Origin of the sequence: Micromonospora sp. NPDC047707, assembly GCF_040704235.1 — a bacterium.
Lineage (GTDB): Bacteria > Actinomycetota > Actinomycetes > Mycobacteriales > Micromonosporaceae > Micromonospora.
Genome location: NZ_JBEYSU010000021.1, coordinates 55,624 through 100,717 on the forward strand (window position 1 = coordinate 55,624; position 45,094 = coordinate 100,717).

Annotated in this window: 39 protein-coding genes; 21 read left to right on the forward strand and 18 right to left on the reverse strand. The window is 72.2% G+C overall.

What is annotated here, in order from left to right:
- Window positions 1-13: 13 nt before the first annotated feature.
- Window positions 14-1,654: a hypothetical protein gene (locus tag AB0873_RS21520; RefSeq protein WP_366601596.1), complete on the reverse strand. Its 1,641-nt coding sequence runs from the start codon at window positions 1,652-1,654 to the stop codon at window positions 14-16.
- A gap of 207 nt (window positions 1,655-1,861) precedes the next feature.
- On the opposite strand from AB0873_RS21520, the gene AB0873_RS21525 reads away from it, so the two are divergent.
- A complete protein-coding gene (locus AB0873_RS21525) occupies window positions 1,862-2,869 on the forward strand; it encodes a GGDEF domain-containing protein (RefSeq protein WP_366601597.1) in 1,008 nt (335 codons plus the stop codon).
- 89 nt (window positions 2,870-2,958) lie between these two features.
- Complete coding sequence (locus tag AB0873_RS21530) at window positions 2,959-3,999, forward strand: AraC family transcriptional regulator (protein WP_366601599.1); 1,041 nt, start codon at window positions 2,959-2,961, stop codon at window positions 3,997-3,999.
- Window positions 4,000-4,017: 18 nt separating this feature from the next.
- Here the strand turns inward: AB0873_RS21530 and AB0873_RS21535 are convergent, their stop codons facing one another.
- On the reverse strand, window positions 4,018-4,236 hold the full coding sequence (locus AB0873_RS21535; RefSeq protein WP_366601673.1) for a hypothetical protein: 219 nt from the start codon (window positions 4,234-4,236) through the stop codon (window positions 4,018-4,020).
- Window positions 4,237-5,020: 784 nt separating this feature from the next.
- Between AB0873_RS21535 and AB0873_RS21540 the strand changes: the two genes are divergently transcribed.
- Window positions 5,021-5,968: an AraC family transcriptional regulator gene (locus tag AB0873_RS21540; protein WP_366601601.1), complete on the forward strand. Its 948-nt coding sequence runs from the start codon at window positions 5,021-5,023 to the stop codon at window positions 5,966-5,968.
- Between the two features lie 66 nt (window positions 5,969-6,034).
- Here the strand turns inward: AB0873_RS21540 and AB0873_RS21545 are convergent, their stop codons facing one another.
- Complete coding sequence (locus AB0873_RS21545; protein ID WP_366601603.1) at window positions 6,035-6,799, reverse strand: hypothetical protein; 765 nt, start codon at window positions 6,797-6,799, stop codon at window positions 6,035-6,037.
- 357 nt (window positions 6,800-7,156) lie between these two features.
- Between AB0873_RS21545 and AB0873_RS21550 the strand changes: the two genes are divergently transcribed.
- The 7 genes from AB0873_RS21550 (at window position 7,157) to AB0873_RS21580 (ending at window position 13,829) form a co-directional block, all read left to right on the forward strand.
- A complete protein-coding gene (locus AB0873_RS21550) occupies window positions 7,157-7,720 on the forward strand; it encodes a hypothetical protein (protein WP_366601604.1) in 564 nt (187 codons plus the stop codon).
- Between the two features lie 168 nt (window positions 7,721-7,888).
- The gene (locus tag AB0873_RS21555) at window positions 7,889-8,593 is read left to right on the forward strand and encodes a GntR family transcriptional regulator (RefSeq protein WP_366601606.1); all 705 of its coding nucleotides are present in this window, start codon (window positions 7,889-7,891) and stop codon (window positions 8,591-8,593) included.
- 66 nt (window positions 8,594-8,659) lie between these two features.
- Window positions 8,660-9,592 carry a hypothetical protein gene (locus tag AB0873_RS21560; RefSeq protein ID WP_366601608.1) on the forward strand — a complete coding sequence of 311 codons (933 nt, stop codon included), beginning with the start codon at window positions 8,660-8,662 and terminating at the stop codon, window positions 9,590-9,592.
- 96 nt (window positions 9,593-9,688) lie between these two features.
- Window positions 9,689-10,297 carry a hypothetical protein gene (locus AB0873_RS21565; RefSeq protein ID WP_366601610.1) on the forward strand — a complete coding sequence of 203 codons (609 nt, stop codon included), beginning with the start codon at window positions 9,689-9,691 and terminating at the stop codon, window positions 10,295-10,297.
- A complete protein-coding gene (locus AB0873_RS21570) occupies window positions 10,282-10,926 on the forward strand; it encodes a DUF5987 family protein (RefSeq protein ID WP_230688706.1) in 645 nt (214 codons plus the stop codon). Before AB0873_RS21565 ends, AB0873_RS21570 begins: the two co-directional genes overlap by 16 nt.
- The gene (locus tag AB0873_RS21575; protein WP_366601611.1) at window positions 10,923-12,494 is read left to right on the forward strand and encodes a GMC family oxidoreductase; all 1,572 of its coding nucleotides are present in this window, start codon (window positions 10,923-10,925) and stop codon (window positions 12,492-12,494) included. Before AB0873_RS21570 ends, AB0873_RS21575 begins: the two co-directional genes overlap by 4 nt.
- A 105-nt stretch (window positions 12,495-12,599) precedes the next feature.
- Window positions 12,600-13,829, forward strand: coding sequence for a serine hydrolase (locus AB0873_RS21580; RefSeq protein WP_366601613.1), 1,230 nt, complete (start codon window positions 12,600-12,602; stop codon window positions 13,827-13,829).
- An 82-nt stretch (window positions 13,830-13,911) separates the two neighbouring features.
- Here the strand turns inward: AB0873_RS21580 and AB0873_RS21585 are convergent, their stop codons facing one another.
- The 7 genes from AB0873_RS21585 to AB0873_RS21615 all read right to left on the reverse strand — a co-directional run bounded on the left by AB0873_RS21585 (window position 13,912) and on the right by AB0873_RS21615 (window position 22,440).
- Window positions 13,912-14,712 carry a hypothetical protein gene (locus AB0873_RS21585; RefSeq protein ID WP_366601615.1) on the reverse strand — a complete coding sequence of 267 codons (801 nt, stop codon included), beginning with the start codon at window positions 14,710-14,712 and terminating at the stop codon, window positions 13,912-13,914.
- 41 nt (window positions 14,713-14,753) lie between these two features.
- The gene (locus AB0873_RS21590) at window positions 14,754-16,955 is read right to left on the reverse strand and encodes a TIM-barrel domain-containing protein (protein WP_366601616.1); all 2,202 of its coding nucleotides are present in this window, start codon (window positions 16,953-16,955) and stop codon (window positions 14,754-14,756) included.
- Window positions 16,952-18,079, reverse strand: coding sequence for a glycoside hydrolase family 15 protein (locus AB0873_RS21595; RefSeq protein WP_366601618.1), 1,128 nt, complete (start codon window positions 18,077-18,079; stop codon window positions 16,952-16,954). The genes AB0873_RS21590 and AB0873_RS21595 overlap by 4 nt, the downstream gene beginning before the upstream one ends.
- 67 nt (window positions 18,080-18,146) lie before the next feature.
- Window positions 18,147-19,427 carry a sugar ABC transporter substrate-binding protein gene (locus tag AB0873_RS21600; RefSeq protein ID WP_366601620.1) on the reverse strand — a complete coding sequence of 427 codons (1,281 nt, stop codon included), beginning with the start codon at window positions 19,425-19,427 and terminating at the stop codon, window positions 18,147-18,149.
- A 37-nt stretch (window positions 19,428-19,464) separates the two neighbouring features.
- On the reverse strand, window positions 19,465-20,277 hold the full coding sequence (locus AB0873_RS21605; RefSeq protein ID WP_366601622.1) for a carbohydrate ABC transporter permease: 813 nt from the start codon (window positions 20,275-20,277) through the stop codon (window positions 19,465-19,467).
- A complete protein-coding gene (locus AB0873_RS21610; protein WP_366601624.1) occupies window positions 20,270-21,226 on the reverse strand; it encodes a sugar ABC transporter permease in 957 nt (318 codons plus the stop codon). The genes AB0873_RS21605 and AB0873_RS21610 overlap by 8 nt, the downstream gene beginning before the upstream one ends.
- Window positions 21,223-22,440: an ROK family transcriptional regulator gene (locus AB0873_RS21615; RefSeq protein ID WP_366601626.1), complete on the reverse strand. Its 1,218-nt coding sequence runs from the start codon at window positions 22,438-22,440 to the stop codon at window positions 21,223-21,225. Before AB0873_RS21615 ends, AB0873_RS21610 begins: the two co-directional genes overlap by 4 nt.
- A gap of 221 nt (window positions 22,441-22,661) precedes the next feature.
- Between AB0873_RS21615 and AB0873_RS21620 the strand changes: the two genes are divergently transcribed.
- From AB0873_RS21620 to AB0873_RS21650, 7 genes are all read left to right on the forward strand, one after another.
- Window positions 22,662-25,364 (forward strand): penicillin acylase family protein, encoded by a 2,703-nt coding sequence (locus tag AB0873_RS21620; protein ID WP_366601628.1) that lies wholly within the window; start codon window positions 22,662-22,664, stop codon window positions 25,362-25,364.
- A gap of 205 nt (window positions 25,365-25,569) precedes the next feature.
- Window positions 25,570-25,971: a YbaB/EbfC family nucleoid-associated protein gene (locus tag AB0873_RS21625; protein ID WP_366601630.1), complete on the forward strand. Its 402-nt coding sequence runs from the start codon at window positions 25,570-25,572 to the stop codon at window positions 25,969-25,971.
- Entirely contained in the window at window positions 25,958-26,272 is a 315-nt protein-coding gene (locus tag AB0873_RS21630) for a type VII secretion target (protein WP_366601631.1), read from the forward strand. Before AB0873_RS21625 ends, AB0873_RS21630 begins: the two co-directional genes overlap by 14 nt.
- The gene (locus tag AB0873_RS21635; protein WP_366601633.1) at window positions 26,269-27,462 is read left to right on the forward strand and encodes a WXG100 family type VII secretion target; all 1,194 of its coding nucleotides are present in this window, start codon (window positions 26,269-26,271) and stop codon (window positions 27,460-27,462) included. The genes AB0873_RS21630 and AB0873_RS21635 overlap by 4 nt, the downstream gene beginning before the upstream one ends.
- Window positions 27,462-27,809 carry a hypothetical protein gene (locus tag AB0873_RS21640; RefSeq protein WP_366601635.1) on the forward strand — a complete coding sequence of 116 codons (348 nt, stop codon included), beginning with the start codon at window positions 27,462-27,464 and terminating at the stop codon, window positions 27,807-27,809. The genes AB0873_RS21635 and AB0873_RS21640 overlap by 1 nt, the downstream gene beginning before the upstream one ends.
- Before the next feature lie 97 nt (window positions 27,810-27,906).
- Window positions 27,907-28,272 carry a VOC family protein gene (locus tag AB0873_RS21645; RefSeq protein WP_366601637.1) on the forward strand — a complete coding sequence of 122 codons (366 nt, stop codon included), beginning with the start codon at window positions 27,907-27,909 and terminating at the stop codon, window positions 28,270-28,272.
- Between the two features lie 554 nt (window positions 28,273-28,826).
- On the forward strand, window positions 28,827-29,342 hold the full coding sequence (locus AB0873_RS21650; protein WP_366601639.1) for a winged helix-turn-helix domain-containing protein: 516 nt from the start codon (window positions 28,827-28,829) through the stop codon (window positions 29,340-29,342).
- Between the two features lie 85 nt (window positions 29,343-29,427).
- Here the strand turns inward: AB0873_RS21650 and AB0873_RS21655 are convergent, their stop codons facing one another.
- Window positions 29,428-33,795, reverse strand: a complete 4,368-nt coding sequence (locus AB0873_RS21655; protein ID WP_366601641.1) for a S8 family serine peptidase — start codon at window positions 33,793-33,795, stop codon at window positions 29,428-29,430.
- 397 nt (window positions 33,796-34,192) lie between these two features.
- Between AB0873_RS21655 and AB0873_RS21660 the strand changes: the two genes are divergently transcribed.
- Window positions 34,193-34,681, forward strand: coding sequence for a winged helix-turn-helix domain-containing protein (locus AB0873_RS21660; protein ID WP_366601642.1), 489 nt, complete (start codon window positions 34,193-34,195; stop codon window positions 34,679-34,681).
- A 90-nt stretch (window positions 34,682-34,771) separates the two neighbouring features.
- Here AB0873_RS21660 and AB0873_RS21665 read toward each other — a convergent pair whose 3' ends face one another.
- The 5 genes from AB0873_RS21665 to AB0873_RS21685 form a co-directional block, all read right to left on the reverse strand.
- Window positions 34,772-35,158, reverse strand: a complete 387-nt coding sequence (locus tag AB0873_RS21665; RefSeq protein ID WP_366601644.1) for a DUF2267 domain-containing protein — start codon at window positions 35,156-35,158, stop codon at window positions 34,772-34,774.
- 73 nt (window positions 35,159-35,231) lie between these two features.
- Window positions 35,232-35,672 carry a VOC family protein gene (locus tag AB0873_RS21670; RefSeq protein WP_366601646.1) on the reverse strand — a complete coding sequence of 147 codons (441 nt, stop codon included), beginning with the start codon at window positions 35,670-35,672 and terminating at the stop codon, window positions 35,232-35,234.
- A 76-nt stretch (window positions 35,673-35,748) separates the two neighbouring features.
- On the reverse strand, window positions 35,749-36,588 hold the full coding sequence (locus tag AB0873_RS21675; RefSeq protein ID WP_366601648.1) for an amino acid ABC transporter ATP-binding protein: 840 nt from the start codon (window positions 36,586-36,588) through the stop codon (window positions 35,749-35,751).
- Between the two features lie 5 nt (window positions 36,589-36,593).
- Window positions 36,594-37,388, reverse strand: coding sequence for an amino acid ABC transporter permease (locus AB0873_RS21680; protein ID WP_366601649.1), 795 nt, complete (start codon window positions 37,386-37,388; stop codon window positions 36,594-36,596).
- Between the two features lie 67 nt (window positions 37,389-37,455).
- Window positions 37,456-38,277 (reverse strand): basic amino acid ABC transporter substrate-binding protein, encoded by an 822-nt coding sequence (locus tag AB0873_RS21685; protein ID WP_366601651.1) that lies wholly within the window; start codon window positions 38,275-38,277, stop codon window positions 37,456-37,458.
- Window positions 38,278-38,511: 234 nt separating this feature from the next.
- Here AB0873_RS21685 and AB0873_RS21690 point away from each other — a divergent pair, with 234 nt between their 5' ends.
- Window positions 38,512-39,561, forward strand: coding sequence for a zinc-dependent alcohol dehydrogenase family protein (locus AB0873_RS21690; protein ID WP_366601653.1), 1,050 nt, complete (start codon window positions 38,512-38,514; stop codon window positions 39,559-39,561).
- A gap of 253 nt (window positions 39,562-39,814) precedes the next feature.
- Entirely contained in the window at window positions 39,815-42,586 is a 2,772-nt protein-coding gene (locus AB0873_RS21695; RefSeq protein ID WP_366601655.1) for a M36 family metallopeptidase, read from the forward strand.
- Between the two features lie 81 nt (window positions 42,587-42,667).
- Here AB0873_RS21695 and AB0873_RS21700 read toward each other — a convergent pair whose 3' ends face one another.
- Entirely contained in the window at window positions 42,668-42,973 is a 306-nt protein-coding gene (locus tag AB0873_RS21700) for a DUF1330 domain-containing protein (RefSeq protein WP_366601657.1), read from the reverse strand.
- 212 nt (window positions 42,974-43,185) lie between these two features.
- On the opposite strand from AB0873_RS21700, the gene AB0873_RS21705 reads away from it, so the two are divergent.
- Window positions 43,186-43,584, forward strand: coding sequence for an NUDIX domain-containing protein (locus AB0873_RS21705; protein WP_155332037.1), 399 nt, complete (start codon window positions 43,186-43,188; stop codon window positions 43,582-43,584).
- Window positions 43,585-43,614: 30 nt separating this feature from the next.
- Here AB0873_RS21705 and AB0873_RS21710 read toward each other — a convergent pair whose 3' ends face one another.
- Window positions 43,615-44,946, reverse strand: coding sequence for a protein kinase (locus AB0873_RS21710; RefSeq protein WP_366601659.1), 1,332 nt, complete (start codon window positions 44,944-44,946; stop codon window positions 43,615-43,617).
- Window positions 44,947-45,094 lie beyond the last annotated feature (148 nt).

The window sequence follows — 45,094 nt, forward strand, 5'->3', positions numbered from 1 at the left end:
CGTGCCGCGCCTGTCACCGGGCCTCGCAGATCCGGCCGGTCATCGCCGGATCACCCTCCCGGCCGGCGGCCCAGATCAGGTTCACGTCGAGGATGAGCGGCGGCGCCTGCCAGGCGGCGCTGAACCGTTGCACCACCTCGTACCCCCCGAGGGGTTGGTCGACCGGCTCGCCGGCGAGGAAGTGGATGGACTGTTCGTAGACGTCGTCCCGGTTGAGGAGGCCGCCGTGCAGGGCCGGGACCTCGACGACCGGAACGTCCGTGTACTCGCCGGGCGGCGCCTCGGCCGCGCCGACCAGGGGCAGGAAGGCGATGATGCGAACGCCGGGAACCGGGCAGAGGATGCGGTTGCGGTAGAAGGGCGCCTCGGCGATGACGGACCGGATGAACGGCTCGTCCGGGCCGGTGTCGATCTCGCTGACCAGGTTCGTCACGGCGGCGATGCCGCGCAGCTCCCAGCCGGCCACCACGCCCCACCCTTCGTGCCAGGGTGGCGGGTAGTAGGCGCGGCCGGGCCAGATCAGCGGGCTGTACAACATCACCGCCGCCACCGGCCCGGGGGCGAGCTTGTCGAGGTATGTCCGGATCACCAGCGCACCCTCGCTCTCCCCGGCGAGAGCGATCGGCCGACCGGTCCGCTGGTGCAGCGCCTCGACCTGCTGCGCCAGCAGGGCCGCGCTGGAGTCCAGCGAACGGTGGGTCGCCTCCGGCCGGTACGGCAACGGCCGGCCGGAGCCGTCGATGCCGGCGTACGAGAAGCGTTCCACCCGCGGGTCGACCGGTGGCTGCCCGTCCCAGCTCGACTCGAAGCCGGCCAGGACGATCACCGCGTAGGGCACCCGGTCCGGGAGCGGGTACCGGACGAGCGGCGGGGTCCACGCCCCCCTCGTCCCCGCCGCGAGTCCGACCAGCGGTGGTACTCCCACCGCGGCGACCATGGTGAGCACGATCGCGATCGGCGCCACCGGCACCCGTGCCCAGTGGGCTGGCTCGTGCTGGACGGCCGCCCGCACCGTCCGCCGCCACAACAGTCCGTTGACCACACCGGCCAGACCCGCCACGAGGATCCGCGACCAGCCCGGCACGCTCACGATCACGGCGCTGGCAAGGGTGAGCACCAGGAAGTTCAGCAGCGACCAGCCGAGGAGCCGGGCCGACGGCAGCCCTCGCCACCAGTGCTGGACGACCCCCGCCCGCTGGAGGAACGGCGCGATGACCAGCATCGGAACCACCGATGCGAACAGGTACCAGGAGAGCGCCACCGCGGAGAACGCGACGGAGATGGCCGCCCACGGCGAGATGATCAGGATGGCGATCGCCGCGACCTCCAGGTTGCGCAGCACCAGCCAGCGCCACGACGGGCGATCCAGCTCCGCCGGCCAGGCCAGTGCCGTCAGGCCGGCGGACAGCACGCCCCGCACGGCGACAGCGACCACCAGGCCGAGCAGGAACATCGCCCACGAGTTGTGGTAGACGAGCAGCCAGCGCAGGTCGTGGTACGAGTCGTACGGCCAGACGGCGGTGGCCTGCGGAGCCAGCGGCTGCGCGGCGAAGAACCCGAGGCCCAGCAGGGCGCCCATCTCCAGCATCGGCGGCACCGCGGCCAGCAGCAGCAGCGCGGGGCCGCGACGGGAGCCGGCCATGGTGACGTGCATTGTCCGTAGGATGCCCGGTCGCGGTTACCGTGCGTGCAGCTTCCCGGCAACAGGCCTTGACGGTGACCTACGGCACACCATTCAATGTGCAGGTGGCACGGTGCCACGTCGGAGCGGCCTCGCCACGGGACTCCGCCACTTCGACCGGTTTCGCTCTGGCGTCACCCGGCGGCACCCGCCGGGTGCGGTAGGTGCGGGGGGCAATCGGTGAACGAGCGCCGCCGACGCATGCGGCTCAGCGCGGCCCTGCACGTCGTCTCGCACGGGGTCGCCGTCCTGTACTGCCTTCTCACCCTGGACCAGCCGCACCGGGGCAAGATGCTGGTGATGTACGGCTGCGGCATGGCGGGCGGCGCGGTGGGCCTGTGGGCCGCGCGGCGGGTGACCACGAAAGCGGCCGGCTACCGCACCTCCGGCGTCATCATGATGGTCACCCTCGTCGCACTGGCGCTGGGTTCACACTGGGACGGCGGGGCGGCCGCACCCGCCGCCCTGGGCTTCGTGACCACCGTGGTCTTCGTGGCCACCCAGACTCCCGGCCTGCGGCTCATGATCGCGCTCGAGGTGCTCACCCTCGGGACGTACGTGGGGGTCGCCGCCGTCGGCGAGCCGATGCGGCCCGGTCACCTCTTCATCAACGTCGCCGGGATGATCGTGCTGATCTCGGTCTGTTCCACGCAGGCCCGCAAGGTCGCCCGGCAACGCTCCCAGCTCCGCGCTCTCGCGACCCTGGATCCGCTGACCGGCGCGCTGAACCGGCGCGGACTGGCGGAGTTCGCCTCCACCCTGTTCGTTCCCCGGTGCCGTCCCGGCCCGTCCCTGCTCTGCCTGGACCTCGACGACTTCAAGCTCGTCAACGACCGGTACGGGCACGCGGCCGGTGACCAGCTGCTCCAGACGACGGTGGCGGCGGTCCGCCGGACGGTCCGCCCCGATGACGTGGTCGCCCGGATCGGCGGCGACGAGTTCGTCGTCGTCCTGGTCGAGGCGGACGCGGCGACCGCGCAGGCGGTGACGGCCCGGGTCGACGCGGCGGTGGGCCAGCAGGCCGGTGTCAGCATCGGCTGGGCCACCGCCCCGTACGACGGGACGACGCTGGAGTCGTTGATGCACGCCGCCGACCAACGCCTCTACCGGGTCAAGCAGGAGAAGCACCGGGCCACCGGCACCCACCTGCCGTCCCGTCAGCCGGACACCCTCGGCGTGCTCCCGTAGGCGCCGCGGTCGGAGGCGGGTCTAGAGTGAGGCCACGGGCGGGAACTGCCCGCACCGGCCGGTGATCGCAGCACCGCCGAGGGGGGACCGTGAGCGACCCTGCGCCTCGCAGCCGCGCCCCGGCCGACGGGGCCGACGGCGGGCCGGCGCGCGGCGAGCGGCCTCCCGACCGGTCCGACGTGTCCCCTGCGACGGTGGTGGCCGCGGGTCCCGAGGCCGTGCACGCCCAGCTGAGCGGTCGCTACGGTCGCCTGCGGATCAGCAGCGGCGGCGGGCCCCACGTCCTACGGCTCGCCGAATCCCGGCTCGGCCCGGTCCGCCTGGACCGGCTGGTGTTCCAGATGCACTTCGACGCGGACGTCGAGCCGCCGGGCGCCGTCCACGTCGGGCTGCTCACCTCGGGAGCGATCAGCTTCCGCTCGGCCGTCGGCCCCGAGCGGGCCCTCCGCCCCGGGGACGTCTTCCTGCCGGCGCCACCCGACCAGCCGTACACCGCCCGGGTCCGCGACGCCGCCGCACACGTGGCGGTGTTCACCACCGACCTGGCCGACCAGGTCGCCGAGACCGCACCCGGCCGGGCGCCGGAGCCGGTGCGCTTCCTGGACCTCCGCCCGGTGTCCGCGGAAGCCGCCGCCGCGTGGCGGCGCACCTTCGCCTACGTCCGGGGCGAGTTCCTGACCATCCCGGAGGTGGCGGCCAACCCGCTGCTGGTCGGCAACGCGGCGCGACTGCTCGTCGCGGCCACCCTGTCGGCCTTCCCCACCACCGCGCTGACCGAACCCACCATCGAGGACCGGCGGGACGCCGGCGTGTGGGCGTTACGCCGGGCCGTCGCGTTCATCGACGACCACGCCGCCCTCGACATCAGCGTCGCCGACATCGCCGCGGCGGCCCGGGTGAGCATCCGGGCGGTGCAGCTGGCCTTTCGGCGTCACCTCGACACGACTCCGACCGCCTACCTGCGGTGGGCCCGTCTCGATCACGCGCACCGGGAACTGCGGGACGCCGACCCGGGCACGACCACGGTGGGCGCGGTGGCGGCCCACTGGGGGTTCTCCAGTCACAGTCGCTTCACCGGGCTGTACCGGGCCGAGTTCGACGTCCCTCCGAGCCGGACCCTGCGGGCCTGACCGGTCGGGCGCGTCGCGCTAGTACCGGGCGCGCGGCAGCCAGCCCAGGAACCGGTTGCGGGCCCGGCCCACCGGGAGTGCGGGGAGGTCCTCGACCGCGGCGAACAGGCAGGATCCGAGGTAGACGGCGAGGCCGGTGCTGGCGCCGCCGTACTCGGCGAGCAGCTGGCTCTGCTTGGTGGCGCAGGGCCACTCCTCGCCGCAGCCGCCGCACGTCCAGCTCGGCGTGTCCGGCAGGTGTTCCGGCGGCCGGGCCGGCCGGTACCGTCGCGACGCGCCGTTGCGCTTTCCCGGGCCGGGACGCGCCGGCCCGGCGTTGGGTGAGCTCTGCTCCTCCGGTGCCAGGCGCCGCCGGACCGTGCTGAGCAGCGCGCCCACCCGGATCAGCGCGTCCGGCCCCACCCGGTGCGGCAGCAGGACGGTGAGCAGGTGGTGTCCGAGGGCGTCGAACACGGCGCGGGTCAGTCCCAGGTCGGCGCAGAGCGCCCACAGTCGGTCCGGCCGCAGTGGCCGGTCGGGATCCAGGGCGTCGGCCAGGACGTCCCGTAAGCAGGCCTCGACCTCGCCCGCGCGGGTGTCGACCGTGCCGACACCGGGATCCCGGGTCAGTCGCCGCACCGTCTCCGCCGCCGTCGCCCGGACTATCCGCGTGGTGTCGTTGATGTCCACTGTCCTCACCTCGTCCGTGTCCGCCGAGGACGACGCTCCGCACCCACTGTGTCCGGCCAGCGGCCGGACGGCTCGCACCGGCGTGGACGGGCGGAGCGTGGCCGGGTCCCGGCCAAGATTCATCGGTCCCGGCAAGATTCACTCGTCGCCGACGACGGCAGCTAGCACGTCGGGCGCGGGCGGCTAGCCCGTTTGCGAAGGTCGTCGCCAACCCGGGCCAGTCCGGACCGGCCTGGACGGGAAACCGCTATCCCCCGCAGTGTTCGAGCCGTACACTCCGGCCCAGGACCTTGCGTCAAGCAGAATTCCCGCTGCCGTTGGACACTGGTTGCTCAATCCGCGGGGAGGCGGAGTGAGTACGCAGGAACCTGTCATCCACCGCTTCGACAGCCGCGATCCCGAGCTGGCTCACGACTACCTGGCGGCGTCGTACGGCACCCGGCTCCGGATCGAGGCCGGCGGGCCGTACCGCCTGCGGCACCACCGCGTCGACCTCGGAGCGGTACGCCTCGACGACACCGCCCACTCCGGCGACCTGCGGATCGACGTCGAGCCGCTCGGGACCCTGGTCGTCTGCGAGACGGTCAGCGCGCGGGTCAGCCGGAGCTGCGCCGGCGCCGAGCACCGGTTCACGCCCGGGGACACCTTCCTGGCAGCGCCGCCCGAGCGCGCCCACTCCGTGCGCTGGCAGGTCGGCGCGGTCGCGGTGTGCGTCCTGGACCTCGGCCTGCTGGCCAGGGCGGCCGGCACGGCGACGCCGCTGCGCTTCGACGTCCTCACGGCCGCCCCGCCGCACCTCGCCCGGCACTGGCGGACAACCGTCGCCTACCTGCGGGAGGCCGTCCTGGCGAACCCGGAGGCCGCCGGCCAGCCGCTGGTGAGGGGCGCCGCGATCCGCATGGTCGCCGCGGCCGCGACGACCGCGTTCGGCGGAGCCGTCCCGGGGGACGTGACCGCCGAGGACGGTCGGGACGCCGGCGCCGCCACCGTCCGCCGCGCGATCGCGTTCATGGAGGAGCACGCGCACGAGGACATCGGCGCCACGGACATCGCTGCGGCGGCCCGGGTCTCCCCCCGCGCCGTGCAACTCGCCTTCCGTACCCATCTCGACATCACGCCGATGGCGCACCTGCGCGGGATCCGGCTGTACCGGGCCCATCAGGACCTGCTGCGGGCCGACCCGGAGCGGGAGACCGTCGCCCGCATCGCCCACCGCTGGGGCTTCGTCAGCCACAGCCGGTTCACCGCCCGGTACCAGGCCACCTTCGGCGTGCCGCCCAGCCGGACCCTGCACACCTGACCGCGCCGCCGATCGGCGGTGTCGCAACCCCACCGGCCGAACCGGCGACCAGGGCGAACTGAAGTGTCAGCGGACGCTCACGGTGATCTTGTCGAAGTCGGGTGCCGGCCCGTGCGGGTTGAACATCCGCACCGAGTTGGCGCCGGGTCGCAGCGTCATCGTGACGGTCGTGCTGTCGACCGTGCTCCACCCGCCGGTGTCCGGGAAGGTCAGGACGATGGGCGACCCGCCGTTGACGCTGATGTGCCCGACCCGCGGGCCCTCACCGTTGACGAAGGTGATCGTCACGGTGGCCGTGCCGCCCGCCCGGGCGGTCACCCCGTTGAACTGCAACGCCCCCATGTCACGGCCGACGTAGCCCACCTTCTTCTGCCCGGAGCAGCCGGAGCAGGTGAAGGTCCGGGTGCCCGCCAGCCCGTTCGCCGGCGACTCCGCCTCGTACGCCGTGGTCACCACCGGCGGTGCGGCCGGGGCGGCGGGCGGCGGTGCGGCCGACGGGCGCGCCGTGGACGGCGACGGAGACGGGGGCGGCGGGGTCGACCGGTTCTCCACTGATCCCACGCGCACGTCCCTCCCGGCCGGGGATGCCGGAGTGGACGCTCCGGCGGCGCCCTCACCCGCGCCGGCCGAGGCGGACGATTCCGGGGCGGAGGTGATGACGCCGGCCCCGGGGCCGGGATCCGCCCCCGTGGACGGTCCACCGTCGACGTCCGCCGTCAGAGCCGCCAGTGCCAGTACGACGATCAGGTAGCCGACCCCCACCACCGCCAGCAGGCGGACCGGCCCGATCCGCCAGAACCCGTCCTGGTCGCGTCCATGCCGTGGGCGCACGTCGTCCTCCCCCTCGCCGCTGTCGCCTCGACACCGGCGCACGACTGTGACCGGTGACACAGGATTGTATGGGCATTGGAGCCGATTTGACCGCCCGCACGTCCCGTTCCCGATCATCGTCACCGCGGGTTCCGGCCTGGTTGCCGAACCCTTCTACGGTGATGGCGCCGCAGTCCCGGGTTCCGTCACCCGACGGCCGCGTTCCCCCCGCCCGGCAGGGGCCGAAGGTCCCGGCCGGGGCGGGACCGGTGGCACACCGGGAAGCGGACCAGCGCCCCTGCCGACCGTCCGTCGATCGCGGTGGAATCGATGTGTGCCCACCGGGGGCACATCGGAGGACGAGAGGACGTGGACGCCATGACCGCGATTGCCGAGCGGCAGATCCCGAAGGTGACCGCTCCGGCGGTCGGTATCGACAACACGCGGACGACGACCGCCGGCACCGCCGCGCGGTACGTGTTCGCGGGTGTCCGGCTGGCCCTCGGCTGGACGTTCCTGTGGGCGTTCGTCGACAAGGTGTTCGGGCTCGGCTTCGCCACCCCCACCGAACGGGCCTGGCTCAACGGCGGCAACCCCACCAAAGGCTTCCTGAGCGGCGCCGAAGGACCCTTCGCCGGCATCTACCACGACCTCGCCGGCACCGCCTTCGCCAACTGGGCCTTCCTGCTCGGCCTACTCGGCATCGGCCTGGCCCTCACCCTCGGCATCGGCATGCGCATCGCCGCCGCCACCGGCGCCACCCTCTACATCATGATGTGGTCGGTCGCCCTGCCCCCACAGACCAACCCGTTCCTGGACGAACACCTGACCCTCGCCGCCGTCCTGGTCGGCCTCACCCTCATCGGCGCCGGCCGGACCCTCGGCCTCGGCACCACCTGGGAGAAGCTGCCCATCGTGCGGAGGCTGCCCTTCCTGAAGTGACGGGACGGCGTACCCGGAGGGGCCCCGCTACGGCGGGGCCCCGTCGCGTCGTCCGACCCCTTCCGCCCGCACCGCGGCCGAGAACCTGTTGCCATCCGTCGCCGTCGATGGCAGAGTGTCGTCCATCCGAAGTGGATGAGCCACTGAGCCAATCCGAGGACGGACGCCGTGACCACGACCCGGATCGCCCACGACAGCCTCGTCGACGCCCTGGTCAACCGGATCCGCGACGACGTGCTGGCTCGCCGGTACCCGGCCGGCAGCCGGCTCCCGCCGGAGCGCGACCTGGCCGCGTCGTACGGCGTCACCCGCACCTCGCTCAAGCACGCACTCGTGCGCCTCGCCCAGGCGGGGCTGGTGGAGACCCGGCACGGAGTCGGCACGGTGGTGCTGGACTACCGCCGCCACGGCGGTCCCGACCTCCTGCCGATGCTGCTGACGCACGCCTTGGGCGAGGGCACGGACGGCCGCTGGCTGGTCGAGGTGTTCGAGGTACGCCAGGAGGTCGGCGCCCTCGTCGCGGCGCGGGCCGCCGCGCACCGCGGCGCCGACCAGGCGGACGCGCTGCGGGCGCAGCTGGCGGCCGTGACCGCCGCCCGGGACGCCGACGCCGCCCAGCTCGCCGAGGCCGAGGTGCACCGGATGCTCGCGGCGGCGGCCGGCAACCGGGTGTACGAGCTGCTCGTCAATTCCCTGCTGAAGGCCTACCTGGAGGTGCGGTCGTTGTTCCGGGCGCCGTTCGCGGACCCGGCGGTGGCGGGTGCCCGGCTGGCACCGCTCGTCGACGCCGTCTGCGCCGGTGCCCCGGACGCCGCGCGGACCGCCGCCGAGGAGTACCTGGCCCGGACGCGGGAGCTGATGCTCGGCCGGTGACCGCGTCGCCGGATCCATCGCACGTGCCGACCGCCCGCTCGATCCCGATCGCGAGGAGTGTGGGACATGGAGGACCTGCTGGCATCCCGGTGGCGTGGTCAGCCCGGCCGCAAGGAGGTGTGGTACACGACCATCACCGACCCGGCGACCGGGACCGGCGTCTGGCTGCACCACGAACTGGTCGCCCCCACCGACGGCGCCACCCCGTACGCGCACGGGCTCGTCGGGGTGTTCCCCCCGGACGGAAGGCCGGTGCTGCGTCACCTGCCGCGTGCGCCGTGGCGGCCCGACGGCGCGGTCTTCGCCAGTGGCGACGTCCGGATGACCCGCGACCGGTTCACCGGGCACGTCGACGACGTCTCGTGGGACGTGTCCTGGCGGGACGGCGGCCGTCCCATCTACACGTTCCCGCCCTGGGCGTGGCACCGGGAGCTGCTTCCGGCGGCGCAGGTCGTGCCGGCGCCGAGGGCGCTGCACCACGGCGAGGTGCGCTACGGCGACCGTGTCGTACGCCTGACCGACGCCCCCGGTGCGACCGGCCGCATCTTCGGGCACGGCATGGCGCGCCGCTGGTCCTGGTTGCACGCCGACCTCGGCGGCGGCGACGTGCTGGAGATCGTGGCCGCGGTGGCCCGCCGCCGGGGCTGGCGGCACCTGCCCGTCCTGCCGTTCGTCCGGCTCCGGATCGACGGCGTGGACTGGCCGGGTGGTGACCCGCTGCTGGCCGCGCTGCGGTTTCGCGGGGTGCTCGCACTTCCGGAGTGGCGGGTGCGCGGCCGGCACGGGGACCGGCGGCTGTCGGTGACGGTGCGGCAACCCGCCGACCGGACGCTCAGCGTGCCGTACACCGACCCGGACGGGTCGCGGTGCGTCTGCCACAACTCCGAGCGCGCCGACGCCGAGATCCTGCTGGAGACGCGCGCCGGCGGCGGCGACTGGCGACCCGAGCGCCGGTGGCGCCTGCACGGTACGGCGCACGCCGAGGTCGGCCTGCGCTGAGCCGCACCCTCCATCCCGACCACTCCGCTCGGCCAGGGTGGCTGAGCCACTGAGCCAGCCGCCCGCCCACCGTCTTCCGAAAGGGGTCGGACGCCCATGCGCCGTACCGTCGCCACCCTCGCCTGCGCCGCCGTCCTGCTCGCCGTCACGCCCGGGGTCGGCCGGGCCGGCGCCGCACCGCCCGCCACCGTCCACTCCCCGACCGCCGGCGACACCGTCGGCGGGTACACGCCTCCGCCGTTCGGGGCGGGCTGCGTCGTCCACCGCTTCGGCGAGGGAGAGTGGCCGCCGGTCCGGCTGTGGTTCACCGACCCGCTCTGCGTCGAGTACGAGAAGCGGGACATCACCGCCGACAACGGCGGAGCCCTGCGCTTCCTGCTGGCCGAGCCGTCCCGGTTCGCCCTCGCCGCCACCACCTGCCGGTACTGGCAGCAGGACCACTGGAGCGTCCAGCGCAGTCGGGGAGCCACCCCGCTGGTCGCCTGGGACGGCAGCTACTGGTTCGACCGCCGGGCCCGCCTCGCCGCGCTGCGGTTGACCAACTTCCGCGTCGCCGGGCGCACCGCCGGCGTCGGCGACGTGGTCGCCGCCCTCGCCGACGACCACCCGGAGCTGGCCCGCGCCCTGGCCCGGTACGGCGCGTCCCCCGGCGAGACCGGGCTGGCCGTGACGCTGCCCCGCAGCCCCTGGTGCGGCACCTCGTGAAGCGCCGCCGGCTGTTCACCGCCGCGCTGGCCGGTGCCGCGCTGCCCCTGATCGGCGGGGCGGCACCGGCCGCGGCGGCCCTGCCCGCATCCACCGTGGACACCCTCGACGCGTTCACCGACACCCTGATCCCCGGTGCGAAGCGGTTCCCCGGGGACGTGGCCGTCGCCGGGGTGGCCACCGGGCCGGGCGGAGCCGACGCCGGGTTCCTGACGCTGCTCACCGATCCGCGCGTCGGCGCGCGGCCGCTGCTCCCCGCCGTCGCCGCCCTGCTCAACGCCCGCGCCTGGGGCTACGCGCTCAGCCAGGGCAGCTGGCCGACGCCCCGGCTGCCCGCGTTCGTGGCGTTGTCGTACCGGCACCGGTCGGCCGTGGTGGCCCGCCTCTTCCAGCGCGACGACCCGGACCGCGACCTGTGGGCCGTGCTGGCGCTGGCCTCCGGCCTGGCCTTCGACGCGGCGGCCCATCTGCCCACCGCGCAGGCCGTCCGCGACCGGCACCCCGGGCTGGCGGTGCTGCGCTTCCCGCCGCCCGATCCGGACGGGTTCTGGCGCCACCCCGAGTCCTCCTACCGGCTGGTGCTGGCCGATCGGCACCCCGACACCACACCCGAGGGGAACCCGCGATGACGGAACGCTGCGACGTGGCGGTGATCGGCTCCGGATTCGGCGGCGCCATCCCCGCCTACTACACCGCCGCCGCCGGCGCCCGGACCGTCGTGCTGGAACGGGGGCCGTACGTCTCGGCGGCCGACGTGCGGCACAGCATGCAGCTCGGCAGCGTCGGGCGGATCGTCGACGCCATCGAGGGCGACGGCCTGACCGTCATCGCCGGCAACTGCGTCGGCGGGTCGAGTGTGGTCTACTTCGCCGCCTCGCTGCGTGCCCCCACGGTCACCTTCGAGCGGACCGGCAGCAGGGGGCGGCGGCTGTGGCCGGCCGCCCTCAGCCGCGCCACGCTGGATCCGTGGTACCGCCGGGTCGAGGCCGCGCTCCCCGTGACGACGCCCGACTGGCCGGATGTCTCCTACGCCGGCGGGGTCTTCGCCGCCGCGTGCCGGCACACCGGCCACACCGCCAATCCTGTTCCCCTCGCGGTCGACCTGCCCCGCTGCACGAACTGCAACTGGATGTTGTCCGGCTGCCACGTCGACGCCAAACGGTCCATGCTGCTCAACTACCTCCCGGCGGCGACGGCGCACGGCGCGGACGTCCGGCCGCTGCACGAGGTGCAGACCATCTCCCCGGCGAGCACGCCCGGTCACCGGTACCGCGTCACCTACACGGTGGTGGACCCGGACGACTACCGGATCGTCAGGTCGACCGGGTGCCTGGAGGCGCGCATGGTCGTGCTGGCGGCGGGCGCGGTGGGGACGCCCGTGCTGCTCCGGCGGTCCGCTCCCCTGCTCGGCGGCGTGCCCGCGGCGGTCGGCCGGTACCTGTCCGGCAACGGGGACCGGATCACCGTGGCCGACGTCTCCGAGGCCGCCGTCGCCGATCTGCTCGACCTGCGCCGCGGTCCCGGCGGCGCGTACGACGCCCATCACATCGGACGGGCGATCACCGCGATGACGTACGACCACCTGGACGGCGGGCGGCCCGAGTTCGAGCGGTTCGGTCTCCAGCAGCTCGCGTTCCCGGCGCTGACGAACCTGTTGGCGGGCGCGCCCGGCTGGTACGGGGTGGCGAAGAAGGAGCTGCGCTCCCGGTGGCGGTCCTGGCTGACCGTCCTCGCCATGACCGAGGACGACAACGAGGGCACCTTCGGCGTACCGCCGCTGACCGGGTCGTTCACCCGGGTCACGAACGGGCTGGGGCTGGGCGGCTTCTCGTACGCCCCCACCGCCGCCACCCGTGACGGGTGGGCCCGTGCCGACGCGGCCGTCCGCCGCATCTTCGGGGGCGGCCTGGCGACCGTCCACCCGTGGACGGCGGAGGTCGGCGGAGCGGTCACCGCCCATCCCCTGGGCAGTTGCCGCCTCGGTGACGACCCGGCGACCTCCGCGCTCACCCCCGACCACGTGCTACGCGGTCATCCCGATTTGTTCGTCACGGACGCCTCGGCGGTGCCGGCCGCGCTGACCGTCAATCCGTCGCTCACGATCGCCGCACTGGCCGAACGGGCCAGCGAGACGGTCCTGGCGCGGCTCGCCGCCCTGGGCGTGGCGCCGCGCCGGCAGATCCCCCCACCCGGTTGAGCCAGACGATAGGTCGCAAACCGCTCGTGGCTCGCCGTACCGTCCAAACCTCGCGCTTTCTCCAATCGGAGCGGGCCGGTCGCAGGTGCCGTTACGGTGCGTGACGTGGCACCTTTTCGCATCGTCGCCGTGACGTTGAGCGCCCTCCTCGTGTCGCCCGTCGGCGCGACCGTGACCCGGACCCGGGCGGTGGCCGCGCCGCACCGACCCTGCCCCACTGTGGAGCCACCCGCGCGCCCGCCCGCCACACCGTCACCGCCGCCGGTCGACCCGAACCACCGGGCGGTCGGCGGGGAGGGGCTGGCGACCCCGGGGCTCGCCGCACCCCGGGATGCGCCGAGGCCGCCGGCCGTGACCGCCACCTCCTGGGTGGTGGCCGACCTGGACAGCGGCCGGGTGCTGGGTGGCTGCGGACCCCACGAGCACCGGACCCCGGCCAGCGTGCAGAAACTGCTGCTGGCCGCGGCCCTGATGCCCCGCCTCGACCCGACCGAGGTGGTCGAGGTGAAGCGGGAGGACCTGCGCGACCTCGATCCGGAGAGCTCGCTCATGGGGGTGGCCGCGGGTGGCCGGTACTCGGTCCAGGACCTGTGGTTGGGGTTGCTCCTCGAATCCGGGAACGACGCGGCCAACGTACTGGCCCGGCTCGGCGGGGGCGCCGCCGGACGGCCCGGCGGGGTGCAGGCGATGAACGACGAGGCGCGCCGGCTGCGGGCGTACCAGACCCACGCCGCGACACCGTCCGGCCTGGACGGTCCCGGCCAGTACACCAGCGCGTACGACCTCGCGCTCATCACCCGGGCGGCGTTCGCGCGGGAGGACTTCCGGAGGTACATGGCGACCCGCGCGACGCAGGTGCCCGAACAGCGGGGACGCGGCACCCTCGCGATCACGAACGACAACGCCCTCCTGGGCCGCTACCCCGGGATGCTCGCGGGCAAGACCGGCTTCACCGACCTGGCCCGGCAGACGTACGTCGGGGTGGCCGAACGCGACGGACGACGGCTCGCCGTGACCCTGCTCGGCGCGGAGACCGCGCCGCTGGGCAGCCTGGGCGAGGCGACCGCCCTGCTCAACTGGGGATTCGGCCTCCCTCCCGACGCCTCCGTCGGCCGTCTGGTCGCCCCGGACGGAAAGGACAAGGACGACCGGGTCGTCATCGCCGCCGGGGACGGGCGCGGTGGGGGCGGTGACTCGTCGTCGCTGTCGCCGCCGTTCCTGCTCGGCCTCGGCGCCACCATCCTGCTGAGCGTCGTGCTCGGGGCGACGACGTTCCGGCGACGGAACATGCGTCTTCCATCCGCGCCCCGCACGACAGCAGACGTGGAGGACTAGGCTGGCCGCATCAGATGCTTGCCGGTGCCCACCGAGCGCCGCGCCAGCTCCGCGAGCGGGCTACGAGCCACCGCTGTCGGTGTCAGTGATCCCAGCCGAGTCGGTTGCGCAGCGCCGTCACCCCGCGCCGCGGAAAGCCGGGATCCTCGTCGAACTCGCTCTCGGCCAGCTCGAGCAGGGTACGGGCGGCGGACTCGACATCGCGCTCCAGCGCGTCGGCGATCGCCCGGCCGGCAGCGGGATACACCTGCTCGAAGCGCCGGAACGGATCCAGGTCGTCCAGTCGATGGCCGGCGCTGGCCGGCCGGGCCAACCGCCAGGCGGTAAGTAGGTGACCGACCGCGACCGTCCGGACGAGTTGGCTGGCGACCAGCACCTCACCCCGACGACACCGCCCCACCCCCACCAGCAGCACCGCGACGAACAGGCCAAACTCCCGATCGGCGCGGGCCGACCGGCCAGGCTTCGGGCGGGCCGCCACCCGGGCGAAGGCCTCGGCGACCCCGTCGCGGTCCAGGATTACCTCGTAGGCGTTGGCGTGCCACGATTCAAGCCCGGCCAGCGACGTGACGCCGAACTCCAGCAGGTGGCCGTCGTCGTAGACGACCTTGAAGCCGTCGTGTTCTTCTCGAAGAATGAGGGCGATGTGGGCTGAATCGGGCAGCCAGCTCGGGTCGCCACGCAGCCGCTCCTCGGCACCGTCCACCGTGACCACGGCGAAGTCGTGGTCACTCCACTCGTCGACCCGTTCGCGCGCCGCGGTCGAACCCATGAAAACGAGTCCCTGGACGTCGGCTCGGGCCACGAGGTTGTCGCGCAGCCGAGCGCCGAACCGGATGAACCGGTCGAGTCCCGGGGACGGTCGTGCTCGGTTGTCTGTCACGCGCTGCCTCCTGCTGGCACTCTCTCTGTCGGCACTCAACGTCACCCCACCCGGCGGTAGACCGGGATTTCGTCCAGCGGCGCCGGACGGTCCAGCTCGACTGGACCGGTGTGCCGCTCGCCGGTGAAGAAGTCCTCCCACTCCCCCGGCGGCAGCCATACCGGCCATGTGCGGGCACCGGGTTCGGTGACCGGAGCCACCAGGAGGTCGTCGCCGAGCTGCCACTGCTGCGGCCAGTCCCAGACCCGCTTGTCGTCCGGGTGGTCGAAGAACAGTGGCCGCATCAGGGGCTTGCCCGTCTGGACCGACCGTTGCGCCTGCTCCACCAGGTACGGCACGAGTTCCTCGCGCAGCCGGGCGAACCGCCGAAAGACGTCGAGCACCCGCGGTTCCCCAGTTCGCGCCGCGATGTTCCAGGGCGTACGGTCCACCAGGGGCTCACGGTGGTGGTTGAACTCGGAGTGGTACTGCATGACCGGGGAGAAGCAGGCCGCCGCCGCCGAGCGCAGGTAGAGCTCCGCGTCGGGGATGTCGCCGGAGAATCCGGCAAGGTCCCAACCCCAGAAGAAGATGCCGCCGACACCGGCGGTCAGGCCGGCGGTGATCGAGGCGCGGTAGGCCTCCCACGTGGAGTCCTCGTCGCCCGCCCAGTGCGCGGGGAAGGCTGCCGATCCGGTGAACCCGGCCCGGCTGAACGTGACGCCCTCGGTCCCCGCTGACCGCATCAGCTCGTGGTAGGCGGCGGCGTAGCGGACCGGGAACAGGTTGTTCCCCTGGTCACCGCGTGATCCGTCGAAGTACCGCAGATCGTGACCCCACGGGTGCTCGCCGCCGTCGGTCTTGAAGCCGTCAACGCCGAGCTCCTCGACCAGGTAGCGCCGCTTGTCCAGCCACCAACGCCGGGCCTCCGGGTTGGTCCAGTCGGGCAACAACGCCCCGGGGAACCACCAGCCCCGGTTACGGTGCGGCGATCCGTCCGCCTCGCGAACGGCGTACCCGCGCTCGGCCAGGATGGTGAGGTCGGCGGCGAGCTGGCCGTCGTCGCCGCGGTCGGTGGGGATCAGCGGGATCTGCCACAGCAGCACCTTCACACCGGCCTCGTGCAGTTCGTCGATCATCGCCTTCGGGTCGGGCCAGGCCCCGTCGGTGGGGAACTCGAAGTCGGCGAGGCGGTGGGGTGCGCCGTCCGGGTGCACCTCGTAGCGCGCGTCGCGGAAGGCCACGAAGGTGGCCTCGTCGCTCCAGGCCTCGATGACGACCGCGCCGACCGGAATGCCCTCGGCGAGGCTGCGACGCACCTCGGCGAGCACCCGGGTCTGGGTGTTCCACTCGTTCCCACTCATCCAGGGCCGGAACACCCAGGCCGGTGGGATCGGGGGCTGCCCGGTCTCGGTGAGGAACTTCCGCACGACCTCGGCCGGCTCGCCGGTGTAGAGGTGCAATGGCAGCACGGGCGTCGCGGGGTCGACCTCGGCCTCGACGAGGATCCGGTCCGGCCGCGAGGCGCCGACGTCGTACCAGGTACGTCGGCTGGTCACCACGTGGAAGCCCCAGCCGCCGCCGACGACCACGGCGAACGGCATCGGCAGGTAGGTGCGGTGCCCCTGCCGCTTGTACTGCTCGAACACCGTGGCGTCGAGCAGGTGGCCGCGCTGGTCGAGCGCGTGGTACCGCTCGCCGAATCCGACCACGTGCGCACCCTCGGCGAGCCGGAGCGCGAAGCGTACCCGCCGGGGTCCGTCGCTGCCGGTCAGCCATTCGACGCTGCCGGGGTCGAGGACGGCGGTGCCGCCGGGATCGCGCACCTCCAGCCGTCCGCCGGCACCTTGCCAGACCAGCGGCCGTACCGGGAAGGCGGCCGTCCGGACCGCACCGCCCGCCGAGGTCCGGCCGACGACGGTGTACACGTCGTCCGTGTCCGTCGTCGCCCGGGCGATCCACGCCGTGCGGCCACCGGTGTCCGGGGTGGCCGCGGCGGCGGAAGCCAGGTGACCCGTCGAGCCGGTCGGCGGAGCGGCGGGCGCCCCGAAGTCCAGGGTCACCGTGGCCGGGTCGACACGCTCGGCGGGCACCTGCGTGCCGTCACCGAACTCGACCCGGACCTCGGTCACGTCCGGGTCGGTGAGCACCCGGATCTCGTACTCCTCGCCGCGCAGCGGATAGACGGGAACCCGCTGGTCCAGGTCGTGTCGATAGGGGTGCCCGGTCCCTGCGGGGCGATGGTTGATCACGGCGTCACTCACAGTCCGACCTCCACGGCAAGCGTGACGAACATGGCGTGCGACCACAGCAGGGGCGTGGCCACGGGCCCCCAGCGCTCGGTCCACTCGGCGATGTGTTCGGGCCGCTGGGTGTGGCTGCTGACCTGCTCGGGCAGGTGGCCCTCGGGGGTTGCCTGGGCGGCGATCCACTCCAGCCGCTGTCGGGCCGCCTCGGTCCGGCCGGTGCGCGCCTCGTGCCAGCCCAGCCAGGCGGTGAGGATCAGCCACTCTCCGCCGCCGTAGAAGGTGTCGCCGAGGTAGCGGTAGACGCCACCACGCAGCAGCTGGTCGCGTACCTCCTCGTAGGTACGCTCGGCGACCGTGCTGCCGGGGTCGACCACGTCGAAGGGAGTCAGGCAGGCCAGGAGGCTGCCGTCGACGGCGGTGCCGCCCAACCACTTGGTGAGGTGCCCGTCCGCGGTGCCCTCGGCGGCGACCAGGGCCTCGAACTCGCTCGCCCTCGCGGCGGCGGCAGCAGCGCGAGCGGCGTCGAGCAGCGGCTCACCGTGCTCGTCGCGGGCGGGGACGACCGCGCGCAGCCCGGCCAGCACCGCGCCCAGCGTCGCGACGTGCCGGTGCTCCGCGTGCTCCTCCCACCAGTCGTAGCAGGGCCGGTCGCCGAACGCGATCAGGTAGTCGACCGTGGCGGTCACGGCCGGCCGGTAGGCGGCGAGCGGCCGCCCGTGCCGTGCCGCGTGCTCGACGAGCATCCACAGCCAGGTGCCGTAGCCGTCGAGCTGGAAGTTCCACCAGGGCTCGTCGCCGTCGGCGCCGTCCAGTGTGTAACGGGTCGGCAGCATCTCGTCGGCGCCGATGTCCTCCCTGCGCTCGGCGCGGGCGACGAGGTCGGCGATCCCACCGGCGCGGGCGTCGATCACCGTGGCGCACCAGCGGAGGAAACGGTCGGCGCTGTCGGCCCGACCGGCCCGGCTCATGGCGTCGGCGATGAAGGCGCCGTCGCGAAGCCAGCTGTAGCGGTAGACGGGGTAGTCGGGGCTGGCCGGGTAGGCGCCGGACGGATGCTGGTGTGCCTCGATGAGGGTGAGGCTGGACTCGACGAGCGTACGCAGGTCGGACCGTGCGGCGAGGGGCACGGGTTCCTCCATAAGGTGTCGGTATGGTCGTGCGCGGGGCGCGGCCGAGTGCGGAACGGCCGCGCCCCGCTGGTTCCCACTACTTGATGAGGGCGGTCACCGCGGCCGCCGCCTCGTCCAGCGCCGCCTGTGGGCTGGCCTGGCCGGATGCGGCCTTCTCCAGTGCCTGGGTGACGATGTCCTGCATCTTCGACTGCTGGGCGTCGAGCACCGGCGGGAGCGCGATGTCCGCCAGCGCGTCGAAGACGGCCTTACGGTTGGCCGGCGGCGTCTGCTTCAGGTAGGTGTCGAACGCGGCCTGGTCGTTGACCGCCGGCAGTTCCCAGTTGGAGGCGAGCCGGGTCTCCACGGCCTTCTGCGAGGTGCCGAGGAACCGGGCCCACTTCCAGGCCGCGGTGGCCTTCTTCGTCTTCGCGGACACGGCCGTGGCGTTCATGAAGACCGCGTTCGCCTTGCTGGTGTTGCCCGGCTCGGTGACGATGTCGAAGTCCAGCCCGGGCGTGCTCGCGAGCTTGGCGATCTGCCAGATCCCGTTGTGCCACATGGCCAGCTTGCCGCTGGTGAACAGGGCGGTGTCGTAGTCGGCCTTGCCACCGATCTCGGCCACGGTGGGCTGCACGGTGCCCGGCTTGCTCAACAGCCACTGCGCCGACTCGAGGCCCTTGGCGTCGTTGAAGGTCGCCTTCTTGCCGTCCGCGGAGAGGAACGACCCGCCGTTCTGCGCGAGCGCCTTGTAGAACTCGTGGAAGGTGACCGGCTGGTAGTCGCCGTAGATGCCCTTGGCCTTGTCGGTCAGCTTCTCCGCCGCCGCCCGCTCGTCGGCCCAGGTCCAGTCCGCCGTCGGGTACGCGACGCCGGCCGCGTCGAAGAGCTTCTTGTTGTAGAAGAGCACCACGTCGGAGAACGTCGAGGGCACCGCGTAGAGCTTGCCCTCGAACTGGAAGGCCTCCCGCGCCTTCGGGTAGAGCCGGTTCGCGTCGTAGTCCTTGTCGGCCTTGGCCGGTTCGTCGAGCGGCAGCAGCGCGCCGGCCCGGGCGTACGTCACGAAGTTCTCGTAGTTGAGCTCGAACGTGTCCGGCGCCGTGCCGCCCGCGATCGCCGTCTGCAGCTTGGTGAAGTAGTCGTCGTACGCGGCCGTCTGCACCTGCACGGTGATGCCCGGGTTCTGCTTCTCGAACTCGGCCTTGATCGCGTCCAGGTCCTTCAGGTGGTCGGGCGCGGCCGAGAAGGTGAAGTAGGTGACAGTGCCGGTGGCGCCATCGTCCGCGCCGCCGGACGCGTCCTGCCCGCACGCGGCGAGCAGGCTCACCGTGGCGATCGCCCCGGCCGCGGCCGCCAGAACTCGTCTTCTCGTGGTCATCGGATCTCTCCTTCGGGGGTGGTGGGTGGTGGAGGAGCTAGGACTTGACGCCGGTGAAGGCGATGCCCTGCACGACGTAGCGCTGAGCGAGGACGTAGAGCGCGAGGATCGGCAGCACCGACAGGGTCGAGCCGGCCATGACCACGTTCCAGGCGGTGCTGTACCGCCCCTGCAGCAGCGACAGGCCGACCGGCAGGGTCATGTGTGCCTCTGTCTGCGCGATCACCAGCGGCCAGAGGAACGCGTTCCAGCTGGACATGAAGGCGAAGACGGCGAACGTGGCCAGCGCCGGCGTCACCAGCGGCAGCAGCACCTGCGCGAAGACCCGCAGGTGCCCCGCCCCGTCGACGTACGCCGCTTCGTCCAACTCCTTGGGCAGTGCCAGGAAGGCCTGTCGGAGCATGAACACCCCGAAGCTGGAGACCATCGTGGGCAGCAGGAGCCCGGCGTAGCTGTCGACCAGCCCGAGGTAGCGCATCTCGATGAACAGCGGGACGATGATCACCTGCATCGGGATCATCATCGTGGCGAGGTAGAGCACGAACACCAGGCCGCTGCCGCGGAAGCGAAGGCGGCTGAACGCGTACGCGGCGGTCGCGCTGGTGACGAGTTGCAGCAGGGTGGAGACGACGGCGACGCCGACGCTGTTGGCGGCGAAACGCCAGAACGGGAAGGCCTGGCCGAGCCGCTCGTAGGGCTCGACGGTGGGCGGGTCGGGCAGCAGGGGTGTGTCCACCCGGCCGAGCTGCGCGTCGCCGGTGAGCGAGGTGGCCAGCATCCACGCGAACGGCCCAAGCATCGCCACCGCACCGAGCGTGAGCGCGACGTACCGGAGGATCTTCCTACTCATAGTGCACCCACCTGCGCTGCAGCCGAAGCTGGGCCAGGGTGATCAGGAGGATCACCGCGAAGAGGACGATGCTCATGGCGGAGGCGTAACCGACCCGGCCGTACGAGAAGGCGTAGCTGACGATCTGCTCGACCACGACACTGGACGCGCCGCCCGGCCCGCCTTCGGTCATCACCCACACCTGGTCGAAGACCTGAAATCCGTTGATCATGCTGATCACGGTGACGAAGAACAGCGACGGGGAGAGCATCGGCAGGGTGATGCTGCGCAGTTTGCGCCACACGCCGGCGCCATCGAGCGAGGCTGCCTCCACCACGTCGCGCGGAATGGCCTGCAGACCCGCCAACAGGATCACGGCGACGAACCCGACGTCTTTCCAGACGGAGGCGAGCACCACCGAGGGCATCGCCCAGTCCGGGTCGGTCCACCACCCGGGTCCGGTCACGCCGAACGCGCCGAGGATCCGGTTGACCAGGCCGTCGGCCGGGTTGAGCAGCCACTTCCACAGCAGCGACACGGCGACCCAACTGCTGATGACCGGCAGGAAGAACGTGGCCCGGTAGAGGGTCATCGCGGGGAGCTTGGCGTCCAGCAACAGCGCGACGGCGAGCCCACAGACCAGCACCAGCGGCAGGTAGCCGGCCAGATAGGCCAGGGTGTGGCCGAGCGCGGCATGGAACTCGGCGTCGCCCAGCAGTTCGGTGTAGTTGTCCAACCCGACGAACGTCGGCACGCCGATCAGGTTCCAGTCCTGCAGGCTCACCCACGCGGTGCCGAGCATCGGGCCGATCCAGAAGCCCAGTAGCAGGAGGAGACTCGGGGCGAGGAAGCCGGCCGCAGCCAGGGCCGTGCGCAGTCGCCGGCGGGCGCCGGGCCGACGACGCGGCGGGGTCGGCCCATCCGGCCGCACCGTGCGTCGGAGGGTGGTGGCGGTACGAGGTGCGGTCACTGGGTCACCTCGGCGCCGGGAAAGGCCGCCAGCCGCGCCCGTATCGCGTCGGCGTGCGGCTCCGCGTCCATCGTGAAGGGCGCCCGGAGCACCAGGGCGGCGGCGCCCAGCGCCCACTTCGTGTCGTCCCACGGGTCGACGTGCACACTGACCCCGTCGGCCATCGGCGGGAACATGCCGGCGCGCAGGGCGGTGAGGAAGCCGTCGGCGAGGTGCGTCCAGGCCAGGGTTCCCTCGCCGCTGACCAGGATCGCCTGCGGGTCGAGCACGGTGGCCAACCCGGCCGCGATGGTGCCGAGGCGGGCTCCGGCGGCACGGTAGACGGCTCGCGCGCCGGCGTGCCCGTCGTCCGCTGCCGTCCGCAGGTCGGCCGGACCGGCGTCCGGTCCGACGGCACCGGTCTCGCGCGCCCGCTCGACGAGCGCGGCGTCGCAGACGTACGTCTCCAAGCAGCCGCGCTTGCCGCAGTGGCAGGGCGGTCCGTCGGGGTCGATCGGCAGGTGCCCGAGTTCACCCGCCGCGCCGTGCCCGCCGCGGCGCAGGTCACCGGCGGAGACGACGGCCGCGCCGACGCCCTGTCCGAGGGTGATGGTCAGGAAGTCCTCGTACGGCCGGCCCAGGCCGTACAGGTGCTCGTACGCCGCCAGGGTGTTGACGTCGTTGTCCACGAGCACCGGCACGTCGAGCAGTTGGCTCAGGTAGTCGCGCAGCGGCATGTGCCGCCAGCCCAGCAGGGGTGCCTCCACCAGGCCGGTGCGGCTGTCGACGAAGCCGGGCACACCGAGCCCGACCCCGAGCAGCGGTGCGTCCCCGACGGCGGTCACGTGCGGCGCGAGCAGCTCGGACAGGGCGTCGAACGGGTTGACGGCGGTCTGGTCGAACGGTGCGGAGAACGTGTCCAGAACGGTTCCGTCAAGGTCGGCGCGTACGCCGGTGAGCCGGCCGGCGGCGACCTTGACCCCGATCGCGTGCGCGGCCGGGCCCACCACCGCGAGCAGCTCACCGGGACGCCCGCCCCGCGGAATCCCGTCGTCGACCTTCCGGATGACCCCGGCCTCGATGAGCGAGCGGGTGACCGCGGTGACGGTCGGCGGGCTGAGGCCGAGCCGCCGAGCGATGTCGGCTCGTGAGATCGGCCCTTGTCGACCGATCAGGGCGAGCACGGCGACCCGGTTGATGTCCCGCAGGCGCGGCCCGGACGTCGCAGCCGTCATGGCCCACTTCCTTTCGCCGCTAAATTCGGTGTCCTAACAAAGGTTCTGAAGTCAGGAAGCGGATGTCAAGGTCCGTGACCAGACCGAGACCATCGGGGGCGACCCGGCGACCTGCGCGACACCGGGCGCCGCCAGCGGGGACGCGAGGGCGCCGAGCCATGCGGCCAACCAGGCCGTCACAATCACCTATCCGGGGGTCGCTGGCGCTAGGATCCCGCGACGTGAATCCCGTACGCATTCCCTGGACCCGGGTCCGGAAGATCGCCGTCTGGACCGTGGCGGTCCTGCTGGTGCTGGTCCTCGTGCTCGCCGTCGCCGCCGTCTGGGCGGTGCGCCGCTCGTTCCCCCAGCACGACGGAACCCTGCGGCTCTCCGGGCTCTCCGCCCCGGTCACCGTGCACCGCGACGACCACGGGATTCCCCAGGTGTACGCGAAGAGCGCCGACGACCTGTTCCGCGCCCAGGGTTACCTGCACGCGCAGGACCGGTTCTGGGAGATGGACTTCCGCCGCCACGTCACCGGCGGCCGGCTCGCCGAACTCTTCGGCTCCAGCCAGGTCGAGACCGACATCTACCTGCGCACCATGGGCTGGCGCCGGGTCGCCGAGCAGGAGTGGCAGATCCTCGCGCCGGACACCAAGCGCCACCTGCAGGCGTACGCCGACGGCGTGAACGCCTGGCTCGCCGACCACGACGGGGGCCGGGCGAGCCTGGAGTACACCGTCCTCGGCCTGCAGAACCCGGACTACACGGTGGAGACGTGGAGCCCGGTGGACAGCCTCGCCTGGCTCAAGGCGATGGCGTGGGACCTGCGCGGCAACATGGAGACGGAGATCGCCCGCGCGGCCCTGCTCGCCGCGGGTCTGACCCGTCAGCAGGTCGAGGAGCTGTACCCCGCGTACCCGTACGACCGGAACACCCCGATCGTCACCGGCGGCGGCATCGTGGCCGGCGCGTTCGACCAGCAGGCCGGACCGGCGACGCCGCCGAAGCCGCCGGCCGGCGGTGGCACCGGCGGCGGCACGACCGCCGGCGGCGTCGACGTCACCGGGCCGGGCGGCGACGCGGCCACCGTGCAGGTGCTCACGGCGATGGCCGACGGCCTGTCCCGGCTCCCGATCATGCTGGGCAACGGCGGCCAGGGCATCGGCTCGAACTCGTGGGTCGTCGGTGGCGGTCTCACCGCCACCGGCAAGCCGATCCTGGCCAACGACCCCCACCTGAGCCCCACCATGCCCGGCATCTGGTACCAGATGGGCCTGCACTGCGAGTGCGGCTTCCAGGCCGCCGGGTTCACCTTCTCCGGGGTGCCCGGAGTCGTCATCGGCCACAACGCCCGGATCGCGTGGGGCTTCACCAACCTCGACCCGGACGTGACCGACCTGTACCTGGAGCGGGTGGACGGCGACCTGGTGCAGGTCGACGGGGAGTGGCGGCCGCTCCAGACCCGCGCCGAGACCATCAAGGTCGCCGGCGGCCGGGACGTGTCGATCACCGTACGCGCGTCCGGGCACGGGCCACTGCTGTCCGACGCGTCGGCGGCCCTGCGGGACATCGGCGTCGCGCCGCCGGTCGACCCGGCCGGCTCGCCCGCGCCGGTCGCCGCCGCCCCCCAGCCCTCCCCCGGCCGACCGGCGACCGGCGGTGACCAGCGGGACGGGTACGCGGTCGCCCTGAGCTGGACCGCCCTCCGCCCGGGCCGGACCGCCGACGCCCTCTTCGCGCTCAACACCGCCACGAACTGGACCGAGTTCCGCGCCGCCGCCGCGCTGTTCGAGGTGCCCGCGCAGAACATCGTCTACGCCGACGTCGACGGCAACATCGGCTACCAGTCCCCCGGCCGCATCCCGGTCCGCGGCAAGGGCGACGGGCGGTGGATGGCGCCCGGCTGGGACTCGGCGTACGACTGGAAGGGGTTCATCCCCTTCGCCGAGCTGCCCAGCGTCCTCAACCCGACCGACGGCTACCTGGTCACCGCGAACCAGGCCGTCGTCGGCCCCACCTACCAGCGTTTCCTGACCAGCGACTGGTCGTACGGCTACCGCAGCCAGCGCATCCGCGACCTGATCGGCTCGGCCCGCGACGCCGGGAAGATCACCGTCGAGGACGTGCGACGGATGCAGTTCGACAACCGCAACGGCTTCGCGCCGACGCTCGTACCGGCGGTCGTCGCCGCCCTCGGCACCGGCGATCCGTCCGACCTGTCCCGCGTCGCCGCCACCGAGTTGTGGAAGGACTGGGACTTCCAGCAGCCGGCCGAGGGCGCGGCCGGCAGCACCGAGGGGCGCGGCTCGGCGGCTGCCGCCTACTACAACGCGACGTGGCGGCACCTGCTCGCGGCGACCTTCGACGAGCTTCCCGAGGACAACCGGCCCGACGGCGACGACCGGTGGTACGAAGTGGTCCGGGGGCTGCTCGCCCAGCCGGAGTCGCCGTGGTGGGACCGCCGGGACACCCCGCAGGTCGAGCGCCGCGACGACATCCTGCGGTCGGCCGCCGGCGAGGCGGCCACCGAGCTGCGGCGCGACCAGGGCGACCGGCCGGCCGACTGGCGGTGGGGCCGCATGCACACCCTGACCGTGCGGAACCAGACCTTCGGCACGTCGGGCATCGGGCCGGTCGAGTGGCTGTTCAACGCCGAGCCGGTCGGCGTGTCGGGTGGCGACGCGATCGTCAACGCGACCGGCTGGGACGCCGCCGACGGGTACGAGGTCGACGCCGTCCCGTCCATGCGGATGATCGTCGACCTGGCCGACCTGGACGAGTCCCGCTGGATCCAGCTCACCGGCAACTCCGGGCACGCCTTCCACCCGAACTACGACGACCAGCTCGAGCTGTGGCGTACCGGCCGCACCCTGCCCATGCGCTGGGACCGGACCACCGTCGAAGCCGAGGCGGCGCGGACGCTCATCCTGCAGCCGTGACCGTCCGGGTCCGCCGCTGAGGCGTCCGGCACGCGTTCGTGCGGGTGCGGGACGCCGTCCTCGGCGCCGAACCCACCGGCCCCGGGCCGCAACACGCACGGGACGGCACGCAGCGCGACCGGTTGGTAACGTGGCGGCGACCTCGGCGGTCGGTGTGCCGGCGTGCCGGGGGTGCCGGTGTCCGGTGGGTCCTGGGGAGGGTCGTGTGTGGGCGGACGAGGCTGCGCTGGACGCGGCGGGACGCCGGCTCGACGAGTGGGAGTCGGCCGTCGCCGACCGAGCGGCGAACGCGAAGGCCCTGTCGCAGCGGGTCCGGGCGCTGACCGGCACCGCGTCCAGTCCGGACCGGATGGTCGAGGTCACCGTCGACGCCACGGGCTCGCTGACCGACCTGTGGTTGGACGAGCGTGTCCGGCAGCAGTCCGCGGTCCGCACGGCTCAGCAGATCCTGGCGACCACCCGGGCCGCGCACGCCGACCTGCTGCGCCAGGTCACCGCCGCGGCGTCCGAGACCCTCGGCGACGGGGACCCGGCCGCCGAGGCGGTCGTCGACTCGTACCGCCGGCGGCGGGACGCCGACCCGGGTTCACCGAATGCCCGCCGGTGACGGCATCCAGGTCGACCCCGACGACCTGAGCGTGCACGCCGCCCGCCTGGACCGCCACGCCGACCGCATCGACACCGCCGGCCACGCCGGCCAGCACGTCCGGCTCGGCGCCGACGCGTACGGGCAGCTCTGCGCGGTCATGCCGGCCCTGCTCGACGGCCTGCAACGCGTCCTCGTCGACGGCGTGGGCACGGCGGCCGGGTCCGTCCGCGACACCGCCGACCGGCTCCGCAGCAGCGCAGACCGCTACCGGGCCTCCGACGCCCGCGCCTCCCGGCAGCTGGACCGGATCCGCCCGTGACGGCGAACCCCCTGGTCGCCACCGCGGCCGACACCCCGCCCAGCGCCTGGGCCGGCGTCTGGATCTGCGAGGACATCGAACTCGTCGCCCAGGGCATCCGCACCGGGAGTTGGGTCGACGGCAGCCTCGGCGTCGTCAGCGCCGGCCTCGACGCCCTCGCTCTCGTCTCCGACCCCGCCGGCGCCCTGCTCCAGTACGGCATCGCCTGGCTCATCGAACACGTCAGACCGCTCAGCGAGGCGCTCGACTGGCTCGCCGGCGACCCGGCCCAGATCACCGCCCACGCCCAGACGTGGCGCAACGTCGCCGCGTCGCTCCGCGACGAGGCCGCCGACCTGGCCCGCGCCGTCCGCACCGACGTGGCCGGCTGGGGCGGTGCCGCCGGCCCCGCCTACCGCACCTGGGCCGCCGAGCAGCAGCGGGCCATCGGCGGCCTGGCCGCGGGCGCGGACGCGATGGCCGCGATCACCGAGGGCAGCGCCGGCCTGGTCGCCGCCGTCCGGCTCCTGGTCCGCGACGCCATCGCCACCTGCGTCTCGCGGCTGACCGTGTACGCGGTCGAACTCCTGGCCACCGGCGGGCTGGCGGCACCGCTGGTCGTCGAACAGGTGACCACCACGGTGGCGTCCTGGGCCGCCCGCATCGCGAAACTGCTCCGCGCCCTGCTGACCAGCCTCCGCCGCCTCATCCCCGACATCCGCCGCCTCGCCGGCCTCATCGAAAAACTCAAGCAGGCCCTCAGCCGGCTCAGGTCCGGCCCGACCGGATCGAGCAAGGGTCCGCCAGACCCTGAAGTTCCTCGCGAGCCCTCTCCAACGGGAGTAGGCGACGAGCAGCGCGTTCGAGAGCTCGGTATGGATCCGGCGACCGGTCGGTTCCGACCAGGCGAAGCAGAGACGGCGGTCAGGCTGGAGCGGGAACTCGGCGTCACGCTGAGCCGCGCCCCGGCGGACTCGTCGGCCGACTGGGTCGACGGCGCTGGTCGCACCTATGATGCTGTCGGCAACTTCCCAAGCCAGTTCTTCGACCGGCAGTGGCCCCAGCTCCAGTACCAGATTCAGCGGCACCTGGACAAGGCTGATTTCGTGCCGGTCGACGTCTCCAGGTTCTCGCCTGAGCAGATCGCCATTCTCAAGCAGTTCATAGCGGACCGGAACCTGGGTCCGCGGGTCTTCATCGTGGGGGATTGATGGCTGGTCTCATCGTGCTCAAGCCCGGAGTCGACTGGACGGCATCGGGTGGGCTCTTCGATTGGACGTTGGAGTTCCTGATCTCGCGTCTCTCCGACCGTCAAGCCGCCGACAGTCTCCAGGAGATCATCGACAACAACCTCGGTTCACTGTGGGTCGCGGACATGCCGACCCGTGTTCAGCACGAGATCATCGGCCATTGGCGCGACGGCCTGATTGCGGCAGGCGAGCGCGAACTGCCGGACACCGAGCACAAGACGGCTGTCATCCATCGTCTACAGGAGTTGGTAGACGCGACCTACCTCGCCTACCCGAACAGCTTCCCCCGACGCGTGGACCCCAGGTAGCCGGAGGGCCGTACATCTCCTGGCCGGTGTGGCTGGCAGGGTTCCAACATCCAGTCCAACGAGACCACACCCGGGGCGAGTACGCCTGGGTATGGTCGTGCGTGTGATCAATGGCGCGCATGTGGTGATCTACAGCCGGGACGCCGGGGCGGACCGGGCCTTCTTCCGGGATGTGCTGGGCTACCCGCACGTCGACGCGGGCGACGGGTGGCTGATCTTCAAGTTGCCGCCGGCCGAGGTCGCGGTGCACCCCGCGGAATCCACCTCGCACGAGTTCTTCCTGACCTGCGACGACGTCGCCGCGACCGTTACCGACCTGACCGCCAAGGGGGTCGAGTTCACCCAGCCGGTCAGCGACGAGGTCACCGACCTCGACGCCGGCGCGGCCCGGCGAGTACGGCGTCGGAGCGCTCTTCTCCTTCCCGCTCCAGTCCGTCGAGTCGGTGCTGCCGCTGGCCGGTGACCGGGTGCTCGTGGCCAACGACAACAACTTCCCGGGCAACGACGGCCGGATCCCCGGCCGGGCCGACGACACCGAGCTGATCGTCCTCGACGTGCCCGGCCTGCGGTAGGTCCCTCCCGCCCCTCGAGATCAGGGCGTCCTCGGTCGGTTCCCGCGGCCGGTGGACGCCCTGGTCCGTACGGCCCACCGGAACACCGGCCCCGGCGACCGCCGATGGCCGGGACATTGTCCGACACATCGAAGTGCACTACTATCTAGGCAATTTGATCAGCCCTTCGACGACAAGCCGACGAAGAACCCGGAAACCGGGCCGGCAACCCCTGAAAACTGTGGAAAGCCCGAGGAACGCCCGCCGCTCCAGCACACGTCGAGCCGATCCGACCAGGCTCGGGGCCACGTCCGTCGGTTCCCGGCCAACCGCAGGCCAGCCAATTTCGATGCGTGACCGCAACCATTGGTCCCCGAATCGAAATAGAGGTGAAACAGGGCATCCGCACGATTGGTCGAGGACGTCGGAAATTGTCCGGAGTGGATGGGGCGGAAAGGGGTCGGCGATGCGGAGAATTCCGGCCGCGTCCCTGGTAATCGGCATCGCCTCCTCGCCGGCCGAACGCAGACAGCTCGCACAGCTGCTCGGTGGGACCGAGGCGTTCCTGATCGTGTCCAGCGTCGATCAGGCACGCGAGTTCCTCGACGTGCCCGGGACGCCCCACGCCGCCACGGCCACCACCCCCGTTCCGGCCCTGGTCGCCCAGACCGTCGCGGAAGCGGCCGAGCCACCGCCACCCGTGCTGACCGTCGACTCCAACCGCCGGGTGCTGCGCTGGCTGGACCGCGAGATCGAACTGACTCCGCTGGAGCACGATCTCCTGCTGTGCCTGGTCGGCGCGTCGGGGCAGGTCTGGACCTACGAACGGCTGCACCTCGAGGTGTGGGGCAACGCGCACCTCGGCCGCGGCTCCGACATGCACTCGGTGGTGCGGCGGGTACGCCGCAAGCTGGCCCGGCTGGGCGCCACGGCGACGATCGACGCGGTCCGCGGGGTCGGCTACCGCCTCGCCCCGGCCTGACCCCCCGCCCCCCACACCGTCGAACGTGGCCGGCCCGCCCGGTCGGAACCAGGCGGGCCGGATGTGTCAGCCACCGGTCACGGGGTCAGCAGCGGATGGGAGACAGCGCGAAGTCCTCGACCGTGGGTGTCCTGGTGTTGATTCTCGTCTGACGGGTCTGGGGCTTCCAGCCGTCCTTGGCGACGATCATCGTCATCGGGTTGTTCCGACGGTCCATCCAGTAGGCGTACCTGCCCTGCGCGTCGGTGGCGAACGTCCACGACATCGCCCACGAGTCGATCTGGACCACCGCACCGGGGATCGGTGCGCTGGCGCCCTGGCAGCTCGTTCCGGTGACCGTACCCATCAACTTGCCCCAGGTCGTCGGAGGCTGCACGGTCATCGTCACCGCCACCGGCGGCACCGGGTACGGCGTGTTCTCCTTGATCGACACCGACCCGGAGTAGGTGCCGGGCTGGTCGACGTTCGCCGTCATCCCGACGGTGACCGTGACCTTCTCACCGGGCGCCAGCGTGGCCGCCGTCTTGTCGATCGTCATCCAGCTGACGTCGGCGGCACCCTCGGCGCACTCCTCGAACCCGGGCAGCGCCTCGCTGTCCGGCGTCGCGTTGAACTGGCCGGACGAGCCGCCGACCTTGTAGAAGCCGCACGCCGCAGCACCGCGGTACCGGGCGGTGTTGGCGTTCGGCAGGCCGGACCACGCGTTGGTGCCCGGGTCGTAGGCGAAGCCGGCGTTGGTGATGGCACCGGCCTGCACACCGCCCACCACCAGCAGCTTGCCGTTCGCCACGGCGGACGAGCTGGCCCAACTGTCGGCCGGCGCATCCGCGACGGCGGTCCAGGTGTTGGCGGCCGGGTCGAAGGCGTAGCTGGCCTTCTGCGCCGCGGACCCGTCGTTGCCGCCGGTGCAGTAGACGGCCCCGTCGATGCCGCCGCAGGAGAGGAACGCCACCGACTTCGGGTAGTCGGGCAGCGTCTCCCACCGGTCGCCGGCCGGGTCGTACCGGACGACGTCGTTCGACATCGGCGTGCAGCTCGCCGTCGTGCAACCACCGATGGCGTACAGCTTGCCGTCGACGACCGCCTGCCCGGCGGCGGACCGTGGCGCGGGGTTGTCGGCCCGCTCCGCCCAGGAGTTGGCCTCCGGGTCGTACGACCAGGTGGTGGCGTCGGGGCCGGACGTCCCCCAGCCGCCGGTCGCGATGATCTTCCCGTCCAGGACGCCCACCGTCATGGCGTTGCGCGCACCCGGGAGGTCGGCGATCGGCGACCAGGCCAGCGCGACCGGGTCGTAGACGAAGTTCTTCGCCGTGGACGCCGAGCCGTTGCCGCCGGCGATCGAGTACACCTTGCCGTCCAGGTTCACCACCCGGTTGTCCATCACGTTCGCCGGGTAGTCGGCGATGTCCGTCCACGGCTCGGCCTGCGGGCCGACCGCGGCCGACGCACCCGACGCCGACATGCCGGACGCCCTCGCCGCGAACGACGTCGGCACGGTGAGCCGCTGCTCCGGTGCGCCGCGGGACCCGAGCACCTCCTGTTTGCTCATCCGGGACCCGTCGGCCCGGAGAAGTTCGAAGCCGCCGTCACGCTCTGCGAACTCGACGGTGACCGGCGCCCCGCCGGTGTTGGTCACGGTGAACGTCTTGTTGACCTTGCCGGTGGGCATCCGGACCGTCCCGCTCACCGCCGCCGGCTGAACCGACAGCCGTCCGGCCGCGAGCCGGAAGGTGACCGCCGTCGCCCAGTCGGCCTGCACGTCGACCTGCTTGCGCTGGCTGACGTAGTTGCCGGCCGTCGCCGTGAACGGGTGCGTGCCGGTCAGCGAGGAGAACATCCAGAAGAAGCCGTCGGCCAGCCCGGGGTCGTCCGGGGTCGCCACGGTGGTCGCCTTCTCCGCCGGGCGGTCGTCGCTGGTGACCGTGGCACCGTTGACGTAGCCGTTGTCGTTGCGGTCCCGGACATGGCCGAGCACCAGACCGCCGTTGACCGGCTCGCAGCTGACCTGGCTGCCGATCAGGACGTTGTCGACCTGCCACCACCACTCGAACGAGGCGTCGTAGTAGTGGAACCGGACCCGGACCTCCGCCTGGCCCGCGGCCTGCGGAATCGGGATGTCGGTCACCCGCGGCCCCCGGACGTCCGCCGCCTGCCGGAGCACGTTGGTCCAGGTGGTGCCGCCGTCGATGCTGAGGTCGACATCCGCGCGGTCCGGGCCCAGGTGGTTGAAGTCCTGGTTGAACCGGATCACGGGTGCCGTCACGGCGGTCAGGTCGACGACCGGGCTGACGAGCGAGGTGTCCTGCCGCCCACCGGTCCCGTAGTCGTCGCTGTCGATGATCGCGAAGTTGCCGGTGCCGCCGGTCAGGTTGCCGCGGTTGCCGTCGTCGGTGAACTTCCAGACCTGACCCGTCCCGGCGTGGTCCACCACGGACCAACCGGCCGGCACAGTGGTTCCGTCGAACGTCTCGTACTCGCCGTCCGAGCCGTACCGGTATCCCGGCGCCGTCGTACAGGCGGTGGTCTTCACCGGTACGGCGACGTTGTTGACCACGTTGCCCGAGCCGACCACGACCTCCTCGGTCACCGTCTGGTAGCCCGGGTACTGCGGCTCGACCTTCAGGCTGTACGTCGCCCCGGCGGGGAGGCTGAAGCTGTACCGGCCGTTGACGGGCGTGGTGTAGTCCGACACACCGGACGGACCCTCGACGGTCACCTTCGCGTATAGCGGCCAGCCGTGCCCGGATCCGTCGGTCACGGTTCCGCTGACGGTGACGCTGGGTACCGCCGTCAGCGCGACGGTGACCGTCGTCGTCGCGTCCTCGGTGACCGTAGCCGGCACCGTCCTGCTCGCGTACCCGAAGGCCGTCACGGCGACCTGGTAGTCGCCGACCGGCAGGAGGGACGAGAACGTCCCGTCGCTTCCGGTGGCCAGCTGGCGGCTGGCCGGACCGGTCAGGGTGACCGTGGCGCCCGCGACCGGGTTGCCGGTGCCCGCGTCCGTCACGGTGCCGGTCAGGGTGCCGGTGTCGCCGATCGGGGCGGCGTCGAGCAGCGCGAGGGCGTCCAGCCGGCCCTCGCCGAACACGTTGTTGTCGTCGGTCGTGCCGCCGCACTGGGCGTCCGCCTTGTCGACGGCCGAGTTGTCCAGCAGTGCGCGCGTGGCCGCGACGTCACCGACCAGCGCCGGCGCCGCCGACCACAGCAGCGCGATCGCGCCCGCGAGGTGCGGTGCCGCCATCGAGGTGCCGTTGAAGCTGGCGTACGCGCTGCCCGGAACGCTGGACCGGACGTTCACGCCGGGGGCCGCGATGTTGGGCTTGATCTCGCCGTCCTGCCCGGCACCCCGGCTGGAGAAGCTGGCGATGTTGTTGTTGACGTCGTACGCACCGGCCGAGTAGTTGCCGGTCCGGCTGCCCGGCGAGCCGCTGGTCTGGCAGGCCGAGCCGTTGTTGCCGTTGGACCAGGTGCCGAAGATGCCCGACGCGGCCCAGGCGTTGGTCACGTCCTCCATGAACGGGTCGTTGGAGGGCGTCCGGGTTCCCCAGGAGTTGTTGATGATGTTCGGACGCTTGCTGGCGTCGGGGTTCTGGCCGTTGAGGTCGGTCGGCTCGAGCATCCACTGGCCGGAGGAGACCAGCGCCGCGTCGCTGGGGCAGCAGCCGTTCGCCGCGATCCACCTGACGTCCGGTGCGACGCCGATCTGGTTCGCCCCGTCGGCGCCGGCCATCGTGCCCATCGTGTGGGTGCCGTGGCCGTCGCCGTCACAGGGTGCGGCGGCACAGGTCCCGGCAGCGTTGAACCAGTTGTAGTTGTGGTCGAACGTGCCGTCCCCGTTGTTGCCACGGTAGGAGGTCACGAGGGCCGGGTGGTCGAACTGGACCCCGGTGTCGATGTTCGCCACCGTGATGCCCGCACCCTTGACGCCGTACCGGGACCAGACGTCGTCGGCGTTGATGTTGGCGATGCCCCACTCCAGGGCGTTCACCGTCTTCTCGTCGGCGCCGTCGGTGACCTCGGGCACCTCGTAGTCGACCGGGGCGTACAGGCCCTCGACCTCGGCGTGGGCGGCGAAGTTCTGCGCCATCGCCAGGGAGCCACTGCTGACCCGGATGGCATTGGTCGCCCAGAAGGTCTGGTACTTCGCGCCCGCGCCGTCGAGTTCGGCCCGGACCTTGGCCTGGCTCTCGGCGGCGGTCTTCCGCAGGGCGTCCGCGACCGCGGTGCCGCGCTCGGCCCAGTCCTTGATCGTAGCGGCCGGGCCCAGATCCGCCCGGTCGGTGAAGCGGACCCAGAAGTCGCCCTCGCTCTTGGCCTGGAACTGCTTCGCCAGTTCCGGCCGGATCTTGTCGGCTGGTGGGGCCGCCCCTGCCCCCGCCAGCGCGGCCTGCGCGCCCGCGCCGGTGGTGACCAGGCCTGTCGCGACGAGGACCACCGTTGCGCCGGCGCTCACCAGTGACCTGGCGACGCGCCTCCAGTGTGGACGTCTGAACATCGGTGCTGCCTCCTCCAGAACGACCCAGGACCGGGTGAGCCATGGTGGAGGGTGCAGGCGCCGCTACCGTTCGGATGAACCGGACCGACCCCCCAGCACGCCCCCCAGGCGCCGCGCGGGTCACGCCGGCTGCCCGTCTGGACACTATGATCGAAAAGAAGGGGCGATCAAGCACGTGCGGTAAGCAACTTGTCGCTAAGAGTTGATGGGTTGAGGGCAGCGCTGCCGATTGTCGTCACGCTCATGACGACGTTGGGCAGGATCTGCCCTTCGTTTCCGGGTGGGTGCTGTGGGGGCGCACGACGAACGCACTGTGCCGGACGGATCCGATCCGCCCGGGGAAGCTTTCCCGCTGGTGATCGCGGTGACGTCGTCGCCGGCCGAGCGGATCCGGCTCGCGGAACGCCTCGACGGCGTCGCGCCGCTCCTGCTGGTGTCCGATCTCGACGAGCTCCGCAGGTTGATCACGGCTCCGCGGCAGCCCCCGGCTGCATCGTCCGCGCCGGCGGCCGTCACCGCCCCCGAGGCGGTCGACGACACGCTGCTTCTCGACTCAGCTCGCTCGACCGTCCGCTGCCGGGGCCGGGAGATCGTCCTGACCAGACTGGAGCACGACCTGCTGGCCTGTCTGACCACCGCGCCGATCCAGGTCTGGACCTACACCGAGCTGCACCGGTCGGTGTGGCATGACGAAGGGCTGCACCGCAAGGCGGACGTGCAGTCCCTGGTGAAGCGGCTGCGCCGCAAGCTCACCGAACTCGGCACCGGCGTGACGATCGACGCCGTGCGCGGTGTGGGGTTCCGGCTGAGCGAGCACCACGAACCGAGGGTGAGCGGAGCATGACGCCTGCCTGACGAGGGCAAGCGCATCAGCCCCGAGGGCGGCTGGCGCCTGGCGGGTCCGCGGTTCGGGTCTGCGTTGTTCCGGCCCGGGTCACGGCTCCCGGGGCACCGGCTGAGCCAGGGCTTGCAGTTCGGTCGGCAGCTGCGCCAACGCGTCCTCGAACTCGCCGTGACCGACCACGCGGGGCAGGGTCTGCAGGACGGCTTCGACGCCCCGCTCCGCGAGGTCCTGATCCACCCCGGCGCGCTCCCCCACCCGCCGCAGGAACTCGTCGTACGCGAAGACCTCCGGCTCCTCCGTGCCCTTGACCAGGCAGTCGCGCAGCTCGTACGCGACGTGGTCGGCCAGGTCCGCCGCCTCGCCACCGCTGATCCGCTCGGCGAGGGTGCGCAGGGTGGCCTCGGTCAGGGATCGCGCCGTGTCCGACGCAACCCCCGCCCGTGCGGCGACCTTCTCGAAGAACTGCAGCTCAGCCATGCCCCGTCCTTCCGTCTGGAACGCGGCTGGCTACCCGGAGCCACCGGTCACAAACGGCGGGGCCGTCCCGGGATCAGGCCCGGCCCATCTCGGCGAGGATTCCGGTGCCCTGACCGAGCTCGATCAGGTAGCCGTCCGGATCTCGCAGGTAGCACCGGATCTCGACGCCGTGGTCCTTCGGCTCGGTGAGGAACTCCCCGCCCCGCGACCGCCACTGCTCGTAGACGGCGTGGACATCGGTGACCCGGATGTTCATCGCGCCGCTGAGCGTGCGCGCGTCCGGCGGCGCCTGGGCCCGGACGTCCGGCTTGTCGTCCGTCGGCCCGCCCTCGTCGTTGATCACGATGTAGCTGTTGTGGAACCGCAGGATCGCCGGCTGGCGTTCCCGCACCACCGTCGCTCCCAGCACCCGCCGGTAGAACTCCCGTGACCGGTCCACGTCCCGCACGATCAGCAGCTGCGTGAGCACCAGCCCGCCCTCGGGCTGGAAGTAGTCCGGCGCCTCGCTGGCCATCCGTCCCTCCCCGGTCCGACCGGGTCGGGCGTACCCGCCGGCGCCGCCCGCACACCCCCTCAGGGCCGTCCGGCCGTCACAGGTTGTGGCGGTCGTCGGCCGGCAGGCGCGGCGGCTGCGGGGGCTCGGCGGACTGACCGGGCTGTCCCAGCTGCGCGACGTGGGTCGGGTCGAGGACGCGCGACAGGAAGGAGCGGGTCCGTTCGTGCCGTGGCGCGCCGAGCACCTCCTGCGGCGGCCCCTGCTCGACCACGACGCCGCCGTCCATGAACACGACGCGGTCGGCGACGTCCCGGGCGAACGCCATCTCGTGGGTGACCACCATCATCGTCATGCCGTCCTCGGCGAGCGTCCGCATGACGGTGAGCACGTCGCCGACCAGTTCCGGGTCGAGCGCCGAGGTCGGCTCGTCGAAGAGCATCAGCTCGGGTTCCATCGACAGCGACCGGGCGATGGCCGCGCGCTGCTGCTGCCCGCCGGAAAGCTGAGCCGGGAACGCGCCGGCCTTGTCGGCCAGGCCGACCCGCTCCAGGTTCTCCCGCGCGATCCGCTCGGCCTCGGCGCGGCGGCGCCGGAGCACCCGCCGCTGGGCGACGGTGAGGTTGTCCAGCACGGTCAGGTGCGGGAAGAGGTTGAACGACTGGAAGACCATGCCGATGCCGCGGCGTACCGAGTCGATCTCGACGTCCGGATCGGTCATCTCGATGCCGTTCACCCAGATCTTGCCGGCGGTCGGCTCCTCCAGCAGGTTGACGCAGCGCAGCAGCGTCGACTTGCCGGAACCGGACGGCCCGATGACGCAGACCACCTCGCCGTGGCCGACCTCGAAGTCGATGCCCTTGAGCACTTCGAGCGGGCCGAAGGACTTGTGCAGGTCGCGGATCTCGACGGCGGGCCGGGATTCGGGAGTCGTCATGCGGGTCACCGGGCCTTGGCGTAGCGGAGTTCGAGGCGCCGTACCACCTGGGACAGGGGCAGGGTGATGATCAGGTAGGTGAAGCCGGCCACCAGCAGCGGCGTGGCGTTCACCCGGTCGTTCAGCGTGTCCCGGCCGAACTTGGTGATCTCGATGGTCGACGCCGTCACGCCCAGCACGTAGGCGAGCGACGAGTCCTTGGTGAGCAGGATGAGTTCGTTCGTCAGCGGCGGGATCACGATCCGGAACGCCTGCGGGATGACGATGGTGCGCATGGCGGTGAAGTGCGACATGCCGAGGGTGCGCGCCGCCTCCATCTGTCCCTTCGGCACCGCCTGGATGCCGGCCCGGATGGTCTCCGCCATGTACGCCGCGGCGGTCAAGCCGAGACCGATCGCGATCGAACCGAACACGCCCCCCGGGATCTCCCGCTCGGGAAAGGCGATCGGGATGCCGTACCCGACGAGGAAGAGCACCAGCAGCGCGGGCAGGCCGCGGAACAGCTCGATGTACGCCGTCGCCACCCAGCGGTACGGAGCCACCCGGGACAGCCGCATCAGGGCGAGGATGGTGCCGAAAACGAGGCCGAAGGCGAACGCACCCAGCGTGTAGAGGATCGTGTTCCGCAGGGCGACGGTGATGATCGTCGGGAACATCGACTCGATGATGTCGACGCGGAAGAACGCCTCTTTCAGCCTGCCCCAGTCCGCAGCGAAGATCACCACGGCGATGACGGCGACGAAGGCCAGGTACTGGAGCCAGAGGGACAGCCGCTCCCGTTGGCGGCGTCGCAGCTTCACGGTTGGATGCTCCTTGCCCACGCGGAGGGCGCGCGCCGGGCGCGCGCCCTCCTGCCCCGATTGTCGATTACTTGGCCGGCTGCTTGCCGATCCACTTCGCGTAGATCGTGTCGTAGGTGCCGTCCTGCTTGGCCTTGGCCAGCGCCTCGTTGATCTTTTTGAGCAGCTCCGGGTTGCCGTCCTTCTTCACCGAGAACCCGTACTGCTCGCCGGTGTCGAACTCCGCGGTCACCTCGAACCCGCCCGGGTTCTCCTTGATGTACTCGGTCCAGACCGGCAGGTCGTTGACGGCGGCCTCGACCTGGCCGTTGGCGAGGGCCTGCTGCAGGGCGGCGAGGTCCTCGAACTCGACGAGCTGGAGGCCCTTCTCCTGCTCGAACTTCTTGGCGTAGTCACGACCGGTGGTCGCCGCCTGGATGCCGAGCTTCTTGCCCCGGAGGTCGTCGAGCGACTTGTACGGCTTGCCGGTCTTGACCAGAAGCGCCTGGGTTGCGTCGAAGTACGGATCCGAGAAGTCCATCACCTTCTGCCGCTCCTCGGTGATGGTCATGCCGGCGGCGGCCGCGTCGCACTTGCCGGTGTTCAGGTCCTGGCCGGACTTGATCCCCTCGAACGGGGTGTCGACGATCGTCTGCTCGACGCCCAGCTCCTTGGCGACCAGGTCCATCACGTCGACGTCGAATCCGACCACCTTGCCGCTGGCGTCCTTCGACTGGAACGGCGCGTACGGCAGGTGGGTGCAGACGGTCAGCTTGCCCTTCTCGATGAGCTTGACCCCGTTCGCCTGGACCTCGCTCTCGTCCTTCTTGGCGCAACCGGCGGCGCTCAGGGCGAGCGCGGCGACCGCCACGACGAGTCCTGCCTTGCGGACCGACCTCTGCAAAGTCACGCTGCGTCCCTCCGATTCAGCCCCCGTGTGACGGGCAGCCAGCGTTCTGCACGTACGTGTGTGACAGGCGACGCTACCCGATCCGGGAAGTCGCACCAAGATCACGGCGGGTCGTTTGGCCGGAGCGTTACCCGTCACACTCCGTGAACCGGGCGTTCTGGACACATCCGGACGGCAGCCGACCCGGGCGGGGCGAGCGCGGGCCGCCGGTCCGGGGCGTGTGAGGATGCGCGCATGCGTGCGGTGATCTTCGACGAGTTCGGTGCCCGGCCCGAGGTCCGCGACGTCCCGGACCCGGAGCCGCCGGCCGGGGGCGTGGTCATCCGGGTCGAGGCGACCGGACTGTGCCGCAGCGACTGGCACGGCTGGCAGGGCCACGATCCCGACATCCGGCTGCCGCACGTCCCCGGCCACGAGTACGCGGGCGTCGTCGCGGCGGTCGGCGCCGGCGTACCCGGATGGCGGGCCGGCGACCGGGTCACCGTGCCCTTCGTCTGCGCCTGCGGGCGCTGCCCGGCCTGCCTGGCGGGCGACCAGCAGGTCTGCGAGCGGCAGACGCAGCCCGGCTTCACCCACTGGGGGTCGTTCGCCGAGTACGTGGCGGTGCGCGACGCCGACGTCAACCTGGTCCGCCTCCCCGACGAGCTGGACCACCCGGTCGCGGCCGCCCTCGGCTGCCGCTTCGCCACCGCGTTCCGGGCCGTGGTCGGCCAGGGACGGGTGGCCGCGGGCGAGTGGGTGGCGGTGCACGGTTGCGGTGGGGTGGGGCTGTCCGCGGTGATGATCGCGGCGGCGTGCGGCGCGCAGGTGGTGGCCGTCGACATCGCGCCGGGCGCACTCGACCTGGCCCGAAGCTGCGGGGCCACCGTCTGCCTGGACGGCAGCGCCCTCGCCGGGCCCGACGCGGTGGCGGCGGCCGTCCGCGAGGCGACCGGCGGCGGCGCCCACCTGTCGCTCGACGCGCTGGGCAGTCACGCCACCTGCACCGCCTCGATCGAGAGCCTGCGGCGGCGCGGACGGCACGTGCAGGTCGGGCTCCTCCCCCCGGCCCAGGGCCGCCCGGCCCTGCCGATGGAGCTGGTGATCGCGTACGAGCTGGAGCTGCTGGGCAGCCACGGCATGGCCGCGCACGCCTACCCGGAACTGCTGCGGCTGGTCACCTCGGGTGTCCTGCGCCCCGCTGACCTGATCACCCGCACCATCGGCCTCGCCGAGGTGCCCGACGCGCTGGCGACGATGGACCGGCCCGGCCCCGGCGGGATGTGCCTCATCGACCCTCGGTGAGGTCGCGTCACGCCGGCGGCGTGGTCGACTGACACGTGTCGGAGAATCTATCGAGATATTTAAACATGTGCTGGATGACGGGTGGTCGCCCGGTCCGTAGCGTCGGTCGGCAACACCGCGCTGGGGCGTACGCCGGCACGGGCTGTTCCGGTGGTGGTGGCTCGGCGCCAGGAGGCGCCGTGTCGGAACAGCGAAGGGAGCAGCGGTGGCTTCATCTCCCCCCGTCTCACGCGCTCGGCGCGACCTCCGATTGGTGTTCACCAGCAGTATCGTCGTGTCGCTGACGTTGGCGGCCACGCCGGGCTGGGCGGCCCCGGAGGAGGGTCAGGCCGCGAAGCCGAACCCCATCTTCCTCACCGGCCCGAACGAGGGCCGGCCGGACACCATCGCCATGACGTACCTGCGGGCCAACGCGGGTCGGCACGGCGTCGACGCCGCCGACCTGGGCGACCTCGCGGTCGCCTCCAGCTACACCAGCCGGCACAACGGTGTGACGCACGTGAACCTGGCGCAGCGGTACCGGCAGTTGGAGGTGTTCGGCGCCACGGCCACCGTCAACGTCGCCCGCGACGGCAGCGTCGTCTTCGTGGGCGACACGTTGGTGTCCGAACTGTCCGCCGGCACGTCGACCACGGAGTCGGTCGACGCTGTCAAGGCCGTGCGTGCGGCGGCGAAGGCGTTGAAACTCCCCGCTCCGCGCAGCCCCAAGGTGCTCAAACGTGCCCCCGGTCCGGCGAAGCGGACGGTCGTCTCCGGCAGCGGCGTCTCCGACCAGCCGATTCCGGCCAAGCTGGGGTGGCAGCCCGGCGACGACGGGCTGCGCCTGGCGTGGCAGGTCGTGATCGACGATTCCACGGACTCCCACCTGTGGAACGCGACGATCGACGCGCAGAGCGGCGCGCTGCTCGCCGTGGAGGACTGGACGACCCACGACGAGGTGTCCGAGCTGTCGAGCACGCTGGGCCAGCACGTCGCGGGCCGCTCGCAGGTCGCCGCCGCGGCCGGCTCACCCGACCCGGTGCAGGACGGGTCGAGCTACCAGGTGTTCGGCCTGCCGGCGGAGAGCCCGAACGACGGGCCGCGCACGCTGGCGACGAACCCGGCGGACGGGACGGCGTCCCCGCACGGCTGGCACGACACCGACGGGTCGCCCGGCGCGGAGTTCACCACGACGCAGGGCGTCAACGTGCACGCCTACCAGGACCAGGACAACAACAACACGGCGGACCTGGGCAGCAGCCCGGACGGCGGAGCCGGGCTGACCTTCACCTTCCCGCTCGACCTCGGCGAGCACGCGCAGAACTACCGGGACGCGGCAACGGCCAACCTCTTCTACTGGAACAACATCGTCCACGACGTCACCCACCGGTACGGCTTCGACGAGGCGTCGGGCAACTTCCAGGCGAACAACTACGGCCGCGGTGGTGTGGCCGGGGACTACGTTCGCGCCGAGGCGGCCGACGGCGGCGGCACGAACAACGCGAACTTCTCCACTCCGGCCGTCGACGGTGACCTCACTCCCCGGATGCAGATGTACCTGTGGCCCGGCAACCAGTTCGGCGCCCAGAACCAGGTCGTCGTGGACGGGGCCGGCTCGTTCGACGCGTCGTGGTCGCGGTTCACCCCGGCGCCCACGGTCGCCGGGCGGTCCGGCCAGTTCGTGTACGGCGGCACCGGCTGCACCACCGACGCGTACCCCGAGAACCGGCCCGCCGGCGACTGGATCGCGGTGCTCGACGGCGGCACCGCCGCCTGCAGCTACCTCCTCCGCGCCCAGGTCGCCGAGTCCCTCGGTGCCGACGCCGTGGTCATCGCGCACAACGCGGCCGGCACCGCGCCGGTCCTGACCGGGTCGATGACCGGCGCACCGGTCACCATCCCGGCGGTCTCCGTCACCCAGGCCGACGGGGCCACCATCAAGGCCGCCGTCGCCGACGGGACGGCGGCGGGGAGCATCCGGAAGCACCCGAACCACCCCGGCATCCGGGACGGCGACCTCGACGCGGGGGTCGTCATCCACGAGTACGCGCACGGCATCTCCAACCGGCTCACCGGCGGGCCGACGATCAACTGCCTCACCGGTGACGAGCGGATGGGCGAGGGCTGGAGCGACTGGTTCGCCGTCACCATGCTCATGGACCCGCGGTTCGACACCGCGGACGGCCGCCGCGGCATGGGCCCGTACGTGCTGTTCCAGGACGACCGGAGCGGCAACGGAATCCGGCCGCGGCCGTACTCCCGCGACATGGAGACCCAGCCGTTCACCTACGACAGCATCAAGACCGGCGGCTGGCTCAACGGCACGTCCCTGGCCACGCCGCACGGCGTCGGTCACGGCTGGGCGGCCGTGCTCTGGGACATGACGTGGGACCTCATCGACCGGCACGGGTACAACCCCAACATCTACGACTCCTGGAACACCGGCGGTAACAACCTCGCCATGCAGCTGGTCATGGACGGGTTGAAGTTCCAGGGCTGCGGGCCGGGCTTCGTCACCGGCCGCAACGCCATCATCGCCGCCGACGCGGCGCTGACCGGCGGCGCCAACGCCTGCACGCTGTGGGCCTCCTTCGCCCGTCGGGGCCTCGGCTACAGCGCGGTGCAGGGCACCACCAACCGCGACGACAACACCGAGGCCTTCGACACCCACCCCACCTGCCGCGGCGACTTCACCGGTCGGGCCGCACAACCCGCCCTGAACACCGCCGACGCCGGTGACGCGGTGCCGATGAGGTTCGACCTCGGCACCAACCGGGGCCTGGACGTCCTCGCCAGCAACTCGCCGTACTCCCGCCTGGTGGACTGCGACACGCTGCAGACCGTCAACCCGGACGGCGGTATCACCCCCCGGCCCGCACCGGTGGCCGCGCAGACCCCCGGCGGCTCGGGGCTTTCCGCCACCGCCAACGGCCAGTACCTCTACCCGTGGAAGACCGACCCCGCCTGGGCCGGCACCTGCCGTGAGTTCGTGCTGACCCTCGACACCGGATTCCAGCACCGCGCCTACTTCAGGTTCATCGGGTAGGCGAGCAGTCGGAGGGAGCATCCCGTCCGGGGATGCTCCCTCCCTCGTCCGCCGCCACGGCGGTTCCGGGTCAGCGGCGGGTCACGCCGGCGGCTCGGGCGTCGCCTCGATGATGCGCAGGTCGCGTTCGGCGCCGTCGTCGAGCGCCCGCAGCGCCTCCTGGTAGGCCGGGCTGCGGTACGCGGCGACCGCGGCCTCCACGCTGTCGAACTCGATCAGCGTCGTGCGCTCGACGATCCCGGACTCGAACGCGTGAGCCGGCAGGCCACGCGCCAGGAACCGACCCCCCGCCGCGCGCATCGCCGGCCCGGCCAGCTCGACGTACGCGGCGAGCTTCTCCTGGTCGGTGATGGACCGGAACGTGTTGATCCAGTAGGCCTTCGGCATCGTCGGTGTCTCCTGTGCGGGTGAGTGATCAGGCCACGGTGAGGGGCACATCTCCAGGTGGTGCGGCCGGGAACGGCCAGCCTAACGGGCACCCGACCGGCGGGGCCGGCGTATGCCGATCTTGAGTGTCGTACGCCCGGCGGGCATGATTGCGGCATGACGACGCGCCGCCAGGTCCATGGCCACGGCTCGGATCCGACAGGTGGTTCGGGATGACCGTCATCGACAAGGTCGCCTGGATCCGGTTGGAGAACGGCGCGATCCTCAGCTCCCGCTCCCGGGGCAAGGACGTCTACTACCTCCCGGGCGGAAAGCGCGAACCCGGCGAGAGCGACCTCGACACGCTCACCCGTGAGATCCGCGAGGAACTGGCCGTCGGCATCGTCGCCGACAGCGCCGAACACCTCGGGACCTTCCATGCCCAGGCTCACGGGCACCCGGACGGCACCATCGTGCGGATGACCTGTTACACGGCCGACTACCGAGGCGCCCTCCAGCCGGACAACGAGATCGAAGAGATCGCCTGGCTCACCTACCGCGACCGTGACCGCGTCTCCCCGGTCGACCAGCTCATCTTCGACCATCTCCACGAATCGGCCCGGCTCACCTGAACGCCTGGTAGCCAGACCACGGCGGCCCGTTCAGGGAGTAGGTGGGGGCGGCGACAGGGACGGCGACCCACTCCCTGGGCCACCGGTCGGCTCCGGCGTCGGATCGACCGTCGTCACGGCCGGCGCCGCTGAGGTGCGGGCCGTGGCCGACGGTGTTGCACCAGGTCGGTCGCTCGACGGTCCCGAGGCGGGTTCGGAGGCACGGGCAGCGGGCGTGGTGCGGTCCGGATCAGGCCGCGCGCTTCGCGCCGCGCTGGGAGCGTTGACAGGGTCACCCCCGACGGAATCCGGCCGAGACGTGACCACGGAGGGCGTTGGCACACCGGACCGACCGGGCGACCATCCGGTGTGATCAGCGAACACCACGGCTGCCGCCGCGGTGGCCAGCAGGACGAGCACGACGGCGCCGATCCCACGCCATGCGCCTCGGCCAGGCCGGCGTGCCGCTTCCGGTGACCCGGGAGTCGCGGGACGGGCGGCTTCCGGCGCGGCCGGGGCCACCGCCGCGAGCGCGGGGGCCGTCGGCGAGGCGGGCGAGCCGGAGACTGCCTCTGCGGTGGCGGCCATGGCTGCGGCGGCCGGGAATCGATGATCGGGGTCCGTGGCCATCGCGGTGGCGACGAGGTCACGCACGGGCCCCGGGACATGGTCGGGCAGCGGGGGCGGCTCCTCGTCGAGGCGGCGCAGGGCCACGGCGACCGCGTTCTCGCCCTCGAACGGTGGATGGCCGGCGAGGCAGTGATAGGCCACCGCCCCCAGGGCGTAGATGTCGGCGGCTGGAGTGATCGCGTTCCGGGACAGTTGCTCCGGCGCCATGTAGAGGGCGGTGCCCACAACCTGGTTCGCCGCCGTCAGACTCGTCGCTTCCGGTCGGACCGCGATACCGAAGTCGACGAGGACGACGTGGCCATCCGGCTCGATGATCAGGTTGCCCGGCTTCACGTCCCGGTGGACCACGCCGACGTCGTGGGCGGCCTGCAGGGCGCGGGCGGTCTGCGCCACGATCGACAGCGTCTCGGCGGTGCCCAGCCGACCGAGCTCGGCGACGCGCTCCGACAACGGCTGGCCCTGCACGTACGCCATCACGATGTAGGCGAGCCCGGACGCGCCGGGCAGGGGCGCTTCGCCGTAGTCGTAGACCTCCGCGACATTCGGATGCCGCAGCGCGGCCATGGCCCGCGCCTCGCGCCGGAAACGCTCACCGGCGCTGGCCTCCTCGATGAACCGCGTGTGCAGCATCTTGACGGCCACGGTCCGGTTGAGCGTCTCGTCGACAGCTCGCCACACCTCGCCCATGCCGCCGGCAGCGATCCGATCGGCCAGGCGGTAGCGGTCTCCGATCAGGTCCCCTACGTCCGGCATCCGATTCCCGTACCCCCGGCGCCGGTTTCCTACGCGTGGGCAGGTAGGCGGGGCCGCTGGACGCGGCCCCCCCACCCGGTCGTTGTGGCGGGTGACGCTCAGCGCCGGCCGAAGGCCCGGGTGATGGTCTGCGACACGGTGTTGGCGG

Excerpts from the sequence above, each read along its gene's own strand:
- AB0873_RS21665 (WP_366601644.1), bottom strand. The coding sequence starts at position 35,158 with ATGGCTGAGCTGCAGTTCTTCGAGAAGGTCGCCGCACGGGCGGGGGTT.
- AB0873_RS21575 (WP_366601611.1), top strand. The coding sequence starts at position 10,923 with ATGACGGAACGCTGCGACGTGGCGGTGATCGGCTCCGGATTCGGCGGC.
- AB0873_RS21595 (WP_366601618.1), bottom strand. The coding sequence starts at position 18,079 with ATGGAGGAACCCGTGCCCCTCGCCGCACGGTCCGACCTGCGTACGCTC.
- AB0873_RS21615 (WP_366601626.1), bottom strand. The coding sequence starts at position 22,440 with ATGACGGCTGCGACGTCCGGGCCGCGCCTGCGGGACATCAACCGGGTC.
- AB0873_RS21650 (WP_366601639.1), top strand. The coding sequence starts at position 28,827 with ATGCGGAGAATTCCGGCCGCGTCCCTGGTAATCGGCATCGCCTCCTCG.
- AB0873_RS21560 (WP_366601608.1), top strand. The coding sequence starts at position 8,660 with ATGGAGGACCTGCTGGCATCCCGGTGGCGTGGTCAGCCCGGCCGCAAG.
- AB0873_RS21640 (WP_366601635.1), top strand. The coding sequence starts at position 27,462 with ATGGCTGGTCTCATCGTGCTCAAGCCCGGAGTCGACTGGACGGCATCG.
- AB0873_RS21670 (WP_366601646.1), bottom strand. The coding sequence starts at position 35,672 with ATGGCCAGCGAGGCGCCGGACTACTTCCAGCCCGAGGGCGGGCTGGTG.
- AB0873_RS21605 (WP_366601622.1), bottom strand. The coding sequence starts at position 20,277 with ATGAGTAGGAAGATCCTCCGGTACGTCGCGCTCACGCTCGGTGCGGTG.
- AB0873_RS21690 (WP_366601653.1), top strand. The coding sequence starts at position 38,512 with ATGCGTGCGGTGATCTTCGACGAGTTCGGTGCCCGGCCCGAGGTCCGC.
- AB0873_RS21630 (WP_366601631.1), top strand. The coding sequence starts at position 25,958 with ATGCCCGCCGGTGACGGCATCCAGGTCGACCCCGACGACCTGAGCGTG.
- AB0873_RS21520 (WP_366601596.1), bottom strand. The coding sequence starts at position 1,654 with ATGCACGTCACCATGGCCGGCTCCCGTCGCGGCCCCGCGCTGCTGCTG.
- AB0873_RS21700 (WP_366601657.1), bottom strand. The coding sequence starts at position 42,973 with ATGCCGAAGGCCTACTGGATCAACACGTTCCGGTCCATCACCGACCAG.
- AB0873_RS21675 (WP_366601648.1), bottom strand. The coding sequence starts at position 36,588 with ATGACGACTCCCGAATCCCGGCCCGCCGTCGAGATCCGCGACCTGCAC.
- AB0873_RS21705 (WP_155332037.1), top strand. The coding sequence starts at position 43,186 with ATGACCGTCATCGACAAGGTCGCCTGGATCCGGTTGGAGAACGGCGCG.
- AB0873_RS21565 (WP_366601610.1), top strand. The coding sequence starts at position 9,689 with ATGCGCCGTACCGTCGCCACCCTCGCCTGCGCCGCCGTCCTGCTCGCC.
- AB0873_RS21550 (WP_366601604.1), top strand. The coding sequence starts at position 7,157 with ATGACCGCGATTGCCGAGCGGCAGATCCCGAAGGTGACCGCTCCGGCG.
- AB0873_RS21600 (WP_366601620.1), bottom strand. The coding sequence starts at position 19,427 with ATGACCACGAGAAGACGAGTTCTGGCGGCCGCGGCCGGGGCGATCGCC.
- AB0873_RS21710 (WP_366601659.1), bottom strand. The coding sequence starts at position 44,946 with ATGCCGGACGTAGGGGACCTGATCGGAGACCGCTACCGCCTGGCCGAT.